53 protein-coding genes (1 of these 53 only partly in view) are annotated in these 57,671 nt (G+C 70.9%); 7 read left to right on the plus strand and 46 right to left on the minus strand.

The genetic code is table 11. The features are described 5' to 3' along the window. Positions 1 to 17: 17 nt before the first annotated feature. The 8 genes from pyrF to pyrR form a co-directional block, all read right to left on the minus strand. Complete coding sequence (gene pyrF / locus IE275_RS11995) at positions 18 to 860, minus strand: orotidine-5'-phosphate decarboxylase (protein WP_189710719.1); 843 nt, start codon at positions 858 to 860, stop codon at positions 18 to 20. Then, complete coding sequence (locus tag IE275_RS12000; protein WP_189710721.1) at positions 857 to 1,963, minus strand: quinone-dependent dihydroorotate dehydrogenase; 1,107 nt, start codon at positions 1,961 to 1,963, stop codon at positions 857 to 859. Before IE275_RS12000 ends, pyrF begins: the two co-directional genes overlap by 4 nt. 55 nt (positions 1,964 to 2,018) lie before the next feature. After that, a complete protein-coding gene (gene carB / locus IE275_RS12005; protein WP_189710723.1) occupies positions 2,019 to 5,336 on the minus strand; it encodes a carbamoyl-phosphate synthase large subunit in 3,318 nt (1,105 codons plus the stop codon). Continuing rightward, positions 5,329 to 6,471 carry a glutamine-hydrolyzing carbamoyl-phosphate synthase small subunit gene (gene carA / locus IE275_RS12010; protein ID WP_189710725.1) on the minus strand — a complete coding sequence of 381 codons (1,143 nt, stop codon included), beginning with the start codon at positions 6,469 to 6,471 and terminating at the stop codon, positions 5,329 to 5,331. Before carA ends, carB begins: the two co-directional genes overlap by 8 nt. Beyond that, positions 6,468 to 7,040: a PH-like domain-containing protein gene (locus IE275_RS12015; protein WP_189710727.1), complete on the minus strand. Its 573-nt coding sequence runs from the start codon at positions 7,038 to 7,040 to the stop codon at positions 6,468 to 6,470. The genes carA and IE275_RS12015 overlap by 4 nt, the downstream gene beginning before the upstream one ends. Beyond that, positions 7,037 to 8,323, minus strand: a complete 1,287-nt coding sequence (locus IE275_RS12020) for a dihydroorotase (RefSeq protein WP_189710729.1) — start codon at positions 8,321 to 8,323, stop codon at positions 7,037 to 7,039. The genes IE275_RS12015 and IE275_RS12020 overlap by 4 nt, the downstream gene beginning before the upstream one ends. Before the next feature lie 5 nt (positions 8,324 to 8,328). Next, the gene (locus tag IE275_RS12025) at positions 8,329 to 9,309 is read right to left on the minus strand and encodes an aspartate carbamoyltransferase catalytic subunit (protein ID WP_189710731.1); all 981 of its coding nucleotides are present in this window, start codon (positions 9,307 to 9,309) and stop codon (positions 8,329 to 8,331) included. A gap of 132 nt (positions 9,310 to 9,441) precedes the next feature. Then, on the minus strand, positions 9,442 to 9,999 hold the full coding sequence (gene pyrR, locus IE275_RS12030) for a bifunctional pyr operon transcriptional regulator/uracil phosphoribosyltransferase PyrR (protein WP_189710733.1): 558 nt from the start codon (positions 9,997 to 9,999) through the stop codon (positions 9,442 to 9,444). Positions 10,000 to 10,252: 253 nt separating this feature from the next. Between pyrR and bldD the strand changes: the two genes are divergently transcribed. Next, entirely contained in the window at positions 10,253 to 10,753 is a 501-nt protein-coding gene (bldD, locus tag IE275_RS12035) for a transcriptional regulator BldD (protein ID WP_030785871.1), read from the plus strand. Between the two features lie 277 nt (positions 10,754 to 11,030). On the opposite strand, the gene nusB is transcribed toward bldD, so the two are convergent. From nusB to IE275_RS12130, 19 genes are all read right to left on the minus strand, one after another. Beyond that, positions 11,031 to 11,459, minus strand: a complete 429-nt coding sequence (gene nusB / locus IE275_RS12040; RefSeq protein WP_189710735.1) for a transcription antitermination factor NusB — start codon at positions 11,457 to 11,459, stop codon at positions 11,031 to 11,033. A gap of 2 nt (positions 11,460 to 11,461) precedes the next feature. After that, the gene (gene efp / locus IE275_RS12045) at positions 11,462 to 12,028 is read right to left on the minus strand and encodes an elongation factor P (protein WP_189710737.1); all 567 of its coding nucleotides are present in this window, start codon (positions 12,026 to 12,028) and stop codon (positions 11,462 to 11,464) included. A 54-nt stretch (positions 12,029 to 12,082) separates the two neighbouring features. After that, positions 12,083 to 13,189, minus strand: coding sequence for an aminopeptidase P family protein (locus IE275_RS12050; protein ID WP_189710739.1), 1,107 nt, complete (start codon positions 13,187 to 13,189; stop codon positions 12,083 to 12,085). Between the two features lie 200 nt (positions 13,190 to 13,389). Further along, the gene (locus IE275_RS12055; RefSeq protein ID WP_189710741.1) at positions 13,390 to 14,271 is read right to left on the minus strand and encodes a Pro-rich N-terminal domain-containing protein; all 882 of its coding nucleotides are present in this window, start codon (positions 14,269 to 14,271) and stop codon (positions 13,390 to 13,392) included. Between the two features lie 168 nt (positions 14,272 to 14,439). Next, positions 14,440 to 15,534: a 3-dehydroquinate synthase gene (gene aroB, locus IE275_RS12060; protein ID WP_189710743.1), complete on the minus strand. Its 1,095-nt coding sequence runs from the start codon at positions 15,532 to 15,534 to the stop codon at positions 14,440 to 14,442. Next, entirely contained in the window at positions 15,531 to 16,046 is a 516-nt protein-coding gene (locus tag IE275_RS12065; RefSeq protein ID WP_189710745.1) for a shikimate kinase, read from the minus strand. Before IE275_RS12065 ends, aroB begins: the two co-directional genes overlap by 4 nt. After that, a complete protein-coding gene (gene aroC / locus IE275_RS12070) occupies positions 16,043 to 17,227 on the minus strand; it encodes a chorismate synthase (RefSeq protein WP_189710747.1) in 1,185 nt (394 codons plus the stop codon). Before aroC ends, IE275_RS12065 begins: the two co-directional genes overlap by 4 nt. 197 nt (positions 17,228 to 17,424) lie before the next feature. Next, the gene (locus IE275_RS12075; RefSeq protein ID WP_189710749.1) at positions 17,425 to 17,682 is read right to left on the minus strand and encodes a hypothetical protein; all 258 of its coding nucleotides are present in this window, start codon (positions 17,680 to 17,682) and stop codon (positions 17,425 to 17,427) included. Then, a complete protein-coding gene (locus IE275_RS12080; protein WP_189710751.1) occupies positions 17,679 to 18,533 on the minus strand; it encodes a shikimate dehydrogenase in 855 nt (284 codons plus the stop codon). Before IE275_RS12080 ends, IE275_RS12075 begins: the two co-directional genes overlap by 4 nt. Then, positions 18,514 to 20,283: an endolytic transglycosylase MltG gene (gene mltG / locus IE275_RS12085; protein ID WP_189710753.1), complete on the minus strand. Its 1,770-nt coding sequence runs from the start codon at positions 20,281 to 20,283 to the stop codon at positions 18,514 to 18,516. The genes IE275_RS12080 and mltG overlap by 20 nt, the downstream gene beginning before the upstream one ends. Positions 20,284 to 20,406: 123 nt before the next feature. After that, positions 20,407 to 20,871 (minus strand): Holliday junction resolvase RuvX, encoded by a 465-nt coding sequence (ruvX, locus tag IE275_RS12090; RefSeq protein ID WP_189710755.1) that lies wholly within the window; start codon positions 20,869 to 20,871, stop codon positions 20,407 to 20,409. 8 nt (positions 20,872 to 20,879) lie between these two features. Beyond that, positions 20,880 to 23,552, minus strand: a complete 2,673-nt coding sequence (gene alaS / locus IE275_RS12095) for an alanine--tRNA ligase (protein WP_189710757.1) — start codon at positions 23,550 to 23,552, stop codon at positions 20,880 to 20,882. After that, complete coding sequence (locus IE275_RS12100) at positions 23,552 to 23,899, minus strand: hypothetical protein (protein ID WP_189710759.1); 348 nt, start codon at positions 23,897 to 23,899, stop codon at positions 23,552 to 23,554. The genes alaS and IE275_RS12100 overlap by 1 nt, the downstream gene beginning before the upstream one ends. 9 nt (positions 23,900 to 23,908) lie before the next feature. Continuing rightward, entirely contained in the window at positions 23,909 to 24,349 is a 441-nt protein-coding gene (locus IE275_RS12105; RefSeq protein WP_189710761.1) for a DUF948 domain-containing protein, read from the minus strand. Between the two features lie 218 nt (positions 24,350 to 24,567). After that, on the minus strand, positions 24,568 to 25,182 hold the full coding sequence (gene rpsD, locus IE275_RS12110; RefSeq protein ID WP_054219518.1) for a 30S ribosomal protein S4: 615 nt from the start codon (positions 25,180 to 25,182) through the stop codon (positions 24,568 to 24,570). A 307-nt stretch (positions 25,183 to 25,489) separates the two neighbouring features. Then, positions 25,490 to 26,845, minus strand: coding sequence for a replication-associated recombination protein A (locus IE275_RS12115; protein WP_189710763.1), 1,356 nt, complete (start codon positions 26,843 to 26,845; stop codon positions 25,490 to 25,492). Between the two features lie 43 nt (positions 26,846 to 26,888). Continuing rightward, entirely contained in the window at positions 26,889 to 27,548 is a 660-nt protein-coding gene (locus tag IE275_RS12120) for a vitamin K epoxide reductase family protein (RefSeq protein WP_189710765.1), read from the minus strand. Between the two features lie 299 nt (positions 27,549 to 27,847). Then, positions 27,848 to 29,110 carry a histidine--tRNA ligase gene (gene hisS / locus IE275_RS12125; RefSeq protein WP_189710767.1) on the minus strand — a complete coding sequence of 421 codons (1,263 nt, stop codon included), beginning with the start codon at positions 29,108 to 29,110 and terminating at the stop codon, positions 27,848 to 27,850. A 13-nt stretch (positions 29,111 to 29,123) separates the two neighbouring features. Beyond that, a complete protein-coding gene (locus tag IE275_RS12130) occupies positions 29,124 to 29,840 on the minus strand; it encodes an MBL fold metallo-hydrolase (RefSeq protein ID WP_189710769.1) in 717 nt (238 codons plus the stop codon). Between the two features lie 209 nt (positions 29,841 to 30,049). On the opposite strand from IE275_RS12130, the gene IE275_RS12135 reads away from it, so the two are divergent. Next, complete coding sequence (locus IE275_RS12135; RefSeq protein WP_189710771.1) at positions 30,050 to 30,865, plus strand: peptidylprolyl isomerase; 816 nt, start codon at positions 30,050 to 30,052, stop codon at positions 30,863 to 30,865. 142 nt (positions 30,866 to 31,007) lie between these two features. Next, positions 31,008 to 32,237: a DUF349 domain-containing protein gene (locus IE275_RS12140; protein ID WP_189710773.1), complete on the plus strand. Its 1,230-nt coding sequence runs from the start codon at positions 31,008 to 31,010 to the stop codon at positions 32,235 to 32,237. Between the two features lie 99 nt (positions 32,238 to 32,336). Here IE275_RS12140 and IE275_RS12145 read toward each other — a convergent pair whose 3' ends face one another. From IE275_RS12145 to pgsA, 15 genes are all read right to left on the minus strand, one after another. After that, positions 32,337 to 34,877 carry a RelA/SpoT family protein gene (locus IE275_RS12145; RefSeq protein ID WP_189710775.1) on the minus strand — a complete coding sequence of 847 codons (2,541 nt, stop codon included), beginning with the start codon at positions 34,875 to 34,877 and terminating at the stop codon, positions 32,337 to 32,339. 172 nt (positions 34,878 to 35,049) lie between these two features. Further along, positions 35,050 to 35,589, minus strand: a complete 540-nt coding sequence (locus IE275_RS12150; protein WP_189710777.1) for an adenine phosphoribosyltransferase — start codon at positions 35,587 to 35,589, stop codon at positions 35,050 to 35,052. Next, entirely contained in the window at positions 35,586 to 36,683 is a 1,098-nt protein-coding gene (secF, locus tag IE275_RS12155) for a protein translocase subunit SecF (RefSeq protein ID WP_189710779.1), read from the minus strand. The genes IE275_RS12150 and secF overlap by 4 nt, the downstream gene beginning before the upstream one ends. A 3-nt stretch (positions 36,684 to 36,686) precedes the next feature. Continuing rightward, the gene (secD, locus tag IE275_RS12160) at positions 36,687 to 38,471 is read right to left on the minus strand and encodes a protein translocase subunit SecD (RefSeq protein ID WP_189710780.1); all 1,785 of its coding nucleotides are present in this window, start codon (positions 38,469 to 38,471) and stop codon (positions 36,687 to 36,689) included. 132 nt (positions 38,472 to 38,603) lie between these two features. Next, complete coding sequence (gene yajC, locus IE275_RS12165) at positions 38,604 to 39,125, minus strand: preprotein translocase subunit YajC (RefSeq protein ID WP_189710782.1); 522 nt, start codon at positions 39,123 to 39,125, stop codon at positions 38,604 to 38,606. 261 nt (positions 39,126 to 39,386) lie between these two features. Beyond that, positions 39,387 to 40,460 carry a Holliday junction branch migration DNA helicase RuvB gene (gene ruvB / locus IE275_RS12170; RefSeq protein WP_189710784.1) on the minus strand — a complete coding sequence of 358 codons (1,074 nt, stop codon included), beginning with the start codon at positions 40,458 to 40,460 and terminating at the stop codon, positions 39,387 to 39,389. A gap of 38 nt (positions 40,461 to 40,498) precedes the next feature. Beyond that, positions 40,499 to 41,104 carry a Holliday junction branch migration protein RuvA gene (gene ruvA / locus IE275_RS12175; RefSeq protein ID WP_189710786.1) on the minus strand — a complete coding sequence of 202 codons (606 nt, stop codon included), beginning with the start codon at positions 41,102 to 41,104 and terminating at the stop codon, positions 40,499 to 40,501. Continuing rightward, positions 41,101 to 41,649: a crossover junction endodeoxyribonuclease RuvC gene (ruvC, locus tag IE275_RS12180; RefSeq protein ID WP_189710788.1), complete on the minus strand. Its 549-nt coding sequence runs from the start codon at positions 41,647 to 41,649 to the stop codon at positions 41,101 to 41,103. Before ruvC ends, ruvA begins: the two co-directional genes overlap by 4 nt. 136 nt (positions 41,650 to 41,785) lie before the next feature. Then, entirely contained in the window at positions 41,786 to 42,538 is a 753-nt protein-coding gene (locus IE275_RS12185) for a YebC/PmpR family DNA-binding transcriptional regulator (RefSeq protein ID WP_189710790.1), read from the minus strand. A 48-nt stretch (positions 42,539 to 42,586) separates the two neighbouring features. Next, on the minus strand, positions 42,587 to 43,192 hold the full coding sequence (gene pdxT, locus IE275_RS12190; protein WP_189710792.1) for a pyridoxal 5'-phosphate synthase glutaminase subunit PdxT: 606 nt from the start codon (positions 43,190 to 43,192) through the stop codon (positions 42,587 to 42,589). A gap of 6 nt (positions 43,193 to 43,198) precedes the next feature. Next, positions 43,199 to 44,104: a pyridoxal 5'-phosphate synthase lyase subunit PdxS gene (gene pdxS / locus IE275_RS12195; protein WP_189710794.1), complete on the minus strand. Its 906-nt coding sequence runs from the start codon at positions 44,102 to 44,104 to the stop codon at positions 43,199 to 43,201. Positions 44,105 to 44,368: 264 nt separating this feature from the next. Beyond that, positions 44,369 to 44,911 (minus strand): LemA family protein, encoded by a 543-nt coding sequence (locus IE275_RS12200; protein WP_189710796.1) that lies wholly within the window; start codon positions 44,909 to 44,911, stop codon positions 44,369 to 44,371. A 41-nt stretch (positions 44,912 to 44,952) separates the two neighbouring features. Further along, entirely contained in the window at positions 44,953 to 46,122 is a 1,170-nt protein-coding gene (locus IE275_RS12205) for a glycosyltransferase family 4 protein (RefSeq protein WP_189710798.1), read from the minus strand. Next, a complete protein-coding gene (locus IE275_RS12210; protein WP_189710800.1) occupies positions 46,119 to 47,027 on the minus strand; it encodes a phosphatidylinositol mannoside acyltransferase in 909 nt (302 codons plus the stop codon). Before IE275_RS12210 ends, IE275_RS12205 begins: the two co-directional genes overlap by 4 nt. After that, a complete protein-coding gene (gene pgsA / locus IE275_RS12215; RefSeq protein ID WP_189710802.1) occupies positions 47,024 to 47,722 on the minus strand; it encodes a phosphatidylinositol phosphate synthase in 699 nt (232 codons plus the stop codon). Before pgsA ends, IE275_RS12210 begins: the two co-directional genes overlap by 4 nt. A gap of 308 nt (positions 47,723 to 48,030) precedes the next feature. Here pgsA and IE275_RS12220 point away from each other — a divergent pair, with 308 nt between their 5' ends. Beyond that, positions 48,031 to 50,226 (plus strand): elongation factor G-like protein EF-G2, encoded by a 2,196-nt coding sequence (locus IE275_RS12220; RefSeq protein ID WP_189710804.1) that lies wholly within the window; start codon positions 48,031 to 48,033, stop codon positions 50,224 to 50,226. A 186-nt stretch (positions 50,227 to 50,412) separates the two neighbouring features. Beyond that, positions 50,413 to 52,065: an AbeC-like domain-containing protein gene (locus IE275_RS12225; RefSeq protein WP_189710806.1), complete on the plus strand. Its 1,653-nt coding sequence runs from the start codon at positions 50,413 to 50,415 to the stop codon at positions 52,063 to 52,065. An 87-nt stretch (positions 52,066 to 52,152) separates the two neighbouring features. Here IE275_RS12225 and IE275_RS12230 read toward each other — a convergent pair whose 3' ends face one another. After that, on the minus strand, positions 52,153 to 52,713 hold the full coding sequence (locus tag IE275_RS12230) for an HIT family protein (protein ID WP_189710808.1): 561 nt from the start codon (positions 52,711 to 52,713) through the stop codon (positions 52,153 to 52,155). Between the two features lie 67 nt (positions 52,714 to 52,780). Between IE275_RS12230 and IE275_RS12235 the strand changes: the two genes are divergently transcribed. After that, positions 52,781 to 53,440 (plus strand): potassium channel family protein, encoded by a 660-nt coding sequence (locus IE275_RS12235; RefSeq protein ID WP_189710810.1) that lies wholly within the window; start codon positions 52,781 to 52,783, stop codon positions 53,438 to 53,440. A 33-nt stretch (positions 53,441 to 53,473) separates the two neighbouring features. Here the strand turns inward: IE275_RS12235 and thrS are convergent, their stop codons facing one another. From thrS to IE275_RS12250, 3 genes are all read right to left on the minus strand, one after another. Further along, positions 53,474 to 55,450 (minus strand): threonine--tRNA ligase, encoded by a 1,977-nt coding sequence (thrS, locus tag IE275_RS12240; RefSeq protein ID WP_189710811.1) that lies wholly within the window; start codon positions 55,448 to 55,450, stop codon positions 53,474 to 53,476. Positions 55,451 to 55,540: 90 nt separating this feature from the next. Further along, positions 55,541 to 56,776 (minus strand): hypothetical protein, encoded by a 1,236-nt coding sequence (locus IE275_RS12245; protein WP_189710813.1) that lies wholly within the window; start codon positions 56,774 to 56,776, stop codon positions 55,541 to 55,543. Further along, complete coding sequence (locus IE275_RS12250) at positions 56,773 to 57,339, minus strand: DUF4365 domain-containing protein (protein ID WP_189710814.1); 567 nt, start codon at positions 57,337 to 57,339, stop codon at positions 56,773 to 56,775. Before IE275_RS12250 ends, IE275_RS12245 begins: the two co-directional genes overlap by 4 nt. Positions 57,340 to 57,541: 202 nt before the next feature. On the opposite strand from IE275_RS12250, the gene IE275_RS12255 reads away from it, so the two are divergent. After that, positions 57,542 to 57,671, plus strand: partial view of an exonuclease domain-containing protein gene (locus tag IE275_RS12255; protein WP_189710816.1) — the start only. 596 nt of this gene lie beyond the right edge of the window; only the first 130 of its 726 coding nucleotides appear in the window; its start codon is at positions 57,542 to 57,544; its stop codon lies off the right edge, out of view.

Genomic DNA, 57,671 nt, shown 5'->3' on the forward strand with positions numbered 1-57,671 from the left:
ACTCCCCGGACCGGCTCTCAGGCGGCCGTCAACGTGACGCGGATCTCATCCGCGAAGCGCTGAGCGGCGTCACGCAGTGCGATCACGTCGGGACCGTGGCGCAACACACCCCGGCTGACGTTCGGCACCACGTTGCGCAGCGCGGACCCGAAGACCCGCGGCAGGTCGGCCGGCGTCGCCCCCTGCGCGCCGACTCCGGGCGCGAGCAGCGGACCGTTGATGCCGAGGTCGTACGACGAGAGATCGCCGAGCGTGGCACCGACCACGGCCCCGAAGGAGCCCAGCGGCTCCTCCCCCGCGTTCTCGGCGGCCAGATGCGCCAGCATGGTCGCGCCGACGTCCCGGCCGTCCGCGCGCACCGCGTGCTGGACCTCGCCGCCCTCCGGGTTGGAGGTCAGCGCCAGCACGAACAGGCCGGTGCCGCTCTCCCGGGCCAGTGCCACGGCCGGGCTCAGCGAGCCGTAGCCGAGGTACGGGGAGACCGTGAGGGCGTCGGAGAACAGCGGCGCGTCCTTGTGCAGGAACGACTCGGCGTAGGCGGCCATGGTCGAGCCGATGTCGCCCCGCTTGGCGTCCATGACCACCAGGGCGCCGGCCTCCCGGGCCTCCTGGACCGACTTCTCCAGCACGGCGACCCCGCGCGAGCCGAACCGCTCGAAGAACGCGCTCTGCGGCTTCAGCACGGCGACCCGGTCGGCCATCGCCTCGACGACCGTGCGGCTGAACCGCTCCAGGCCCGCCACGTCGTCGTTCAGGCCCCACTCGGAGAGCAGGGAGGCGTGCGGGTCGATCCCGACGCAGAGCGGGCCGCGCTCGTCCATCGCCCGGCGCAGCCGCGCGCCGAAGGGTTCCAGGGTCATGCCGTCTTCCTCACGTCGGCGCCGACCGCGTCGGCGAGGGTGGCGTAGGGGCTGGTGCGCAGCCGTGCGGCGAGCCCCTTGTGGACGGAACGGCCCCAGAAGGGCCCCTCGTAGATGAAGGCGCTGTAGCCCTGGACGAGCGTGGCACCGGCCAGGATCCGCTGCCAGGCGTCCTCGGCGTTCTCGACGCCGCCGACACCGACCAGGGTGATCCGGTCGCCCACGCGCGCGTAGAGGCGGCGCAGGACCTCCAGGGAGCGGGCCTTGAGCGGCGCCCCGGAGAGTCCGCCGGTCTCCTTGACCAGGGAGGGGTCGGACGTCAGACCGAGCCCCTCACGCGCGATGGTGGTGTTCGTGGCGATGATCCCGTCCAGGCCCAGCTCGACGGCCAGGTCGGCGACCGCGTCCACGTCCTCGTCGGCGAGGTCCGGGGCGATCTTCACCAGCAGCGGGACCCGCCGCGAGCGCACCGTGCGGTCGGCGGCCTCGCGGACGGCGCTCAGCAGCGGCCGCAGCGCCTGGGTGGCCTGGAGGTTGCGCAGGCCCGGCGTGTTCGGCGACGAGACGTTCACGACGAGGTAGTCGGCGTACGGGGCGAGCCGCTCGGTCGACGTCACGTAGTCGCCGACGGCCTCCTCCTCCGCCACGGCCTTGGTCTTGCCGATGTTGACGCCCACGACGGTCCTGAAGACCGGCGTACGGGAGGCCAGGCGCGCGGCGACGGCCAGCGAGCCCTCGTTGTTGAAGCCCATGCGGTTGATGAGCGCCCGGTCCGGCACGAGCCGGAACAGCCGCTTCCTGGGGTTGCCCGGCTGCGCCTCCCCCGTCACCGTGCCGATCTCGACGTGGTCGAAGCCCAGCATCGCCATGCCGTCGATCGCGACGGCGTTCTTGTCGAAGCCGGCGGCGAGCCCGAACGGGCCGTGCATCCGCAGCCCGAAGGCCTCGGTGCGCAGCTCCTTGTGACGGGGGGCGAGGGCGGCCGCGAGGAAGGTGCGCAGGACCGGGACGCGGGCGGCGAGCCGGATCCAGCGGAAGGCCAGGTGGTGCGCCTGCTCGGGGTCCATCCTGGTGAAGACCAGACGGAAGAAAAGCTTGTACATCACTGTGTCCTCATGCAGAGGGGGACACCGTTTCCGGTGTCCCCCTCGTCGGCTGCTAGTCGCGGGCCGCGGTCAGGTGTGCCGCGTGTTCCTGGAGCGAGCGGACGCCCACGTCTCCGTGGTTGAGGGCGTCGATGCCCTGGACGGCGGCGGCGAGCGCCTGGACCGTCGTCAGGCACGGCACGGACCGCGCCACGGCGGCCGTACGGATGTCGTAGCCGTCGAGGCGGCCGCCGGTGCCGTACGGGGTGTTGACGATGAGGTCGACCTCGCCGTCGTGGATGAGCTGGACGATGGTCTTCTCGCCGTTGGGGCCGGTGCCCTCGGACTGCTTGCGCACGACCGTGGCGTTGATGCCGTTGCGCCTGAGGACCTCGGCCGTGCCGGAGGTGGCCATCAGCTCGAAGCCGTGGGCGACCAGTTCACGCGCCGGGAAGATCATCGAGCGCTTGTCCCGGTTGGCCACCGAGATGAACGCCCGCCCCTTGGTGGGCAGCGGCCCGTACGCGCCAGCCTGCGACTTGGCGTACGCCGTGCCGAAGACGGAGTCGATGCCCATGACCTCGCCGGTGGAGCGCATCTCCGGGCCCAGGACGGTGTCCACACCGCGCCCGGAGGTGTCCCGGAAGCGGCTCCACGGCATCACGGCCTCCTTGACGGAGATCGGCGCGTCCAGCGGCAGCTCGCCGCCGTCGCCGGTGGCCGGGAGCAGCCCCTCGGTGCGCAGCTCGGCGATGGTCGCGCCCAGCGAGATCCGGGCGGCGGCCTTCGCCAGCGGCACCGCGGTCGCCTTCGAGGTGAAGGGGACCGTACGGGACGCGCGCGGGTTGGCCTCCAGCACGTAGAGGATGTCGCCGGCCATCGCGAACTGGATGTTGATCAGGCCGCGGACGCCGACGCCCTTGGCGATGGCCTCGGTGGAGGCCCGCAGGCGCTTGATGTCGAAGCCGCCCAGGGTGATCGGGGGCAGGGCGCAGGCCGAGTCGCCGGAGTGGATGCCGGCCTCCTCGATGTGCTCCATGACGCCGCCGAGGTACAGCTCCTGACCGTCGTAGAGCGCGTCGACGTCGATCTCGATCGCGTCGTCGAGGAAGCGGTCGACGAGGACCGGCCGGGTCGGGCTGATCTCGGTCGACTCGGCGATGTAGGCGGACAGCCGGGTCTCGTCGTAGACGATCTCCATGCCGCGGCCGCCCAGCACGTAGGAGGGCCGGACCAGGACCGGGTAGCCGATCTCGTCCGCGATGGCCTTGGCCTCGACGAAGGTGGTGGCGGTGCCGTGCTTCGGGGCCGGCAGGCCCGCCTCGGCCAGCACGCGGCCGAACGCGCCCCGGTCCTCGGCCGCGTGGATGGCCTCCGGCGGGGTGCCGACGATCGGCACGCCGTTGTCCTTCAGCGCCTGCGCCAGGCCCAGCGGGGTCTGGCCGCCGAGCTGGACGACGACGCCGGCGATCGGCCCGGCCTGCGCCTCCGCGTGGACGATCTCCAGCACGTCCTCGAGCGTCAGCGGCTCGAAGTACAGGCGGTCGGAGGTGTCGTAGTCGGTGGAGACGGTCTCCGGGTTGCAGTTGACCATCACCGTCTCGTACCCGGCGTCCGACAGCGCGAAGGACGCGTGCACGCAGGAGTAGTCGAACTCGATGCCCTGGCCGATGCGGTTCGGACCCGAGCCCAGGATGATCACGGCGGGCTTCTCGCGCGGCGCGACCTCGTTCTCCTCGTCGTAGGAGGAGTAGAAGTACGGGGTCTTCGCGGCGAACTCGGCGGCGCAGGTGTCGACCGTCTTGTAGACCGGGCGCACGCCCAGCGCGTGGCGGACCTCGCGCACGACGTCCTCGCGCAGCCCGCGGATCTCGGCGATCTGCTGGTCGGAGAAGCCGTGCCGCTTGGCCTCGGCCAGCAGCTCCGAGGTCAGCTCCGGGGCCTGCGCCAGCTCGTCCGCGATCTCCTTGATCAGGAAGAGCTGGTCGACGAACCAGGGGTCGATCTTCGTGAACTCGAAGATCTCCTCGGGCGTGGCGCCCGCGCGGATGGCCTGCATGACGGTGTTGATCCGGCCGTCGGTGGGGCGGACCGACTCGCGCAGCAGCTCGGCCTTGCTCTTGCCGGAGCCGGGCTCGCCGACGAAGGTGAACTGGCTGCCCTTCTTCTCCAGCGAGCGCAGCGCCTTCTGGAAGGCCTCGGTGAAGTTCCGGCCGATGGCCATGGCCTCGCCGACCGACTTCATGGTGGTCGTGAGGGTGGAGTCGGCGGACGGGAACTTCTCGAAGGCGAAGCGCGGGGCCTTGACGACCACGTAGTCGAGCGTCGGCTCGAAGGAGGCCGGGGTCTCCCGCGTGATGTCGTTCGGGATCTCGTCGAGGGTGTAACCGACGGCGAGCTTGGCCGCGATCTTGGCGATCGGGAAGCCGGTCGCCTTGGAGGCGAGCGCCGAGGACCGCGACACGCGCGGGTTCATCTCGATGACGATGACCCGGCCGTCCTCGGGGTTCACCGCGAACTGGATGTTGCAGCCGCCGGTGTCCACGCCGACCTCGCGGATCACGGCGATACCGATGTCCCGCAGGATCTGGTACTCGCGGTCGGTCAGCGTCATCGCCGGGGCGACGGTGATCGAGTCGCCGGTGTGCACGCCCATGGGGTCGAAGTTCTCGATGGAGCAGACGACCACGACGTTGTCGTGCTTGTCGCGCATCAGCTCCAGCTCGTACTCCTTCCAGCCGAGGATGGACTCCTCCAGGAGCACCTCGGTGGTCGGCGAGAGGGTGAGGCCCTGCCCGGCGATGCGGCGCAGCTCCTCCTCGTCGTGCGCGAAGCCGGAACCGGCGCCGCCCATGGTGAAGGAGGGGCGGACGACGACCGGGTAGCCGCCGAGCGTCTCGACGCCCGCGAGGACGTCCTCCATGGTGTGGCAGATGACCGAGCGGGCGGACTCGCCGTGCCCGATCTTCTCGCGGACGGCCTCGACCACGCCCTTGAAGAGGTCGCGGTCCTCGCCCTTGTTGATGGCTTCGACGTTGGCGCCGATCAGCTCGACGCCGTACTTCTCCAGCGTGCCGGCCTCGTGCAGCGAGATGGCCGTGTTGAGGGCCGTCTGGCCGCCCAGGGTGGGCAGCAGGGCGTCGGGGCGCTCCTTGGCGATGATCTTCTCGACGAACTCCGGGGTGATCGGCTCGACGTAGGTGGCGTCGGCGATCTCCGGGTCGGTCATGATCGTCGCCGGGTTGGAGTTGACCAGGATCACCCGCAGGCCCTCGGCGCGCAGGATGCGGCACGCCTGGGTGCCGGAGTAGTCGAACTCGGCGGCCTGGCCGATGACGATCGGGCCGGAGCCGATGACCAGGACGGACTGGATATCGGTGCGCTTAGGCACGCTGGCCCTCCATCAGGGATACGAAGCGGTCGAACAGGTAGGCGGCGTCGTGCGGGCCGGCTGCCGCTTCGGGGTGGTACTGGACGGAGAAGCCGGGCTGGTCGAGCAGCTGGAGCCCCTCCACGACGTCGTCGTTCAGACAGACGTGGGACACCTCGGCGCGGCCGAACGGCGTCTCGCTGACCCGGTCGAGCGGCGCGTCCACGGCGAAGCCGTGGTTGTGCGCGGTGACCTCGACCTTGCCGGTCGTTCGGTCCTGGACGGGCTGGTTGATGCCCCGGTGGCCGTACTTCAGCTTGTAGGTGCCGAAGCCGAGGGCGCGGCCGAGGATCTGGTTGCCGAAGCAGATGCCGAACAGCGGCGTCCGGCGCTCCAGGACGGCGGTCATCAGCGCGACGGGGCCGTCGGCGGTGGCGGGGTCGCCCGGGCCGTTGGAGAAGAACACCCCGTCGGGGTTCACGGCGTAGATGTCGTCCGCCGAGGCGGTGGCCGGCAGCACGTGCACCTCGATGCCGCGCTCGGCCATGCGGTGCGGGGTCATGCCCTTGATGCCGAGGTCGACGGCGGCGACGGTGAACCTCTTCGTACCGATCGCCGGGACGACGTAGGCCTCCTTGGTGGCGACCTCCTCGTACAGGCTCAGGCCCTTCATGTGGGGCTGGGTCTGCACGCGCGCGAGGAGTTCGCTGTCGGGGCCGACCGCCTCGCCGGAGAAGATGCCGGCGCGCATGGAGCCGCGCTCGCGCAGGTGGCGGGTGAGGGCGCGGGTGTCGATGCCGGAGATGCCGACGACGTTCTGCGCCACCAGCTCGTCGTCCAGGGAGCGCTTGGCGCGCCAGTTGGACGGCACGCGCGCGGGGTCGCGCACGACATAGCCGGAGACCCAGATGCGGCCGGACTCGTCGTCCTCGTCGTTCCAGCCGGTGTTGCCGATCTGCGGGGCGGTCGCGACGACGATCTGGCGGTCGTACGACGGGTCGGTCAGGGTCTCCTGGTAGCCGGTCATGCCGGTGGAGAACACCGCTTCACCGAAGGTCTCCCCCACGGCCCCGTAGGCACGGCCGCGGAAAACCCGGCCGTCCTCCAGGACAAGTACGGCGGGAGCCTTGGTGGCTCCCCTTGTGGAGGTCGTCATCGTGCGCCTTCCGTTGTGTGCGTCTCGTTGATCATGGAGTTGATGGCGGCGACCCACTCCGTGTGCTCCGCCGCGTGGTCGGAGCGGAAGCCGGAGTCGATCAGCCTGTCGCCGTGCGCCCAGGTCACCAGGAGCAGTCCGCCCTCGGTGAGCACCTTGCCCGCGATGCCCTTGCCGAGCAGGGCCTCGCGCAGCGCGGCGGCGGGGATGAAGAAGTCGGTCGCGCCGGGGCGTACGACGTCCAGGCCCGCGTCCGTGAGCGTCAGCTCGACGCGGCTGCGGGTGCCCAGGCCGTGCGCCACGATGCGGTCGAGCCACTGCCCCGCCGTGGTGGAGCCGTGGTAGCGGCCGCTCATGCCCAGTCTCGCCGGGCCGGGCTCGTCCGGCGCGGTGGGGAGCTCGGGCAGGTCGCCCTGGAGCGTGCCGCGCCACTTCCAGCCCTCGCGCATCAGCCAGTAGACGAGCGCGATGAACAGCAGCAGACCGACGACCCAGCCGGCGCGCGCCGCCCAGTCGGTCACTTCGGCCGACTTCTGGTCGGCCGCGAGCAGGAGTGCAGCAGATGTCACGTGAGCTTCCCGTCGACGAGCGTGGCCTTGCCCCGGAGCCAGGTGTGCGTCACACGGCCCGGCAGCTCGCGCCCCTCGTACGGGGTGTTCCGGCTGCGCGAGGCGAAGCCCGCGGGGTCCACGGACCCACGGTATGCCGTGTCGACGAGCGTGAGGTTGGCGGGCTCACCTGCCGAGACGGGGCGTCCATGGCCCTTGGCCTGCCCGATCCCGGCGGGCCGGAAGGACATGCGGTCGGCGACCTGGGCCCAGGTCAGCAGGCCCGTGTCCACCATCGTCTCCTGGACCACCGACAGCGCGGTCTCCAGGCCGACCATGCCCATGGCGGCCGCGGCCCACTCGCAGTCCTTGTCCTCGTGCGGGTGCGGGGCGTGGTCGGTGGCGACGATGTCGATCGTGCCGTCGGCGAGCGCCTCGCGCAGGGCCAGCACGTCGCGCTCGGTGCGCAGCGGCGGGTTGACCTTGTAGACCGGGTTGTACGTCCGCACCAGCTCGTCGGTGAGGAGCAGGTGGTGCGGGGTGACCTCGGCGGTGACGTCGATGCCGCGGGACTTGGCCCAGCGGACGATCTCGACGCTGCCGGCGGTCGACAGGTGGCAGATGTGGACGCGGGAGCCGACGTGCTCGGCGAGCAGGACGTCCCGGGCGATGATCGACTCCTCGGCCACCGCGGGCCAGCCCCCGAGGCCCAGCTCGGCGGAGACGACGCCCTCGTTCATCTGGGCGCCCTCGGTCAGCCGGGGCTCCTGGGCGTGCTGGGCGACGACTCCGCCGAAGGCCTTCACGTACTCCAGCGCGCGCCGCATGATCACGGCGTCGTCGACGCACTTGCCGTCGTCGGAGAAGACGGTGACACCGGCGGCCGACTCGTGCATCGCGCCCAGCTCGGCGAGCTTGCGGCCCTCCAGGCCGACCGTGACGGCGCCGATCGGCTGCACGTCGCAGTAACCGTGCTCCCGGCCGAGCCGGTAGACCTGCTCGACGACACCGGCCGTGTCGGCGACCGGGAAGGTGTTGGCCATGGCGAAGACGGCCGTGTAGCCGCCGGAGGCCGCCGCGCGGGTACCGGTCAGCACGGTCTCGGAGTCCTCGCGGCCCGGCTCGCGCAGATGGGTGTGCAGGTCGACCAGACCGGGCAGCAGCACCCGGCCGGCGGCCTCGACGACCTCGGCGCCCTCGGCGGACAGCCCCTGGCCCACCTCGGCGATGATCTCGCCGTCGATCAGGACGTCCTGCGCGTCGCCGCCGAGCACCTTCGCACCACGGATCAGGATCTTGCTCATCGTTCTTACTTCCCCTCGGTGGTACGGGCGTGGCTGACGGCGGACTCGTTGCCGCCCAGCAGCAGGTAGAGGACGGCCATCCGGATGGACACGCCGTTGGCGACCTGCTCCACGACGGTGCAGCGGTCGGAGTCGGCGACCTCGGCGGTGATCTCCATGCCCCGGACCATCGGGCCGGGGTGCATCACGATGGCGTGCTCGGGCATCCGCGCCATCCGGTCGCCGTCGAGGCCGTAGCGCCGGGAGTACTCGCGCTCGGTGGGGAAGAAGGCGGCGTTCATCCGCTCCCGCTGGACGCGCAGCATCATCACGGCGTCGGACTTCGGCAGGGTGCTGTCGAGGTCGTACGACACCTCGCAGGGCCAGTGCTCGACGCCGACCGGGACCAGGGTGGGCGGGGCGACCAGGGTGACCTCGGCGCCGAGGGTGTGCAGCAGGTCGACGTTGGAGCGGGCGACCCGGCTGTGCAGGATGTCCCCGACGATCGTGATCCGCCGGCCGGCGAGGTCCTGCCCGAGCCCGGCGTCCCGGCCGATCAGCCGGCGGCGCATGGTGAAGGCGTCCAGCAGGGCCTGGGTGGGGTGCTGGTGGGTGCCGTCACCGGCGTTGATGACGGCCGCGTCGATCCACCCGGAGGTGGCGAGGCGGTAGGGGGCCCCGGAGGCGCCGTGCCGGATGACGACGGCGTCGACGCCCATGGCCTCCAGCGTCTGGGCGGTGTCCTTCAGGGACTCGCCCTTGGACACGCTCGATCCCTTGGCGGAGAAGTTGATGACATCGGCGGAGAGGCGCTTCTCCGCGGCCTCGAAGGAGATCCGGGTCCGGGTGGAGTCCTCGAAGAAGAGGTTGACGACCGTACGGCCGCGCAGGGTCGGCAGTTTCTTGATCGGCCGGTCGGCCACCCGGGCCATCTCCTCGGCGGTGTCGAGGATCAGGACGGCGTCGTCGCGGGTGAGGTCGGCGGCCGAGATGAGATGACGCAGCATCTGTCAGGCTCCGTAAGGCAGTTCAGGTGAAGGGGGAGCGGGGTCCGGCGGTGTCGCCCCGCGCGGGGCACGTCCCGGGCGGACCGGGGCGTGCCGAAGCGGCGTACGGCGGTGCCGTACGCGGTGCGTCCGCTAGGGGGTCCGCTTGGCGCCGAGCAGCACGGTGTCGCGACCGTCCTCCTCGGCGAGCTGGACCTTGACCGTCTCCCGCAGCGACGTGGGGAGGTTCTTGCCGACGTAGTCGGCGCGGATGGGCAGTTCGCGGTGGCCGCGGTCGACCAGGACCGCGAGCTGCACCGCGCGCGGGCGCCCGATGTCGTTCAGGGCGTCGAGTGCGGCGCGAATGGTGCGGCCGGAGAAGAGCACGTCGTCGACGAGGACGACCAGGCGGCCGTCGATGCCGTCACCGGGGATCTCGGTGCGGGCCAGCGCACGCGGCGGGTGCATGCGCAGATCGTCGCGGTACATGGTGATGTCGAGGGAGCCGACCGGGATCTTGCGGTCGGTGATCTCCTCGAGCTTGGCGGCGAGCCGCTGGGCGAGGAAGACGCCCCGGGTCGGGATGCCGAGGAGCACCACGTCGTCGGCGCCCTTGGCGCGCTCGACGATCTCGTGGGCGATGCGGGTCAGTACCCGCGCGATGTCGGGGCCTTCGAGAACGGGCCGGGCATCGGAGGTGTGGGTGTCCATACGAGAAGGACCTCCTTCTCCGCCTCACGGGACGGATCTTAAAGGACGTCGGGTTTGCGCCATCCACCGTAGCAGGCGGGAACGACCCCCCTGATCACCCCCTTGGAGTAATCGGCCATCGATACCACGGAAGAGTCGGTGTGGACCATTCGGCTTGACGCAGAAGAATCACGCTGCGTAACCTCACAATGAGTTACCAGCCGCGCGGCATGGAACCAAAGCCAGTTGCGTCGACCCAGTGCCGGGGAGCTATATGTCCAGCGAATACGCCAAACAGCTCGGGGCCAAGCTCCGGGCGATCCGCACCCAGCAGGGCCTTTCCCTCCACGGTGTCGAGGAGAAGTCCCAGGGACGCTGGAAGGCGGTCGTGGTCGGTTCGTACGAGCGCGGCGACCGCGCCGTCACCGTGCAGCGCCTTGCCGAGCTGGCGGACTTCTACGGCGTCCCCGTGCAGGAGCTGCTGCCGGGCACCACCCCGGGCGGCGCCGCCGAGCCGCCGCCGAAGCTGGTCCTGGACCTGGAGCGACTGGCCCACGTACCGGTCGAGAAGGCGGGTCCCCTCCAGCGCTACGCGGCGACGATCCAGTCCCAGCGCGGTGACTACAACGGCAAGGTGCTCTCGATCCGCCAGGACGACCTGCGCACGCTCGCCGTCATCTACGACCAGTCGCCCTCGGTCCTCACCGAGCAGCTGATCAGCTGGGGCGTGCTGGACGCGGACGCGCGTCGCGCGGTGTCCCACGAGGAGAACTGAGCGCCTCGGCGTCTCAGCAGAAACGTGCCGCCGGGGTGGCCGGAACTTGACGGTTCCGGCCACCCCGGTTTGCTGTACGCGGTGCGCCGCGCATGCTTTCGTCGCGGGAACGCCTGAGGGCCCACAGCGTGTGCTGTGGGCCCTCAGGCGAGTTCACGCCCCTCAGGGGCGCCGGGCACCGTGCGACGGGCCCCAGGGGGCCCACAGGCCTCGTACGGCCCACAGTTCCCCGGCACTCCCGACGGCCGGTGCGATGATCGGCCGGTCGGACGGTCGGCTAGTCGCGTCGCAGCGCCGGCTTGAGCTCCTTCAGCCGGCCGAGCAGGCCGTTGACGAAGGACGGCGACTCGTCCGTGGAGAACTCCTTGGCCAGCTGCACCATCTCGTCGAGCACGACCGCGTCCGGGGTCTCGTCGACCCAGATCAGCTCGTAGGCGCCCAGACGCAGGATGTTGCGGTCGACGACCGGCATACGGTCGAGCGTCCAGCCGACGGAGTACTGGCCGATCAGCTCGTCGATGCGCCTCGCGTGTCCGGCGTAGCCCTCGACGAGCTGCATCGTGAACTCGCTCACCGGCGGCTGCCGGGTGTCGGCCCGGGAGAGCCGAACCCAGTCCGCGAGGACCGTCAGGACATCGGCTTCACGCTGGTCGCCCTCGAAGAGGATCTGGAAGGCGCGCTTGCGGGCCGTGTTGCGAGCAGCCACGGTTAGCTGTTCACCCGGCCGAGGTAGTCGCTGGTGCGAGTGTCGACCTTGATCTTCTCACCGGTGGTGATGAAGAGCGGGACCTGGATCTGGTGACCGGTCTCCAGGGTGGCGGGCTTGGTGCCACCGGTGGAGCGGTCGCCCTGAAGGCCCGGCTCGGTCTCCTGGACGACGAGCTCGACGGCTGCGGGCAGCTCGACGAAGAGCACCTCGCCCTCGTGCTGCGCCACGGTGGCCGAGAAACCCTCGATCAGGAAGTTGGCGGCGTCGCCGACGGCCTTGCGGTCGACCATCAGCTGGTCGTAGGTCTCCATGTCCATGAAGACGAAGTACTCGCCGTCCATGTACGAGAACTGCATGTCGCGCTTGTCGACAGTGGCCGTCTCGACCTTGACGCCGGCGTTGAAGGTCTTGTCGACCACCTTGCCGGACAGCACGTTCTTGAGCTTGGTGCGCACGAAGGCCGGGCCCTTGCCGGGCTTGACGTGCTGGAACTCGACGACGGACCACAGCTGGCCGCCATCGAGCTTGAGCACCATGCCGTTCTTGAGGTCGTTCGTGGAAGCCACGGTTGCGGAATCTCCTGGACTGACGTGGACGACCCCGGGCGCACGCACGCTGTCCTAGAGTGCGAGCAGTTCCTTGGTCGTGATGGTGAGTAGCTCGGGTCCGCCGTCCGCCTCGGGGCGCACGACGAGCGTGTCATCGATCCGGACGCCGCCCCGGCCCGGGAGGTGGACCCCGGGTTCGACGGTGACCGGCACGCAAGCGTCCAGTTTACCCATGGCTGCGGGAGCCAACTGCGGGTCCTCGTCGATTTCGAGTCCGACACCGTGCCCGGTGATCGCCGGAAGGCCCTCGTGGTACCCCGCGGAGTCCAGTACCTGGCGTGCCGCGCGGTCCACGTCACGGTAGGCGGCACCGGGTGCCAGGCTCTCCCGTCCGGCGCGCTGGGCGGCGAAGACGAGGTCGTACAGCTCGATCTGCCAGTCGGCGGGGGACGTGCCGATGACGAAGGTGCGCCCGATCTCGCAGCGGTAGCCGCGGTAGGCCGCCCCCAGGCACACGGACAGGAAATCGCCCTCCTCCACGCGCCGGTCGGTGGGCCGGTGTCCGCGACGGCCGGAGTTCGGGCCGGTGGCGACGGAGGTGGGGAAGGCGGGGCCGTCGGCGCCGTGGTCGACGAGCCGCCGCTCCAGTTCGAGGGCGAGATGGCGTTCGGTGCGGCCCACGAGGATGGACTCCAGCAGCTCGCCGAGGGCCTGGTCGGTGATCTCCGCGCCGATCCGCAGACAGGAGATCTCCTCCTCGTCCTTGACGACCCTGAGCTGTTCGACGGCGGTGCCGAGGTCGCTGAGGCGCAGGCGCGGTGCGACCGAGCGCAGGCGCCGGTGGCAGGCGACGGTGAGGTGGTGTTCCTCCAGCGCGAGGGAGTCCCCGCCCTGGGCGGTGAGGAGATCCGCCGCGGCGACGGCCGGGTCCCCTCCGGCGCCGGGGAGGCACTGCACCCGCAGGTTCTCGTCCGGCCGGCCCTCCTCGGGACGGTCGTCGGGCGGGCCCGTACAGACGAGCAGGTCCTCGGTCTTGCCGAGGAGCAGGACGGCGCCTCGGGGGGCCGCGCCCGCGAGGTATCTCACGTTGGCGGGGCGTGAGACGAGCGCTGCCGCGTTGCCGGCCGCGGTGCAGCGTTCCCGTAGGCGGGTTCGGCGGGACGCGTACAGGTCTGACATGAGTCGAGCGTAGGAGCGGCGAGCGGATTGCGCCGGTTGGAAAGGGCCGAGTGGGGTGGGGCGGGGGTGGGAGCGGGCAAGCCGGTCGGCGGGAGTGGCCCGGCGGAAGCAAGCCGGCCGGAGCCGGCCGGCGAGAGAAGTCCCGGTGGTAGCCCGTCGCGCGTCGGGTGGGCTCGCCCGTCACGCCCCCGGAGAGGGGTCTACCACTTCGGCGGGCTCGCGATCGCCCTCGCCAGTACTTCGTCCAGGATCCGCGCCGTCGACGGGACGTCCAGCGTGGAGTTGTCGATGATCGGGAGGCCGGAGCCGTACCACCCGGCCATGCGGCCGTGGATGCGGGCGACCTCCTCGTCGGTGAGGCGGCGGTTGCCGGAGCGTTCGGCGTTGCGCTCCAGGACGACCTCCAGGCCGGGGAGGAGGACCACCGGCAGCAGGCCGGGGCCGACATGGCGCTTCCAGCCGCCGAGGCCGACGGCCGGGCGGTCCGGGAAGATCGCGTCGTCGAGGATGCACGAGATGCCGTTGGCCAGGAAGTTGCGCGCCGCGAAGCCGCAGGTGCGACGGGCCAGGCGGTACTGGGCCTCGGAGTGGTCGTTCCAGCCGCTCTGCGGGTCGGCGAAGCCGGAACGGACCCATTCGCGGACGTCGTCGAGGCTGATGTGCGCGGTGGGCACCCGGCGGTGGTCGGCCCAGAACTTGGCGACGCTGGTCTTTCCGGCGCCCGCGGGGCCGATGAGCAGCACCGCGAGGGTCGTGGTCCCCGGGTTGGGGGCGGTCGCGGCGGGCGGTGCGCTGGGCATGGCCACGGGGCCACCGGGCGGCAGCGGGACGTGTCCGGTGGTGTCGGTGCCCGGCGGGACGGGGGCGTGCCGGGGGGCCGGCGGCGGCGGAACCGGGGGGACCGGCGGCTGCGGCGCGGGCGGCACCGGACCGGACGGGGCGGCGCCGAGGTAACCCGGCGGATGCTGCGGGGCGCCGCCGGGCTGGTGGCCCGGGTGGTGTGCGGCCGGCGACCAGCCGGCGGCCGGACCGTGCCCCGGCTGGTGGGGCGGCGGCAGCGGAGAACCCACTGCGTGCTGCATCCGGTGCCACTCCGTCTCGTACAGGCAATGGGCGCTGACGACGGGAGCGTGCGCCCCCGTTTTCGATTCTGAACGGTACCGCCCCCGGCCGTCGTTTGGTGAACGGCCGGGGGCGGTCCGAAGTGCCCGGCGAGGAGAGCGAATCGGGCGGAAGGGAACCCTGGGGACCTACTGGCCCACTTCGCCGTAGGCGGCGAGCAGGACCGCCGGGTCGGGCCCCTCCATGACGGTCGGCTTGGCCAGCCCGTCGAGGACGATGAACCGCAGCAGGTCGCCACGGGACTTCTTGTCGACCTTCATGGTCTCCAGCAGCTTGGGCCACTGGTCGTAGCGGTAGTGCAGCGGCAGGCCCACCGACTCCAGGACCGTGCGGTGGCGGTCGGCCGTGGCGTCGTCCAGCCGGCCCGCGAGACGGCCCAGTTCGGCGGCGAAGTGCATGCCGACGGAGACGGCCGCGCCGTGCCGCCACTTGTAGCGCTCGTTCTTCTCGATCGCGTGCGCGAGGGTGTGCCCGTAGTTGAGGATCTCCCGCAGGCCGGACTCCTTGAGGTCGGAGGAGACGACGTCCGCCTTGACCTTGATGGAGCGCTCGATCAGCTCGGCGGTGTGCGGCCCGGCCGGGGTGCGGGCGGCCTCGGGGTCGGCCTCGATGAGGTCGAGGATCACCGGGTCGGCGATGAAGCCGGCCTTGATGATCTCGGCGAGCCCGGAGACGTAGTCGTTGACCGGGAGGGAGTCCAGCGCGGCCAGGTCGCACAGGACGCCGGCCGGCGGGTGGAAGGAGCCGACGAGGTTCTTGCCCTCGGCGGTGTTGATGCCGGTCTTGCCGCCGACGGCCGCGTCGACCATGGCCAGCACGGTGGTCGGGACGGCGATCCAGCGGACCCCGCGCAGCCAGGTCGCGGCCACGAACCCGGCGAGGTCGGTGGTCGAGCCGCCGCCGACGCCCACCACGACGTCGGTGCGGGTGAACCCGGACTGGCCGAGCGCCTTCCAGCAGTAGGCGGCGACCTCGGCGGTCTTGGCCTCCTCGGCGTTGGGCACCTGGATGGCGACCGCCTCGTAGCCCTGTCCGGCCAGGTCGGCGCGGAGCGCGTCGCCGGTCTCGGCGAGCGCCTCGGGGTGGATCACGGCGACCCGCTTGACGCGGTCGCCGATCAGGGCGCCGAGTTCACCGAGGAGCTGACGGCCGACCAGGACCTCGTACGGCTCCGAGCCCGCGCTGCCGCCGACCCTGATCCGTGTTACCGACTCGCTGCTCATGCGTCCTTCAACTCCAGTGCGTCCAGGGCGACTTGGGCGACCTCTTCGGCGGTACGGCCATCGGTGGCCACGACCGCCGTGGCGACGCCCTCGTACAGGTGGCGGCGGGCCTCCATCAGCTCGCGCCACTGCTTGCGCGGGTTGACCGCGAGCAGCGGGCGGGCCGCGTTGAGGCCGGTGCGCTTGACGGCTTCCTCGACGTCCATCGACAGATAGAGCACCCGCTGCCCGGCCAGCAGCGCGCGGGTGTCCGCGTCCAGGACCGAGCCGCCGCCGAGCGCCAGGACGCCCGGGTGCGCGCCGAGGGCCCGGCGCACGGCCTGCTTCTCCATCGCGCGGAAGGCCTCCTCGCCCTCGTCGACGAAGATCTCCGCGATGCTGCGGCCCTGCTCGGCCACGATGTCCTCGTCGGTGTCGCGGTAGCCGACGCCGAGCCGCTCGGCCAGCAGCTGCCCGACGGTGGACTTGCCGACCCCCATGGGCCCGACGAGGACGACCAGCGGCCCGCTCATCGGATGTGCAGGTTGTCGAGGTACGACCGGACGTTGCGGCGGGTCTCGGGCACGCTGTCGCCGCCGAACTTCTCGGCCACGGCGTCCGCGAGCACGAGCGCCACCATGGCCTCGGCGACGATGCCGGCCGCCGGGACCGCGCAGACGTCGGAGCGCTGGTGGTGCGCCTGGGTGGCCTCGCCGGTGGCGACGTCCACGGTCTGGAGGGCGCGCGGCACGGTCGCGATCGGCTTCATCGCGGCGCGCACGCGCAGCAGCTCGCCGGTGGTCAGACCGCCCTCGGTGCCGCCGGAGCGGCCGGTGGAACGCCGGATGCCCTCGGGCGTGGTGACGATCTCGTCGTGGGCCTTGGAGCCCGGCACGCGCGCGAGGTCGAAGCCGTCGCCGACCTCGACGCCCTTGATGGCCTGGATGCCCATGAGGGCGGCGGCCAGCCGGGCGTCCAGCCGGCGGTCCCAGTGCACGTGGGAGCCGAGGCCGACCGGCACGTCGTAGGCCAGCACCTCGACGACGCCGCCGAGCGTGTCGCCGTCCTTGTGGGCCTGGTCGATCTCCGCGACCATCGCCTTCGACGCGTCCGCGTCCAGGCAGCGCACCGGGTCGGCGTCGAGCTTCTCGACGTCGGCGGGGGTCGGGTAGACGCCGTAGGGCGCCTTGGCGGCGGCCAGTTCGACCACGTGGGAGACGATCTCGATGCCGGCCGTCTCCTTGAGGTACGAGCGGGCGACCGCGCCGAGGGCGACACGGGCCGCCGTCTCACGGGCGGAGGCGCGCTCCAGGATCGGCCGGGCCTCGTCGAAGCCGTACTTCTGCATGCCGGCCAGGTCGGCGTGGCCGGGACGGGGCCGGGTCAGGGGCGCGTTGCGGGCCAGGCCGGCGAGGACCTCCGGGTCGACCGGGTCGGCCGCCATGACCTGTTCCCACTTGGGCCACTCGGTGTTGCCCACCATGACCGCGACCGGGGAGCCCAGCGTGAGTCCGTGCCGGACGCCGCCGAGGAAGGTGACCTCGTCGCGCTCGAACTTCATCCGCGCGCCGCGTCCATAGCCGAGCCGCCGCCGCGCGAGGTGGTCGGCCACCATCTCCGTGGTGATCGGCACGCCGGCGGGAAGGCCCTCCAGCGTCGCGACAAGTGCGGGACCGTGGGACTCCCCCGCGGTCAGCCAACGCAGCCTGCTCAACGATGCTCCTCAGTCTCGCGCCCTGGTACTGCCCTGCGCACGCGGATCGTCGCGTGCGGCGTCGACGTCGACCGGGTGCGCGGCCCCGGCCCGCCGTCTCCGATCCTCCCACGTCCCGGGCCCCGGACCGGCGCCGGTCCACGAAGCGGACGCAAGGATGTCAGGTCAGGGGGCACCGCCGCGCGCGGCGCGGGGGCTCACCGCGTGCGGTCCGGCTCCCGTCGCGGGGCGTGGGCGCCGAGGAAGCCGGCTCCGCCGCGCCGCTTCGGCGGCCGCGGTCCGCCCGCGCCGGAGGGACCCGTGCGCCGGGCGGCGGCCGTACGCCTCCCGGACCGTGCCCAGGACACGACGACGACCAGCAGGACCAGCGCGAGCAGCGTGTACTGGAGCCACTCCGGCAGGAGCTTGACGAAGGCCCCGACGATCGCGCCCTTGCCGCCGTCCGCGAGTGTCACGGCCGGCCGTCGCGGCGCGCGGCGAGCGCGTGCTCGCCCGCCTTGCGCATGGCCTCCACGGGCGCCGGGGACCGGCCGGTCATCTGTTCCACCTGGAGGACCGCCTGGTGCACGAGCAGGTCGAGCCCGCTGACGACGGCCCCGCCGAACATGGACCAGCGGGCGGCCAGCTCGGTCGGCCAGGGGTCGTAGAGCACGTCGAAGAGGGTGGCGGGCCGTTCCGGTACGGCGGCGGCGAGGGCGTCGGTCGCTCCGGCCGGCGTGGTCGCCACGACCAGCGGGAATCCCAGGGCCTGCGCCGCGTCCGTCCAGTCGGCGATCCGCACCTCGACCTCCAGGCGCTCGCTCCACTGCCGCATCTCGGCGGCGCGGGCCTCGCTGCGCACGTACGCGACGATCTCGCCGGTGCAGACCCGGGCCAGCGCGGCCAGCGCCGAGGAGGCGGTGGCGCCGGCGCCGAGGATCGCGGCCGAGTCGACCTGTTCGACACCGTGCTCGCGCAGGGCGGCCACCATGCCGGGGATGTCGGTGTTGTCGCCGATGCGGCGGCCGTCCTCGCCGAGGACCAGGGTGTTGACGGCGTCCACCGCGGCCGCCGTCTCGCTGATCTCGTCGAGCAGGGGGATGACGGCGCGCTTGAGCGGCATGGTCAGCGAGAGACCCGCCCATTCGGGGCCGAGCCCGTCGACGAAGCCGGGCAGGGCCGCCTCGTCGACCTCGAACCGGTCGTACGTCCAGCCGGTCAGCGCCAGCGCCTCGTACGCGGCGCGGTGCAGCGCCGGGGAGAGCGAGTGGGCGATGGGGCTGCCGAGGACGGCGGCCCTGCGGGCGTCAGTTGCCCCTGCTTGCATTGAACTTGTCCTTGAGCTTCTGGAATTCCGCGGCGGTCCTGGCGAATTCGGTCTTGCTGACACCATCGGTCGCCACGAAGTAGATCCAGCCGGACTTGGTGGGATTCAGGGTGGCCTTGAGCGCGTCCTCACCGGGGTTTCCGATCGGACCGGGCGGCAGACCCTTGTTGGTGTAGGTGTTGTACGGGTCCTTGTTGCTGTTGATCTCGGACTCGCTGATCTGGATGTTGCTCTCGTTCCTCAGGTAGTTGAAGGTCGAGTCGAACTGGAGCAACTGGTAGGTCTCGGTGTTCGTCGGCTTGAGCCGGTTGTAGACGACCTCCGCCATCTTGCGGTAGTCGTCGAGCGTCTTGCCCTCGGCCTGGACCAGGCTGGCGACGGTGACGACCTCGAGCGGCCCGTCCAGCTTCAGCGCCTCGGCCTTCTCCTCGAGGTCGTACTTCTCGTACACCTCGGTTGCCTCGGCGACCATCGGCTTCAGGACCGCCTCGGGCTTCATGCCCTTGGCCGCGGCGTAGGTGCCGGGGTAGAGGAAGCCCTCCAGCGGGTCCTTGATGTCCTCGCCGTTCGCCCATTCGGGCAGCCCGAGTTTCTCGAACTGCTTTTCCGCGATCTTCCGGGTGGTGCCGGCGGTAAGGTCGAGTTTCTCGTCGATGACCTTGTAGACCTGAATGTTGCGCTGACCGGGAGTGACCATGACATTCGCCTGGCTGTCCGGATCGAGCATCATCTTGACAGCGCTTTCTGCGGACATCTCCTTTTTCAGGATGTACGCACCCGCCTGAATTTTGTTGCCCTCGGGATTGCTCGTGAAGGCGGAGACGAAGGCGTCGACGCTCTTCACGACACCGGCGTCCTTCAGCAGTCGGCCGATGACCGCGCCGCCGGACCCCTCGGGCACCTGCACGCTCACGTTCTGGCCGGAGCCGTCGCCGGCGTAGTCCGGAGCCGTGCCGTAACGATTCTGGTAGAAGCTGTAACCGAAGTAGGCGACCCCACCCAGACCGCCGACGAAGACCAGTGCGACGACCAGGCAGGCGCAGCCGTTGCGGCTCTTCTTGCCCTGGCCCTTGCCGCCCTTGGCTCCTTTGCCGCCACGGCCCCGCCGGTCACCGCGGCCCTCGGGCTCGTCGTCCTCGTCGTCGGCGCCGCCGCCCGCGAAGAAGGCGTGCTCGCCCTGGTCGGGCCCCGGGTCCCAGTCGGTCTTCTCCTCGGGCTCCGCCTCCGGCTCCGGCTCGGCGCGCCGCCGGGCGGGCGGTTCCGGCGGCGGATAGGCGTCCGGGGTGCCGTACAGATCGGGCTGCTCGGCGCCGTACGCGGCGGCCTGCTGGCCGTAGGGATCTCCGGGGTCGGCCGCGTACGGAACGTGCGCGTGGGTGCCGGTGCCGTCCCAGCCGCCCTCCTGGTATCCGTCCGGATAGCCCTGCTGGCCCTGACCGTGCTGGCCCTGCTGGGGGGCGAACTGCTGCTGGTCGTAGGACTGCTGGTACTGCTGCTGCTCGTACTGCTGCGCGTCGTACTGCTGCTGGTCGTACTGCTGCTGGTCGTACTGCTGCGCCTGTCCGTGACCCCAGTCGCCGTACTGCGACTGCTGCGGCTGCTGCTGCGGGTAGTGGTGGTGCTGCGGCTGGCCGCCGTAGGCAGGCTGTTGACCCATCTGGGCCTGCTGCCCTTCCCATCCGCCGTCCCCGTACAACGGGTCCTCCGGATGCCACGGTTCGGAGCCTGGGCCCCGGCCATACTCAGTCATCGATCCCCTAGAGCCGCGAGGCGGCGAGCACCCGGCCTGCACGGGCCGGCCGCGGTTCCGCCTCTCTCTGTGCGGTGGCTGTTCGAACACCACCGCATCGCGCGGAACGTTACCGTATCGCGATCAGATGACCACTTCGACGCCCTCGCCCGGTGCTTTACCTGACACCCGTTCGGATTCCAGGGCCTGCTGAAGGATGATCACAGCGGCCGCCTGATCGATGACCGAACGTCCTTTCTTGGATTTCACGCCCGAGGCGCGCAATCCCTGACTGGCCGTCACGGTCGTCATCCGCTCGTCCACCAATCGTACGGACACAGGTGCGATGCCCCGAGCCAGCTCCTGCGCGAAACCGCGCACCTTGGCCGCCGCGGGGCCCTCGCCCCCCTTGAGGGAGCGAGGGAGACCGACCACGACCTCGATCGGCTCGTACTCCTCGACCAGTTGGCGCAGCCGGCGGTGGGCCGCCGGCAGGTCACGGCCGGGGACCGTCTCCACCGGGGTGGCGAGGATCCCGTCGGGGTCGCACGAGGCGACCCCGATCCGGGCGTCCCCGACATCGATCGCGAGCCGACGGCCCTTGCGCATCGGCTGACTCACTTGGCCGTCTCGGCCACGAGCCGCTCGACCGCGTCGACCGCGTCGCCGACGGCGGCCGGGTTCTGGCCGCCGCCCTGGGCGACGTCCGGCTTGCCGCCACCGCCGCCGCCGAGGGTCTTGGCGGCCGTACGGACCAGCTCGCCGGCCTTGAGGCCGCGCTCACGGGCGCCCTCGTTGGTGGCGATGACCGTGAGCGGCTTGCCGTTGTTGACCGTGAACAGCGCCACCACGGCAGCCCGGCCGCCCTGGATGCGGCCGCGCACGTCGAGCACGAGCCGACGCAGGTCGTCCGGGGTCGTACCGTCCGGCACCTGCCCGGTCACCAGGGCGACACCGCGGACGTCCTTGGCGGACTCCACCAGACCGGCGGCGGCCTGGAGCACCTTCTCGGCGCGGAACTTCTCGATCTCCTTCTCGGCGTCCTTCAGCTTGCCGAGCATGGCGGAGACCTTCTCCGGAAGCTCCTCCGGGCGGCCCTTGATCAGCTCCTGGAGCTGGGCGACGACCGTGTGCTCCCGGGCGAGGAAGTTGTAGGCGTCGACGCCGACGAGGGCCTCGATACGGCGCACACCGGAACCGATCGAGGACTCGCCGAGCAGCTTCACCAGACCCAGCTGGGCGGTGTTGTGCACATGCGTGCCGCCGCACAGCTCCTTGGAGAAGTCGCCGATGGTCACCACACGGACCCGCTCGCCGTACTTCTCGCCGAACTCGGCGATGGCGCCCTGCTTCTTGGCCTCGTCGATGCCCATGACCTCGGCGCGCACGTCGAGGTCGCGGGCGAGCACCTCGTTGATCTTCTGCTCGACGTCGGTCATCACGGCCGTCGGAACGGCCGACGGGGAACCGAAGTCGAAGCGGAAGCGGCCGGGCTGGTTCTCCGAACCGGCCTGGGCGGCCGTCGGGCCGAGCGCGTCGCGCAGCGCCTGGTGCGTGAGGTGCGTGGCCGAGTGGGCGCGGGCGATGGCCGTACGGCGACGCTGGTCGATCGAGGCGTGGGCCTTGGCGCCGACCGTGACCTCGCCGACCTGGACGACGCCCTTGTGGACGTACACGCCGGGAACCGGCTTCTGGGTGTCGCGGATCTCGATGACGGCACCGGTGTCCACCTTGATGCGGCCGGTGTCACCGATCTGGCCGCCGCCCTCGGCGTAGAACGGGGTGCGGTCCAGGACGATCTCGACCTCGTCGCCCTCGGTGGCGGCCGGGGAGGAGACGCCGTCGACGAGGATGCCGACGACGGTGGTCTCGCCCGCGGTGTCCGCGTACCCGATGAAGTCGGTCTCGCCGGCCTTGTCGGCGATCTCGCGGTAGGCGCCGGCACCGGCGTGACCGGTCTTCTTGGCCTGGGCGTCGGCCTTGGCCTTGTCCCGCTGCTCCTTCATCAGGCGGCGGAAGCCGTCCTCGTCCACGGACAGCCCCTGCTCGGCGGCCATCTCCAGGGTGAGGTCGATCGGGAAGCCCCAGGTGTCGTGGAGCAGGAAGGCCTTGTCGCCGGCGAGGACCGCGCCGCCGCCGGCCTTGGTCTCGGTGATGGCGGTGTCGAGGATGTTGGTGCCGGCCTTCAGCGTCTTGAGGAAGGCGTTCTCCTCGGCCAGGGCGACGTTCTCGATGCGCTCGCGGTCGGTGACCAGCTCGGGGTACTGCCGGCCCATCATCGCGATGACGGTGTCGACGAGGTCCTTGACGACCGGGCCGGTGGCACCGAGCAGCCGCATGTTGCGGATGGCACGGCGCATGATGCGGCGCAGCACATAGCCGCGGCCCTCGTTGCCGGGGGTCACGCCGTCGCCGATGAGCATCACCGAGGTACGCATGTGGTCGGTGACCACGCGCAGGGACACGTCCGAGTCGTGGGCGTCGCCGTAGGCCACGCCGGTCAGCTCGGTGGCCTTCTTGATGACAGCCATCGAGGTGTCGATCTCGTACATGTTCTGCACGCCCTGCAGAATCATGGCGAGGCGTTCCAGGCCGAGGCCCGTGTCGATGTTCTTGCTCGGGAGCTCGCCGAGGATCTCGAAGTTGTCCTTGCCGATGCCCTCGCCGCGCTCGTACTGCATGAAGACGAGGTTCCAGATCTCCACGTACCGCTCGTCGTTGACGGCGGGGCCGCCCTCGACGCCGAACTCGGGGCCGCGGTCGTAGTTGATCTCGGAACAGGGGCCGCAGGGGCCGGGGACGCCCATGGACCAGTAGTTGTCCTTCATGCCGAGGCGCTGGATGCGCTCCTTGGGCACGCCGACGACCTCGTGCCAGAGCCGCTCGGCCTCGTCGTCGTCCTGGTAGACGGTGATCCAGAGCTTCTCCGGCTCCAGGCCGTAGCCACCCTTGTCCTGGGAGCTGGTGAGCAGCTCCCAGGCGTACTTGATGGCGCCTTCCTTGAAGTAGTCACCGAAGGAGAAGTTGCCGCACATCTGGAAGAACGTGCCGTGGCGGGTGGTCTTGCCGACCTCTTCGATGTCGGGCGTGCGCACGCACTTCTGCACGCTGGTGGCGCGCGCCCACGGCGGCTTGACCTCGCCGAGGAAGTAGGGCTTGAAGGGCACCATGCCGGCGGGGACGAGCAGCAGAGTCGGGTCGTCCGCGATGAGCGACGCCGAAGGCACGACGGTGTGCCCGCGCTCCTCGTAGAAGCTCAGCCAGCGGCGGCGAATCTCGGCCGACTCCATCAGTGGTCCTCATTCCGGTCGTACGAGTACGTCGTGTTCTCGATGTACTTCGGGTTCCTGCGGTTGTTCTCGAGGGCGGTGTACCGCCGGGGAGCGGGAAGTCCGGGATCCTGGTCGATACCGAGTGCGTCCTCGAGCTCGGCCTCCCGCTGGGCCATGTTGTCGCGGACATCGAGCGCGAAGCCCACCGCGCGGTCCTTGAGGCGCGCTCCCGTCTCGAGTGCCTTGTTGGCCGCGGTGGCGGCGAGGCTCTCGGGGGTCAGCTGCCTCAGCTTGCGGTTGACCTTGGTGGTGGCCCACACCCCGGCGGCGACACCGGTGGTGAACCAGAAGGTACGGCGGAACATCGCTAGGTCTCAGTCCCTCTTTCCACGGGCGTTCCGCTTCTCCCGCCGGGAGACCGCACGGCCCACGATCACGGTACGCCGGGGCTCCCTGGCGGGCGCGTCGTTCTTGCGGCCGCCGAGGGCACGGCGCACGCCGTAACCGAAGGCGGCGACCTTCACCAGGGGACCGCCGAAGGTGGAGGCGACGGTCGAAGAGAGCGCGGAGGCGTTCGACGTGACCTCCTGGACGTCGGAGGCGATCGCGTCGACCCGGTCGATCTGGGTCTGCGCGGAACGCACCGTCGCGGACGCGTCGGCGAGCAGCGGGACGGCCTGGTCGGTCACGTCCGCGACCAGTTTGGTGGTCGCCCTGAGCGTCTGGGCCAGCCTCGCCAGCGCGACGGCGAGGAAGGAGACCAGAATCGCCCAGAAGACGGCCACCAGGATGCCGGCCACCTCTCCACCGGACACTGCGCACCCGCTCCCTGAAACGTGCCTCTGCATCGGAAAAGTCGAAGTTGTGGGCCGAGCCTATCGCGCCGGGCGAGCGGCTCCGAACCGGATTTACCGGTGAGGCCGACCGCACCGCCCGGACACCCCCGGACATGCGGGAACCCGCCGCCCCGCCCGCCCACGAGGGGCGAGGGGACGACGGGCTCCGACGCAGGTGTGCTACGGCCGCCGCAGGATCAGCGGGCGTAGTACTCGACGACGAGCTGCTCGTCGCAGATCACCGGGATCTCCTTGCGGTTCGGCTCGCGGTCCAGGCGGAAGGCCAGGGCGGCGAGGTTCACCTGGAGGTAGCGCGGGGTCTCGCCGTCGGGGGCGAAGCCACCGGCGCGGGAGACCTCGAACAGCGTCTTGCCGCGGCTGCGCTCGCGGACCATCACGACGTCGTCGGGCTTGACGCGGAAGGACGGCTTGTCGACCTTCTGGCCGTTGACCTCGATGTGGCCGTGGACGACCATCTGGCGGGCCTGGTAGATCGTGCGGGCGATGCCCGAACGCAGGACCAGCGCGTCGAGGCGACGCTCGAGCTCGATGATCAGGGCCTCACCGGTCTTGCCCTGGACCTTGGAGGCACGCTCGTAGGCGCGGACGAGCTGACGCTCGGACACGTCGTACTGCGCGCGCAGACGCTGCTTCTCGAGCAGACGGACCTTGTAGTCCGAGTTCTGCTTGCGGCCACGGCCGTGCTCGCCCGGCGGGTAGGGGCGGGCCTCGAAGTACTTGACGGCCTTCGGGGTCAGCGCGATGCCGAGGGCACGCGACTTCTTGACCTTGGGGCGGGACTGGTTCGCCACTGTCCTATCTCATTTCCTTGTTTCGGCTTGTCAGGGTTGAGGGAGGTCGCATCCGCAGCCGGGGAAACCCGCCGGTTCCCGTTTCCGGGCCCTGGTGGGCAGCCGCTCCCCTGGTCTGGGCACATACATGCAGCACGCGAGTGGCCCACCGACCGCTCCCGGGATCCCGGGTGGTGGTGGGCTGCCCGCGACACCGTTCGACGGTGCGCGACGCTCCTGGAGTCGGTCCGCGAGGGACCGGGTCTCCGGCTGACTGTCCCGCTCTGACGGCACGGGACACAGCACTTCGGGCGATTCTACAGGGTGCTCAGGACCGCTTTCGACCGAGGTGCTTCCTGGTCCACTCCACGGCGTCCGCGTACCGCGCCTCCGCGCCGTGCCGGGTGGGGGTGTAGTACTCGCGGTCCTTGATGGCGTCCGGCGCGTACTGCTGCTCGGCGATGCCCTCCGGCAGATCGTGCGGGTACACGTACCCCTGCGCGTGCCCCAGCTTGGCGGCGCCCTTGTAGTGCCCGTCCCGCAGATGCGCCGGCACGGGCCCGGCCAGCCCCTTGCGTACGTCGTCCAGGGCGGCGCCGACCGCGGTGGTCGCGGCGTTGGACTTGGGGGCGAGGGCGAGCGCGATGGTGGCGTGGCTGAGGGTGAGGGCGGCCTCGGGGAAGCCGATCATGGCCACGGCCTGGGCGGCGGCGACGGCTATGGGCAGTGCGTGGGGGTCGGCCAGGCCGATGTCCTCGCTGGCGGAGATCATCAGCCGGCGGGCGATGAAGCGGGGGTCCTCGCCGGCCTCGATCATCCGGGCCAGGTAGTGCAGGGCGGCGTCGACGTCGGAGCCGCGGATGGACTTGATGAGGGCGCTGGCCACGTCGTAGTGCTGGTCGCCGTCACGGTCGTACTTCACGGCCGCGCGGTCGACCGTCTGCTCCAGCGTCCCGAGGGTGATCTCGCTCTCGTCCTGGTCGAGGGCGGCGCCGGCGGCGGCCTCCAGGGCGGTCAGGGCACGGCGGGCGTCACCCCCGGCGATCCGCAGCAGATGCGCCTCGGTGTCCTCGGGGAGGGTGACGGCGCCCTTGAGACCGCGCTCGTCGGTGAGGGCCCGGCGGAGCAGGCCGCGCAGGTCGTCGTCGGTGAGCGGTTCGAGGGTCAGCAGGAGGGAGCGGGAGAGCAGCGGGGAGATCACCGAGAAGTACGGGTTCTCGGTGGTGGCCGCGATCAGCGTCACCCAGCGGTTCTCGACGGCGGGGAGGAGGGAGTCCTGCTGGGCCTTGCTGAAGCGGTGGATCTCGTCGAGGAAGAGGACGGTCTCCTTGCCGTAGCCCCCGGTGGCGCGGCGGGCGCCGTCGATGACCGCGCGGACCTCCTTGACGCCGGCGGTGATCGCGGACAGTTCCACGAACCGCTTGTTCGTCGCCTTCGACACGACGTACGCCAGCGTCGTCTTGCCGGTGCCGGGCGGCCCCCAGAGGATCACCGAGGAGGGGCCGGCCGGCCCCTTGGCGCCCTCGCCGACCAGGCGGCGCAGGGGCGAGCCCGGCTTCAGCAGGTGCTGCTGGCCGGCCACCTCGTCGAGGACGCGCGGGCGCATCCGGACCGCCAGCGGGCTCCCCGCGGGGTCCTTCTCCTGGCGTTCTTCGGCTGCGGCGGTGAACAGGTCGGGCTCCACCCTGAAACCCTAAATCACCGCACCGACAACCCGGTCCGGGCCGTCAGCTGGTCCAGAACTCCCACCAGCGGGTCAGGATCAGCATGCCGATGATGCCGATGTGCAGCACGGGCACGACCCAGGTGAACTCACCGAAGAAGCTCTTCAGCCAGCCCGGGGCCGGCAGGAAGCCGTTGCGGACGTTGAAGGAGGTCACGTACCAGAACATGATGATCGTGGCGACCCAGGCGAGGCAGCACCACAGGCACAGGGCGTTGATCCGGTACAGCGACTGGAACTGCAGCCAGGTGCAGAAGGCCACACCGAAGAGCGTGCCGGCGTTGAAGGTGAGCCAGTACCAGCGCGGGAAGCGGGCGCGGGCCAGCAGGCTCATGCCGACGGCGATGACGATGCCGTAGGCGACGAGGCCGAGCATCGGGTTGGGGAACCCGAAGGCGGCGGCCTGCTTGGACTCCATCACGCTGCCGCAGGAGACGATGGGGTTGAGGCTGCACCCGGGGGTGAAGGTCGTGCCCGCGACCTTGGCCTCGAGCAGCTTGAACTTGTCGATCGTGATGACCCACGCGGCGAGCAGACCGGCCGCGCCGGTGATCATCAGCAGGATCGCGAAGGCGCGGCTGCCGCCCGCCGTGCCCGGCGCGGGCGCGAGGTCACGCTCGGGCTCGGACTCCGTGGAGACGTCTTTGACTGTCGTCTTGCTCATCACGCCGATCCGTCGCTTGAGAGTTGGACCATCTTCGGGCAGGGGCCATTGTGCCGCACCGGGCCGGGTGTCCACCGTTCGGTGGACATAAGGAGGACGCCCGGTCCTCCCCCGGCGCACGGCTTCGGCCGCCGCCCGATACCGGACCGCACCGTCGGCGACCTGCGGGATCGGCGTGGGCGGGAGCGGGCACGGGCCTCGCCCGCCCGGAGGGATCGCCCGGCAGGACGAATCGGCGCCCGCGGAGTTGACCCCGCGGGCGGGGGCGGCGAGGCGCGGAGCCCCGCCGCCCCTCCCCCTCAGCCCAGCCTCGACTCCAGCTCGGCCACGATCTCGTTCACGCCGATGGCGCTCTGCTCGCCGGACTCCATGTCCTTGAGCTGGACGATCCCGTCGGCGAGGTCGCGTTCACCGGCGATGAGCGCGTACCGCGCCCCGCTGCGGTTGGCGCTCTTCATCGCGCTCTTGAGCCCCTTCACCCCGAAGGAGAAGTCCGCCGCGACCCCGAGCCTGCGCAGCTCCGTGATCTTCGCGAACAGCAGCCGGCGCGCGTCCTCGCTGAGCGGCACCGCGAAGACGGAGGTCGAGGCCGGCAGGTCCAGCGTGACGCCCTCCGCCTCCAGCGCGAGCACCGTGCGGTCGACACCCAGCGCCCAGCCCACGGACGGCAGCGCGGGTCCGCCGATCATCTCGGAGAGCCCGTCGTAGCGGCCGCCGCCGCCCACCGCGGACTGCGACCCCAGACCGTCGTGGACGAACTCGAAGGTCGTGCGGGTGTAGTAGTCGAGGCCGCGGACCAGCTTCGGGTCGTCCTCGAAGACGACGCCGGCCGCCGTGATCAGCTCACGGACCTCCTCGTGGTACGCCTTGCAGGCGTCGCAGAGGTAGTCGCGCAGCAGCGGCGCGTCCCCGAGCTGCTTCTGGACCGACTCCCGCTTGTCGTCCAGAACGCGGAGCGGGTTGATCTCGGCGCGGCGCAGGGTGTCCTCGTCGAGGTCCAGGCCGCGCAGGAAGTCCTGGAGCGCGGCCCGGTAGACCGGCCGGCACTCCTGGTCGCCCAGCGAGTTCAGCAGGATGCGGAAGTTCCTGAGGCCGAGCGAGCGGTACGCCTGGTCGGCCAGGATGATCAGCTCGGCGTCCAGCGCCGGGTCCTCGGCGCCGATCGCCTCGGCGCCCACCTGCGAGAAGTGGCGGTAACGGCCCTTCTGGGGGCGCTCGTAGCGGTAGTACGAGCCCGAGTACCAGAGCTTGACCGGCAGGTTGCCCGCCTTGTGCAGGTTGGCCTCGAGGGCGGCGCGCAGGACGGAGGCGGTTCCCTCGGGGCGCAGGGCCAGCCGGTCGCCGCCCTTGGTCTCGAAGGCGTACATCTCCTTCGTCACGATGTCCGTCGACTCGCCGACGCCGCGGGCGAACAGCTCCACGCTCTCGAAGCCGGGCGTCTCGACGTAGCCGTAGCCGGAGTTGCGCAGCGGCGCGGCGATCGCCTCGCGGACGGCGAGGTACGTGGCGGAGTCGGGCGGCAGAAGGTCGTAGGTGCCCTTGGGGGCCTTGAAGGTGCTCACGGAAGGTCTCTCGTCACATTCCTCGTCGGGGAGGAGCCGTAGGGCCCGCTCCCTGGCCGGTGGCCGCCACCTGTCGCAGATACGGGTTGGCGGCGCGCTCCTGGCCGATGGTCGTCTGGGGGCCGTGGCCGGACAGCACCACGGTCGAGTCGTCGAGCGGCAGGCACACACGGGCCAGCGAGTCGAGCATCTCGGCCATGTCGCCGCCGGGCAGGTCGGTGCGTCCGATGGAGCCGGCGAAGAGCAGGTCCCCGGAGAAGAAGACCGAGGGGATCTCGGTCGACTCGGGCATCCGGAACGTCACCGACCCCTTGGTATGGCCCGGCGCGTGCGCGACGGAGAACTCCAGTCCGGCGAGGTCCAGCCGCGCGCCGTCGGTCAGTTCACGGACGTCGTCCGGCTCCCCCACGGTCAGCTCGCCCATCAGCGGCATCCCGATGGACCGGCCGAGCGCCTTCTCGGGGTCGCTCATCATGTACCGGTCCTCGGGGTGGATCCAGGCCGGTACGTCGTGCGCGCCGCACACCGGCACGACCGAGGCCACATGATCGAGGTGGCCGTGGGTGAGGACGACGGCGACGGGCTTGAGCCGATGCTTCCTGATCGCTTCCTCGACTCCGGGGGCCGCCTGGTGGCCCGGGTCGATGATCACGCACTCCTCACCGGCGGCGGGGGCGACGAGATAGCAGTTCGTCCCCCAGGCCCCGGCGGGGAACCCGGCAATGAGCACGATCGTCCTTCGTTGTGTCGATACGGGAGGGTTGTCGACGCCCCTGAGGAGGCCTCGACGGTCTTCACCTGTGGTGCAGAGACTACCGGCGCTGCCGTTTCCTCAGCGAACCCATATACGGTACGGGGCACACGCGCGCGGTCGGCTCACGAGACGCACGCGTCCCAGTCGACGGACAAGACGCACGAGACGCACGAGGAGAGAACCCGGTGGTCACCCAGGAACAGCGGAAGCGTCAGCTCGCCCGGGAGAAGTTCTTGCGGCAGCAGCAGCGGCGCACGGCCGCCCGCCGCAAGTCGCGCGTGCGCAACTCGGTGATCGCGTCGGTGCTCGGCGTGATCCTGGTGGGCAGCCTGGCGCTGTACACGACGGGCGTCATGAAGGACGACGACAAGACGAACGCGAGCGCGGACACCACGCCGTCCGCCACGCCCAGCGCCGTCAAGGACCCGTGCGAGAAGGCCGCTTCCGGGAAGGTCGAGGAACTGACCTGGAAGAAGGAGCCGGCGATGAGCATCGACAAGTCGGCCGACTACACGATGAAGCTGGCCACGACGTGCGGTGACATAGACATCGCGCTGAAGACGGCCGCGGCCCCGCACACCGTCAACTCGTTCGACTTCCTCGCGGGCGAGGGCTACTTCGACCACACCAAGTGCCACCGGCTCACGTCCAGCGGCATCTACGTGCTCCAGTGCGGCGACCCGACGGGCACCGGCAGCGGCGGTCCGGGCTACACGATCCCGGACGAGAATCTGAAGGACAAGAGCCTCAAGGACAACGTCTACCCGGCGGGCACGGTCGCGATGGCCAACACCTCGCAGCCGAACACCGGCGGCAGCCAGTTCTTCCTCGTCTACCAGGACAGTCAGCTCCCGCCCAGCTACACACCGTTCGGTACGGTGTCGGCCGAGGGCATGAAGGTCCTTCAGAAGATCGCCGCCGCGGGCGAGAACACGGGCGCCGGTGACGGTGCCCCCAACGCGACGGTCGTCATCGACAAGGCGACGGTCACGAAGTCCTGACGTCCAGGCGGCCGGCAGCGGAATTTCGGTCGTGCTGGATGCGGACAGGCGCCCCGCCGGTCGCCTATGTTGGCCGTGACGAAACTGTGGACGATGCCCAGGGCATTGAAGCCCCCAGCAGGCATCATGTGGAGGAGGCGCTGTGAGCAGCGACCCGTGGGGCCGCGTCGACGAGACGGGGACCGTGTACGTGCGTACGGCCGACGGCGAGCAGGTCGTCGGTTCCTGGCAGGCCGGCTCCCCCGAGGAGGCGCTGGCCTACTTCGAGCGCAAGTACGAGGGCCTGGTTGTCGAGATCGGCCTCCTCGAGAAGCGAGTACAGACCACCGACCTGTCGGCGAAGGACGCCCAGGTCGCCATCGATCACATCCGTGAGCAGGTCGACGCGCATCACGCGGTCGGCGACCTGAGCGCGCTGCGGGTCCGGCTGGACAAGCTGGTGGCGACCGTGGAGTCGCGCCGCGAGGAGCGCAGGCAGCAGCGCGCCAAGCAGTCCGACGAGGCCCGCAAGGCCAAGGAGGACCTGGTCGTCGAGGCCGAGCAGCTGGCCCAGTCCGACCAGTGGCGGGCGGCCGGTGAGCGGCTGCGCGCCCTGGTGGACACCTGGAAGGGCCTGCCGCGGCTGGACCGCAAGTCGGACGACGAGCTGTGGCACCGGTTCTCGCACGCGCGCTCGGCGTTCTCCAAGCGCCGCAAGGGCCATTTCGCGCAGCTCGACGCGCAGCGCGAGGAGGCCCGCCGGACCAAGGAGCGGCTGGTCGCGGAGGCCGAGGCGCTGTCGGGTTCGACGGACTGGGGTCCGACGGCCGCGCGCTACCGCGAGCTGATGGCGGACTGGAAGGCCGCGGGCCGCGCCCAGCGCGAGCACGAGGACGATCTGTGGAACCGCTTCCGCGGCGCCCAGGACGTGTTCTTCGCCGCCCGCAGCTCGGTCTTCGCCGAGCGGGACGCGGAGCAGACGGAGAACCTCAAGCTCAAGGAGGAGCTGGCCGAGGAGGCCGAGAAGCTCCTGCCGATCGGCGACCTGAAGTCGGCGCGGGCCGCGTTCCGCTCGATCAACGAGCGCTGGGAGGCCATCGGCCATGTCCCGCGGGACGCCCGGCCGAAGGTCGAGGGCCGGATGCACACCGTGGAGCGGGCGCTCCAGGAGGCCGAGGAGGCCGAGTGGCGCCGGACGAACCCGGAGGCACGCGCGCGTGCCGAGGGCCTCACCGGTCAGCTCCAGGCCGCCGTGGACAAGCTGCGGGCGCAGATCGAGCAGGCCCGCGCCCAGGGCAACTCCGCCCGCGCCGACAAGCTGGAGCGCGAGCTGGAGGGCCGCCAGGCCCTGCTGGACCAGGCCCTGAAGGGTCTCCAGGAGTTCGGCGGCTGAGCACCGTCTGACGCCGTGGACGCGAAGAGGCCCCCGTACCTGCCGTACGGGGGCCTCTTCGGCGTTCTCGCCGCCTCCTGGAGCCCTGTCAGGGCCCTGCTAGGGCCGTCGGGCCGATGTCACCCGGTAGACGTCGTACACGCCCTCCACGCCCCGTACGGCCTTCAGGACGTGGCCCAGGTGCTTGGGGTCGCCCATCTCGAAGGTGAAGCGGGACGTCGCCACCCGGTCGCGGGAGGTCTGGACGGCCGCGGACAGGATGTTGACGTGCTGGTCGGACAGGACACGGGTGACGTCCGAGAGGAGCCGGGAGCGGTCCAGTGCCTCGACCTGGATGGCGACCAGGAAGACCGAGGACTGGGTGGGCGCCCACTCGACGTCGAGGATGCGCTCGGGCTCGCGGGACAGTGACTCCACGTTGACGCAGTCGCTGCGGTGAACCGATACGCCACTACCGCGGGTGACGAAGCCGATGATCCCGTCGCCGGGGACCGGCGTACAGCAGCGGGCCAGCTTCACCCAGACGTCGTCGACACCCTTGACGACCACACCGGGGTCCTGGTTGCTGCGCCGCTTGCGGCCGCGGGTGCGGGACGGCGGGACCGCCTCGTCGATCTCCTCAGTGGCCGCCTCCTCGCCGCCGAGCGCCTGCACCAGCTTCTGCACGACGTTCTGCGCGGCCACATGGCCCTCGCCGATCGCCGCGTACAGCGAGGAGATGTCCGGGTAGCGCATCTCGTGCGCGAGGGTGACGAGCGAGTCGCCGGTGAGGATGCGCTGGATCGGCAGGTTCTGCTTGCGCATGGCGCGCGCGATGGCGTCCTTGCCGTGCTCGATCGCCTCGTCGCGGCGCTCCTTGGAGAACCACGCCCGGATCTTGTTGCGGGCCCGGGGCGACTTGACGAAGCCCAGCCAGTCGCGGGACGGCCCCGCGCCGGTCGCCTTGGAGGTGAAGACCTCCACCAGGTCGCCGTTGTCCAGCGTCGATTCGAGCGGTACGAGTCTGCCGTTGACCCGCGCTCCTATGGTGCGGTGCCCCACCTCCGTGTGGACCGCGTAGGCGAAGTCCACGGGAGTGGCACCCGCGGGGAGCGCGATGACATCACCCTTCGGGGTGAAGACGAAGACCTCGTTGCGGGAGAGGTCGAAGCGCAGGGACTCCAGGAACTCGCTGGGGTCCTCGGTCTCCTTCTGCCAGTCCAGGAGCTGGCGCAGCCACGCCATGTCGTTGAGGTGGTCGTCCTTGCCCTTGCCGGACGACTTGGGCGCGTCGCTGCGGACCTTGGAGGCGCCGGCCACGGCCTCCTGCTTGTACTTCCAGTGCGCGGCGATGCCGTACTCGGCGCGGCGGTGCATGTCGAACGTGCGGATCTGGAGCTCGACGGGCTTGCCGTTGGGTCCGATGACCGTCGTGTGCAGCGACTGGTACATGTTGAACTTGGGCATCGCGATGTAGTCCTTGAACCGCCCCGGAACCGGGTTCCAGCGGGCGTGGACGGTGCCCAGCGCCGCGTAGCAGTCGCGGACGGTGTCCACCAGGACGCGGATGCCGACCAGGTCGTAGATCTCCGCGAAGTCCCGGCCGCGGACGATCATCTTCTGGTAGACGCTGTAGTAGTGCTTCGGACGGCCGGTGACCGTCGCCTTGATCCGGGCGGCGCGCAGATCGGACTGGACCTCGTCGGTCACTATGGCCAGATACTCGTCACGCTTCGGTGCCCTCTCGGCCACCAGCCGTACGATTTCGTCGTACATCTTGGGGTAGAGGATCGCGAACGCGAGGTCCTCCAGCTCCCACTTGATGGTGTTCATGCCCAGGCGATGGGCGAGCGGCGCGTAGATCTCCAGGGTCTCGCGCGCCTTCTTCTCCTGCTTCTCGCGCTTGAGGTAGCGCATGGTGCGCATGTTGTGCAGACGGTCGGCGAGCTTGATGACCAGGACGCGCGGGTCCTTGGCCATGGCGACGACCATCTTGCGCACGGTCTCGGCCTGCGCGGCCTCGCCGAACTTGACCTTGTCCAGCTTGGTGACGCCGTCGACGAGCAGGGCGACCACGTCGCCGAAGTCGCGGCGCAGGTCGTCCAGGCCGTACTCGGTGTCCTCGACGGTGTCGTGGAGCAGGCCCGCCATGAGGGTGGCCGGATCCATACCGAGTTCGGCGAGGATCGTGGTCACCGCGAGGGGGTGCGTGATGTACGGGTCGCCGCTCTTGCGCTTCTGGCCCCGGTGCCAGCGCTCGGCGACCTGGTAGGCCTTCTCGATCTGGCGCAGGGTCGCCGTCTCGATCTTGGGGTCGTTGCTGCGCACTATCCGCAGCAGCGGTTCCAGGACCGGGTTGTAGGGATTGGCGCGCTGGACGCCGAGCCGGGCGAGGCGGGCGCGGACGCGGTTGGAGGAGCCCGAGCGGGCGGACGGCTGCGCCGACGCCGGGCGGGCGGCGGGTGTGGCCGCGGGGCGCTCGGGCGCGGCCGGTTTGGGACGGGGCTGCTCGGCCGGCTTGTCGCCGGACGCGGACCGGTCGTGCTCGGCCGCCCCTCGGCTGCCGCTCTGCGCGTGCGACGCGGGCGACGCGGGCGTGACCGCGGGCTCCGAGGCGGACTCGGGCTGGGCGGCGGTCAGGTGCTGGGCCTCGTCTGGCAAGAGGACTCCTCGTGCGCGATCCGGGTCCCCCGGTCAGGCTCCGGAGCACCCATCGTAGCGATCCTGAGCTCAGGGATCGCCTTCAGGCCGATGTGAGGGCCGTCTACCGGGGAAACGCATGGGGCGGGCGCCGGATTCCTCCGGGCCCGCCCCCTTGGGCGTACGACGGTTCTCAGACCGTGAGCAGCGCCTCCAGCGGTGCTCCGTCCAGCGCCGCCTCCAGGCGGGGGCGGCCGTCGAGGAAGCTCAGCTCCATCAGTACGGCGACGCCCGCGACCTCGGCGCCCGCACGGTGGATGAGCTGGATCGACGCCTCGGCGGTGCCGCCGGTGGCCAGTACGTCGTCGACCACCAGGACGCGGTCGTCCGCGGAGAGGTCCTCCGCGTGCACCTCGATCTCGGCCGAGCCGTACTCCAGGTCGTACGACTGGCTGAGGGTGGCTCCGGGGAGCTTGCCCGCCTTGCGTACGGGAATGAAGCCGAGGCCGGCGCGGACGGCGACGGGGGCGCCGAGGATGAATCCCCGGGCCTCCAGGCCGACGATCTTGGTGGCGCCGGTGCGCCCGGCCATCTCCGCGAAGGCGTCGGTCAGCGCGGTGAACGCCGCCGGGTCCGCCAGGAGCGGGGTGATGTCCTTGAACATCACGCCCGGCTCCGGGTGGTCGGCCACATCACGGATGCGGCTGAGCAGCAGCGTCGTGAGGTCGGTCATCGGCGCTTCCCCGACGGCCGGCGACGGCTGCGCGGCGCGCCCTGGTCGCGCGGTCCGACGACGGCCGGAGCGGCGTCCTCGGAGTCGTCGTCGAGCCTGCGGGCGACCGGGTGGTCCTCGTCGGAGGCGGCCTGGGCGCGCTTGGCCAGGACCCGCTTGCGCAGGGCCTTGATCTGCGGCTCGCGCTCCTTGAGGTCGGCGACGAGCGGCGTGGCGATGAAGATCGACGAGTAGGCACCGGCCGCGAGGCCGACGAACAGCGACAGCGAGATGTCGTTGAGCGTGCCGGCGCCGAGGAAGCCGCCACCGATGAACAGCAGGCCCGCCACCGGCAGCAGCGCGACGACCGTGGTGTTGATCGAACGGACCAGGGTGCCGTTGATCGAACGGTTGGCGATCTCGCTGTAGGTGAAGCGGGTCTGCTTGGTGAGGTCCTTCGTCTGTTCCTTGAGGGAGTCGAAGACGACGACCGTGTCGTAGAGCGAGTAACCGAGGATGGTCAGCAGACCGATCACGGTGCCGGGCGTGACCTCGAAGCCGACGAGGGCGTAGATGCCGACCGTGATGGTGATGTCGTGGATCAGGGCGACGAGCGCCGCGATGGCCATGCGCCATTCGAAGGCGATCGCCAGATAGATCACGACCAGCACCATGAAGATCGCCAGGCCCTGCCAGGCCTTGTTGGCGATCTGGTCGCCCCAGCTGGGACCGACCAGGTCGGCGGCGATCGACTCCGAGTCGACCTTGAAGTCCTTGGCGAGCTCGCTCTTGATCTCGTCGGACTGCTGGGTGTCCATGCCCGCGATCTGGATGCGCAGCGTGCCGTTGCCCAGCTTCTGCACGACCGCGTCGTGGCCGGAGGCGTTCTTGGCGTACTCCTCGGCCTGGGAGACCGAGACGCTGGTCTTCTCGGTGGTGAAGACGGCGCCGCCCTGGAAGTCGATGCCCATGTTCAGGCCGCGCACCGCCAGGCCGACGATCGCCGTGATGGTGATCAGGATCGAGATGCTGTACCAGAGCTTGCGGTGACCGATGAAGTCGTAGCTGATCTCGCCGCGGTGCAGCCGGGCGCCGAGGTTACCGAGTTTCGACATCGCTCAGGCCTCCTTCGTCTCGACGGGGCCGGCGGCGGGACCACCGGGACGGCGGGTGCGGCGCAGCGGCGGCTGGGCACCCAGGCTCTTCGGGTCGAGGCCGGACCACTTGTGGCCGTTCGCGAAGAACTTCCGCCGAGCGATGAGCGTCATCAGCGGCTTGGTGAAGAAGAAGACCACGACCACGTCCAGGACGGTGGTCAGGCCGAGCGTGAACGCGAAGCCCTGGACCTTGCCGACCGTGACGATGAAGAGCACCGCGGCGGCGAGGAACGACACGAAGTCGGAGACCAGGATGGTGCGCCGGGCGCGCGGCCAGGCCCGCTCGACGGCGGGACGCAGGGTGCGGCCCTCGCGGATCTCGTCGCGGACGCGTTCGAAGTACACGATGAACGAGTCCGCTGTGATGCCGATGGCGACGATGGCCCCGCAGACGGCGGGCAGGTTCAGCGCGAAGCCGATGGCCGGGCCGAGCAGCGCCATGAGGACGTAGGTGAGGGCACCGGAGACCAGCAGCGAGGCGAGCGCGATGAGCGCCAGGCCGCGGTAGTAGGCCACCAGGTAGATCACGACCAGCGCGAGGCCGATGGCACCGGCCAGCAGACCGGCGTGCAGCTGGTCACCGCCGAGGGCCGCCGTGACCGTGGTCACGCTCTGCTCCTTGAAGGAGAGCGGGAGCGCGCCGTACGACAGCATGTTGGAGAGGTTCTGGGCCTCTTCCTGCGTGAAGCTGCCGGAGATCTGGGCCTGGCCGCCGGTGATGGAGCTGCTCACGTACGGGCTGGAGACGACCTCGCCGTCGAGCACGATGCCGAACTCGTTCTGCGGCTGGGTGTTCTGCGCGAGCTTGGCCGTCACGTCGGCGAACTTCTTGGCGCCGCTCTTGTTGAAGTCCATCGTGACCTGCCAGCCGGCGGCGGTCTGCGTGTCGTAGACCGCCTGGGCCTTGTCGACCTCGGTGCCGTCGACGGCGGCCGGGCCGAGCAGGTACTTGTACCAGACCTTGTCGACCTCACCGCAGGCGACGGTCGCGTCGCCCGGCTTCACGCCGTCCCCGGCCTTGGCGCGGACGGACTCCTTGGAGCAGTCCAGAGCCGCGTACTTCGCCTGGAGCTGGGCGTCGTCGGCAGTGACGGCGCCGCCGCTCGCGGAGGCGGACGGGGTGGCGGAGGCCTTGGCGGTGTCACTGGCGGAGGCCGACGGGGTGGCGTCGTCCTTCAGCGCGTCGGTGACGGCACGGCCCTGCGAGGTGGCGGAGGCCGACGGGCTGGACGAGGAGGTCGCCTTCTCGTCGGTGGACCCGGTGGCGCTCGGGGAAGCGCTCGGCGAGGCGCTGGAGGAGCCGCTGGCGGACGCGCTGGGCGAGGGGGTGGCGACGGCGGAGCCGGTGGCCTCCTGCGCCAGGACCGGACGGAAGTACAGCTTGGCGGTGGTGCCGACCTGCTCCCGGGCTTCCTCGGAGTTCGTGCCCTTGGGGATGTTCACGATGATGTTGCGGTCGCCCTGGGTCTGCACCTCCGCCTCGGAGACGCCCAGGCCGTTGACACGGCGGTTCATGATCTCGACCGCGGTGTCCATGTTGGCCTTGTTGATCGCCGACCCCTGGTCGGCCTTCGCCTCCAGCGTGATGCTGGTACCGCCGGCAAGGTCGATGCCCAGACGCGGGGTGGTGTTCCCGGAGGCGAACATGCCTGCGGTGAGCCCCACGATGGCGATCAGGATCAAGGCCAGCGAGCGCCCTGGCTTGCTCTGGGCGCTCGCGCTCCGGCCCTTCTTAGGTGCTGCCACCTTCTCGTACTCCCTCTCGGGCCGCCTCACGCCGGGTCAGCGTTGCAGCGGCCATGACATGTAGTCGGGATCTCCGGCGAGATGCGCACGCCCGGGGCGCACGGGTGTGATCCGTGGGCCCCGGGGGCGTGGCTACTTCTTCGCGTCGGAGTCGCCGTCGGTCTTCTTCGGCTCCTCGTCGGCCTCGGCCTGCGGGGCCTCGGACTCGGCGTCCTTCTCCTGGGCCTCGTCGGGCCCGTCCTTCTTGCCGAGGTCGACGGACTTGTCGTCGGAGGCGGCAGCTTCGTCGGCGGAGTCGTCGGCGTCGGCGGAGTCGGTGAGGGAGGAGGCGTCGTCCGGGACGACGTCGGAGTCGGACTTCAGGTCGTGCTCGATGCCGTGGACGATGCGGTTGTACTCGTCGTCGGTCAGGACGGCACCGATGGAGTTCTTGGCGAAGAGCAGATCCACGCCCGGGCCGGCGTCGAGGAGGACCGTGTCGTCACTGACCTCCTTGACCGTTGCGTACATGCCCCCGATGGTGCGGACGCCGCTGCCGGGCTGCAATTGGTTCCGCATGTCGGCCGCCTGCTGCTGCTTCTTCTTGGCCGACCGGGTCATCAGGAACATGGCCCCGATGAGCACGATGAACGGGAGGAGGGTCACGAGACTCACGGGTCGGTACTTCCTTCAGACGACCGCGATGGTGAGCGGCCTGATGGATGGGGGTATGTGCGCTGCCGACAAGAGCGGCATCGGCGGAGTCTAAGCGAGTCCGCGTGCATGGAACAACGCTCAGCATGGCACCTGGGTTCCTGGCCTCGCCAATGCCCCCGCCGATGATCTGCCGATGGCCGGCCCGTGGCACGCCGATGGGCCGTCTGTGACCCGGCCGTGTCTTGGCCGGCGCCCGGCGGCCCCCGGCCACCCCTTCTGTTATGTCCCGAACAGGTCCTGCTGTGCGCTTCCCCCGGCGGCGGTGCGCGGCGGGGTGAGACCGAGGTGCGCCCAGGCGGCCGGGGTCGCGACGCGGCCGCGCGGGGTGCGGGCGAGCAGGCCCTCACGGACGAGGAAGGGCTCGGCGACCTCCTCGACGGTCTCGCGCTCCTCCCCCACCGCGACGGCGAGGGTGGACAGGCCGACCGGCCCGCCGCCGAACAGCTTGAGCAGGGCCTCCAGGACCGCGCGGTCGAGCCGGTCCAGGCCGCGGGCGTCGACCTCGTAGACGGCGAGGGCCGCCTCGGCGATGTCCCGGGTGATCACGCCGTCGGCCTTGACCTGCGCGTAGTCGCGGACGCGGCGCAGCAGACGGTTGGCGATCCGGGGGGTGCCACGGGAGCGGCCGGCGATCTCGGCGGCGCCGGCGGTGTCGATCTCGACGTCGAGGAGGTGCGCGGAGCGGTGGATCACCCGCTGGAGTTCCGCGGGCTCGTAGAACTCCATGTGCGCGGTGAAGCCGAAGCGGTCGCGCAGCGGGGGCGGCAGCAGACCCGCGCGCGTGGTGGCGCCGACCAGGGTGAACGGGGGCAGTTCGAGGGGGATGGCGGTGGCGCCGGGGCCCTTGCCGACGATGACGTCGACGCGGAAGTCCTCCATCGCCATGTAGAGCATCTCCTCGGCCGGCCGCGACATGCGGTGGATCTCGTCGAGGAAGAGGACCTCGCCCTCCTGGAGGGAGGAGAGGATCGCGGCGAGGTCGCCGGCGTGCTGGATGGCGGGTCCCGAGGTGATCCGGATGGGGGCGCCCATCTCGGCGGCGATGATCATCGAGAGGGTGGTCTTGCCGAGGCCGGGGGCGCCGGAGAGCAGCACGTGGTCGGCGGTGGCGCCGCGCGCGCGGGCGGCGCGCAGCACGAGGTCGAGCTGCTCGCGGACCTTCTCCTGGCCGATGAACTCGCCCAGGTCCTTGGGGCGCAGGGCCGCCTCGACGGCCTGGTCCTCGCGGTCGGCGACCGAGCCCACCAGCCGCTCCTCGGCGGAGTCGGCGTCGGTGGTGTCGTCCCAGTTCATTGATGTGCCTCAGAGGTGGTGGGGTCGGCGGGCGCGGGTCAGCGAGCGCGGTTGAGCGTCTGGAGGGCGGCCTTGAGGAGGTGGCCGACCTGCGGGGTGCCCTCGGCGGCCTCGGCCTGCGGGGTCACGGCGGCCACGGCCTCGTCGGCCTCGCGGGTGGCGTAGCCGAGGCCGATCAGGGCGGCGTGCAACTGGTCGCGCCAGCCGTGGGTGACCGGGGCGCCGATGCCGGGCGCGCCGACCGGCTCGCCGAGCCGGCCCTTCAGCTCCAGCAGCAGTTTCTGGGCGCCCCTCTTGCCGATGCCGGGGACGGCGATGAGCGCCTTCTCGTCACCGGTGGACACCGCGCGGCGCAGGGCGTCCGGGGTGTGCACGGCGAGCATGGCCTGGGCCAGGCGGGGGCCGACACCGCTCGCGGTCTGGAGCAGTTCGAAGACCTGGCGCTCGTCGTCGTCCACGAAGCCGTAGAGCGTGAGGGAGTCCTCACGGACGACGAGGGAGGTGGCCAGTTTCGTCTGCCGGCCCATGCGCAGCCCGGACAGGGTGTTGGGCGTGCACTGGACGGCGATGCCGATGCCGCCCACCTCGACCACCGCGGAGTCGGGGGCGAGGGCGGCGACCGGTCCGCTCACGAAGGCGATCATGCCGTACGGCCTTTCGATGTCGTCGGTGCTTTGGCCGCGTGCAGGGCGACGGCCTGCTGCAACCGGTTCTGCGCGGGGGCGCGCCAGATGTGGCAGATGGCGAGGGCGAGGGCGTCGGCCGCGTCGGCCGGCCTGGGTGGCGCGTCGAGCCTCAGCAGACGGGTGACCATGGCGCCGACCTGGGCCTTGTCGGCGCGGCCACTGCCGGTGACGGCGGCCTTGACCTCGCTGGGCGTGTGCAGGGCGACGGGGATGCCGCGCCGGGCGGCGCAGAGCATGGCGACGGCACTGGCCTGGGCGGTGCCCATCACGGTGCGGACGTTGTGCTGGCTGAACACCCGCTCCACGGCGACGAATTCGGGCCGGTACTCGTCGAGCCACCGCTCGATGCCCTGCTCGACGGCGACCAGGCGCAGGCCCAGTTCGGCGTCGGCCGGTGTGCGGACGACGCCCACGCCGAGCATGGTGAGCGGCCGGCCCGCGACCCCCTCGACGACGCCGACACCGCACCGCGTCAGTCCGGGGTCCACCCCGAGTACGCGCACGCGCGCCCTCCCTCCCGCTCCCGTTCGATCGCCAGTTTGTGCAGGCTATCGGGTGCCACTGACAACGGCCGACAAGGCGACGGGCCGACGGGTGTGTCCCGTCGGCCCGTTCAGCCCGTGCGGCTCGATGCGGCGCTTACGCGTCGACCTTCTCCATGACCTCGTCGCTCACGTCGAAGTTGGCGAAGACGTTCTGCACGTCGTCGCTGTCCTCGAGTGCGTCGATCAGCTTGAAGATCTTCTTGGCGCCCTCCTCGTCCAGTTCGACCTGCATGGTCGGGACGAAGTTGGCCTCGGCGGAGTCGTAGTCGATCCCGGCCTCCTGGAGGGCGGTGCGGACCGCGACCAGGTCGGTGGCCTCGCTGAGCACCTCGAAGGACTCGCCCAGGTCGTTGACCTCCTCGGCACCCGCGTCCAGGACGGCACCCAGGACGTCGTCCTCGGTCAGCTCGCCCTTGGGGACGATGATGACGCCCTTGCGGTTGAACAGGTACGACACCGAGCCCGGGTCGGCCATGTTGCCGCCGTTGCGGGTCATGGCGACACGGACGTCGGAGGCGGCACGGTTGCGGTTGTCGGTCAGGCACTCGATGAGCACCGCGACACCGTTCGGGCCGTAGCCCTCGTACATGATCGTCTCGTAGTCGGCGCCACCGGCCTCGAGACCACCGCCGCGCTTGACCGCGGAGTCGATGTTCTTGTTCGGGACGGACTGCTTCTTGGCCTTCTGGATGGCGTCGTAGAGGGTGGGGTTGCCCTCGATGTCGACGCCGCCCATCCGGGCCGCGACCTCGATGTTCTTGATGAGCTTCGCGAAGAGCTTGCCGCGCTTGGCGTCGATCACGGCCTTCTTGTGCTTCGTCGTAGCCCATTTAGAGTGGCCGGACATCTGCCTGTCTCCTTCGCGTAACCCATCGATATACGAACCCCAGAGATCCTACAAGGACTCTGCCGCCCGGTTCGCGCGCACCATGTCGACGAACAGGGAGTGCACGCGGTGGTCGCCGGTCAGCTCGGGGTGGAACGACGTGGCCAGCGCGTTGCCCTGGCGGACGGCGACGATGTGGCCCTCGTGCTCGGCGAGCACCTCGGCCGCGGCGCCCACGGACTCCACCCAGGGGGCGCGGATGAAGACGCCCTCCACCGGGTCGCCCGGGACTCCCCGGACGTCGACCGCCGCCTCGAAGGACTCGTTCTGTCGTCCGAAGGCGTTACGGCGCACGATCATGTCGATGCCGCCGAGGGTCTCCTGGCCCGAGCGCGGGTCGAGGATCTTGTCGGCGAGCATGATCAGGCCGGCGCAGGTGCCGTAGACGGGCATCCCGGCACGCACGCGTGCGCGCAGGGGTTCCATCACGCCGAACAGGACGGCCAGCTTGGAGATGGTCGTGGACTCGCCGCCGGGGATGACCAGGCCGTCCACCTCGGCGAGTTCCTCGGGGCGCCGCACCGGCCTGGCCACGGCGTCCGCCGCGGCCAGGGCGATGAGGTGCTCCCGTACGTCGCCCTGGAGGGCCAGGACTCCTATGACGGGTGTGCTCATGGGTGACTACCAGCCGCGGTTGGCGTAGCGCTCGGCCTCGGGGAGGGTGTCGCAGTTGATGCCGACCATGGCCTCGCCCAGGTTGCGGGACGCGTCCGCGATGATCTTCGGGTCGTCGTAGAAGGTGGTGGCCTTCACGATGGCGGCGGCGCGCTTGGCCGGGTCGCCGGACTTGAAGATGCCGGAGCCGACGAAGACGCCCTCGGCGCCGAGCTGGCGCATGAGCGCGGCGTCGGCCGGGGTCGCGACACCACCGGCGGAGAACAGCACGACGGGGAGCTTGCCGAGTTCGGCGACCTCCTTGACCAGCTCGTACGGGGCGCGCAGGTCCTTGGCGGCAGCGTACAGCTCGTTGTTGTCGTAGCCGCGCAGGCGGGCGATCTCGTTCTTGATCTGGCGCAGGTGGCGGACGGCCTCGACGACGTTGCCCGTGCCGGCCTCGCCCTTGGAGCGGATCATGGCCGCGCCCTCGGCGATGCGGCGCAGGGCCTCGCCCAGGTTGGTGGCACCGCAGACGAACGGCGTGGTGAAGGCGAACTTGTCCGAGTGGTTGACCTCGTCGGCCGGGGTGAGGACCTCGGACTCGTCGATGTAGTCGACGCCGAGGGACTGGAGCACCTGGGCCTCGACGAAGTGGCCGATGCGGGACTTGGCCATGACCGGGATCGAGACGGCCTCGATGATGCCCTCGATCATGTCCGGGTCGGACATCCGGGCCACACCGCCGTCCTTGCGGATGTCGGCCGGGACCCGCTCCAGGGCCATGACGGCGACGGCGCCGGCGTCCTCGGCGATCTTCGCCTGCTCGGCGTTGACCACGTCCATGATCACGCCGCCCTTGAGCTGCTCGGCCATGCCGCGCTTCACGCGGGCGGTGCCGGTCTCGGGGGCCTGGTTCTCGAAGCTGGACACGGGTTGACCTCACTGAAGTGAAAGACGGTTGATGCGAACACCGAGGAAACGCGAGCGGACCAGTCCACAGCAAGGGCCAATGAGGAGCCGGTGGATCGTTTTCGGCCGGACGGTGGCCTCGCGGAGCCGGTCCCGGCCGCCATCGTGCCTGGTCCGGGGCCACGCGGCCGGCGGGCTCAGGCCTCGCGGCCGGCGCTCCCGGGCCACGCGGCCGGCGGCCTCGGGCCCCGCGGTCCACGGCCTCGGGCCCTGCTGAAGGCGGGCTCAGGCCGCACGGTCGACCAGGGCCGCCGGGGGTTCGTCGTCCATCTCGAAGGCCATCGGGAAGGGCGCGTGGCCGGCCAGCCGGAACCAGCGGACCTTGCGGTGCTCGCGCAGCCTGCGGGCCCCTCCGACGGCGTCGTTGTGGAAGCGGCGGGCCATCGGGACGCGGCGCACGGCCTCCGTCAGTTCACGGGCGGCGGTCTCTCCCCCGGGCGCCTCGCGGACCGCCTCCACCTGCTGCGCGTCCGCGAAGACCGCCCGCAGCGCCTGGCTCAGCTCGCTCTCGGCGACCTCCCGCTGCTCCTCCTCGGCCTGCCGGGCACCGTGCGCGGCCTCGTACAGCACGATCGAGGCGGCCGGGTCGAGCACGCCCGAGGTGGCCAGTTCCTGGGCCACGGACGCCCGGCGCAGCAGTTGCGCGTCCAGCGCGGCGCGGGCGGCGTCGATCCGGGCGTGCAGCCGGTCCAGCCGTCCCGCCGTCCAGCTCAGGTAGAGGCCGATCGCGACGAGGACGACGAGGGTCCAGATGAGGGTTGCGGTCACGGGCGAAGGCTATCGGGGCGCGGTGCGTCGCCGGCCGGGGGTCAGTCCCGGGCCAGGCCCAGCCGCGCCCGCAGCCCGCTGCCGCCGGTCCGCTCGTCCGCCGCCACCGCCGTCGTGCCGTCCGTGACGGTCTCGTAGACCGAGAGGATGTCCGCGCCGACGGTCGACCAGTCGAAGCGCCGCACGTGAGCACTGCCCCGCGCGCGCAGTTCGGCCCGGCGCCCGGGGTCTCCCAGCAGCCGCACCGCCGCCTCGGCCAGGGCGTCCGCGTCCTCGTTGGCGAAGAGTTCGCCCGCCGCGCCCTGGTCGAGGACCTGGGCGAAGGCGTCGAGGTCGGAGGCGAGCACCGGCGCCCCCGCCGACATGGCCTCGACGAGGATGATGCCGAAGCTCTCGCCGCCGGTGTTGGGGGCGACGTACAGGTCGACGCTGCGCAGGAAGCGGGCCTTGTCCTCGTCGCTGACCATGCCGAGGAACTCCACGCGCGCGTGCAGTTCCTTCGGCAGGCCGGCCACCGCCTCCTCCGCGTCGCCGCGCCCGGCGACCAGCAGCCGGGCGTCCGGCCGCTCGGCGAAGATCCTCGGCAGGGCCTTCATCAGCACCGGAAGGCCCTTGCGGGGCTCGTCGATACGGCCGACGAAGCCGAGCGTCTCGCCCTGCCACTCCGCCTTGGGCTCGGCCTCGGCGAAGAAGTCGACGTCGACACCGTTGGGGATGACGACCGCGTCCCCGCCGAGGTGTTCGACCAGGGTGCGGCGGGCGTACTCGCTCACGGCGATCCGCGCGCTGATCTTCTCCAGGGCGGCCTGGAGGATCGAGTACGCGGCGATCATCGCGCGCGAGCGCGGGTTGGACGTGTGGAAGGTGGCCACGATGGGACCCTGCGCGGCCCAGCAGGTCAGCAGGCCGAGGGAGGGCGAGGTCGGCTCGTGGATGTGGATGACGTCGAACGCGCCGTCGTGCAGCCAGCGCCGCACGCGCGCGGCGCTCAGGAAGCCGAAGTTCAGCCGGGCCACCGAGCCGTTGTACGGCACCGGCACCGCGCGGCCGGCCGAGACGACGTAGGGCGGCAGCGGGGTGTCGTCGTCCGCGGGGGCGAGGACGGACACCTCGTGGCCGAGCCGGATGAAGTACTCGGCGAGGTCGCGGATGTGGAACTGGACGCCGCCCGGCACGTCCCAGGAGTACGGGCAGACGATGCCGATCCTCACGAAGGCCTCTTGGTGGGATCGAGGTCCGAGAGCCACAACCGCTGAAGCATGTGCCAGTCCTCCGGATGGTCGGCGATGCCCGAGGCGAAGGCGTCCGCCAGTGCCTGTGTCATGACAGACGTCCTCTCGGCCCGGGTACCTGACTCGGGTACCTCGATCGGGGGATGGACGCGGCCCTTCATGACGGGCGAGTCGTCGTACCAGAGCGTGACGGGGAGCAGGAGGGCGCCGGTCTGCTGGGCGAGCAGGGCCGGGCCCGCGGGCATGGTCGCCGTGTCGCCGAAGAACGTCACCTCGACGCCCGAGGCGGACAGGTCGCGCTCGGCGACCAGACAGACCAGTCCGCCGTCGCGCAGCCGCCGGGCGAGGGTGCCGAAGGCGCTGCCGCCGCTGTGCGGCAGGACCTCCATGCCGAGGCCCTCCCGGTAGGCGACGAACCGGTCGTACAGCGTCTCGGGCCTGAGGCGTTCGGCGACCGTGGTGAACGGCGTCTTCAGTTTGGTGGTGACCCAGGCGCCGGCCAGGTCCCAGTTCGCCATGTGGGGCAGCGCGAGCACGACGCCCCGGTCGGAGGCGATGCCGTCGGTCAGGTGGTGGACGTCCTTGGGCTCGAAGCCCGTCCTGATCCGCTCCTCGCTCCAGGCGGGCAGCCGGAACGACTCCATCCAGTACCGCAGGTAGGACCGCATGCCCGCGCGCGAGAGCTCGGCCAGCCGCTCGGGGCTCGCGCCCGGCACCACGCGCGCGTAGTTGCTCTCCAGCCGCTGCACGCCCTTGCCGCGCTGTTTCCAGGCGAGGTCGGCGACGGACCGGCCGAGGCGTACGGCGGCGGGCTCCGGGAGCTTCTTGACGGTGCTCCAGCCGACACCGTACAGCGCGTCGGTCAGGCGGTCCCGGGCGCTCACTTCGCCGCCTCACTCCCCTGGGAGGCGTTCTCCTGGCCGGCCGCGTCGGCCTCCGCCTCCGCCTCCGCCTCGGCCTCGGCCGACTCTCGCCGGACCGTGACGACCCGCTGGATCAGGGTGACCAGGCTGCCGACGGCGACGATCCACAGGGCGACCGGCAGCAGGTACTGGATACCGGGCACACCGAACGCGTGCAGCCCGGCGAGCCCGGCCGCGACCAGCGAGATCACCAGGCGCTCGGCCCGCTCCACGAGACCGTTGACGGCGACCGGCAGACCGATCGACTCGCCGCGCGCCTTGGTGTACGACACCACCTGACCGCTGGCCAGGCAGAAGATCGACACGGCGCACAGGGCGATGTCGTCGCCGCCCCCGGCGTACCAGAGGGCGAAGCCGCCGAAGATCGCGCCGTCGGCGACCCGGTCGAGCGTGGAGTCCAGGAAGGCACCCCAGCGGCTGGAGCGCCCCAGCTGGCGGGCCATGTTGCCGTCGACCAGGTCGGAGAACACGAACAGCGTGATCACGATCGTGCCCCAGAAGAACTCGCCCTGGGGGTAGAAGACCAGCGCTCCCGCGACCACACCGGCGGTGCCGATCAACGTGACCGTGTCGGGGCTGACCCCCCGCCTGATCAGAAATGCGGCGAACGGCGTGAGGACACGCGTGAAGAATGCACGCGCGTACTTGTTCAGCATGGCCTTCCCGAGGGTCGGTGTGGCCGTGCGGCCCTGCTGGCCACCGGCTGGCCCATCGTAGTCACGCGCGCGTGTGTGCGACGGGCGGGCACCCGGAGCACGTGTCACGGCCGCGCGGCATCCAGGTCACGGCCGGGTCGCGCACGGCTCCCACCAGGGCCGCGAGGTGCCGTCGCGTCCGTCGTATGGACGCGGGGTGACGGGAGTGGAAAGCTCGAAGGACCGCGGGCGTCGCCGGAGCCGCCATCGCACGCGGGGCCGCCGTGCCCGCGCCCCCAATGACCTCACCGTGCACGGGAGGCAAGGAAATGGGCGACAAGGCGAACACACACCCCGGAGCCGCCGGCAGGGCTACGGCGGCCGACCATCCCGCGTCCGTACGGAATGTGGTGCTGGTCGGCCACTCCGGATCGGGCAAGACCACGTTGGTGGAGGCTCTCGCGCTGACGGCGGGAGCGGTGAACCGGGCGGGCCGCGTGGAGGACGGCGGCACCGTCTCCGACTACGACGAGATCGAGCACCGGCAGCAACGCTCGGTCCAGCTCTCCCTGGTGCCGGTCGACTGGGACGGCATCAAGGTCAACCTTCTGGACACCCCCGGATACGCCGACTTCGTCGGGGAACTCAGGGCCGGTCTGCGAGCGGCGGACGCGGCCCTCTTCGTCGTCTCGGCGTCGGACGGCGTGGACGGCTCGACCCGCATGGTGTGGGAGGAGTGCGCGGCGGTCGGCATGCCGCGCGCGATCGTCGTCACGCACCTGGAGTCGGCGCGCGCCTCCTTCGAGGAGATGACCCAGATCTGCGCGGAGGCGTTCGGCGGCGACGATCCGGACGCGGTCCTCCCGCTGTACCTGCCGCTGCACGGCCCGCAGGCGCCCGACGGGCACGCGCCCGTGACCGGTCTGACCGGGCTGCTGTCGCGGAAGCTGTTCGACTACTCCACCGGCAGCCGTGAGGAGTCGGAGCCGGGCGAGGAGCAGCTGCCGGCCCTGGAGGAGGCCCGCAACCGGCTGATCGAGGGGATCATCGCGGAGAGCGAGGACGAGACCCTCATGGACCGCTATCTCGGCGGCGAGCAGGTCGACGTCAAGACGCTGATCGAGGATCTGGAGCGGGCGGTCGCGCGCGGCGCGTTCTTCCCCGTCCTCGCGGCCGCGCCGGCGGCCGACGGCGCCCGGGAGGGCATCGGCACGGTCGAGCTGCTGGAACTCGTCACCCGGGGCTTCCCGACGCCCCTGGAGCGCGAGGCACCCGAGGTGACCACGGTCGGCGGGAAGGCCCGCGAGCTGAACCGTTGCGACCCGGACGGGCCGCTGGTCGCGGAGGTCGTCAAGACCTCCTCCGACCCCTACGTGGGCCGGGTCTCCCTGGTCCGGGTCTTCTCCGGCACCCTGCGCCCCGACCAGACCGTCCATGTCTCCGGACACGGCCTGGCCGACCGCGGACACGAGGACCACGATGTGGACGAGCGCGTCGGCGCGCTGTCCGCGCCCTTCGGCAAGCAGCAGCGGGCCCTGACGCACTGCATCGCGGGTGACCTGGCGTGCGTGGCGAAGCTCGGCCGCGCGGAGACCGGCGACACGCTCTCCGCCAAGGACGACCCCCTGCTGATGGAGCCCTGGCGCATGCCGGACCCACTGCTGCCGCTGGCCATCCAGGCGCACAGCAAGGCCGACGAGGACAAGCTCTCGCAGGGTCTGTCCCGGCTGGTCGCCGAGGACCCCACGATGCGCCTGGAGCAGAACCAGCACACCCACCAGGTGGTCCTGTGGTGCCTGGGCGAGGCCCACGCGGACGTCGCCCTGGAGCGGCTGCGCTCCCGCTACGGCGTCCAGGTCGACGTCGTCCCCCACAAGGTGTCCCTGCGGGAGACGTTCGCGGAGCCGGCGGCCGGCCGGGGCCGGCATGTGAAGCAGTCCGGCGGGCACGGGCAGTTCGCGATCTGCGAGATCGAGGTGGCGCCGCTGCCCGGCGGTTCGGGCATCGAGTTCGTGGACAAGGTCGTCGGCGGCGCGGTGCCGCGCCAGTTCATCCCGTCCGTCGAGAAGGGCGTACGGGCCCAGGCGGCCAAGGGGCTGGCGTCCGGGCATCCGCTGGTCGACGTGCGGATCACGCTGCTCGACGGCAAGGCGCACTCGGTGGACTCCTCCGACGCCGCGTTCCAGACGGCCGGCGCGCTCGCGCTGCGGGAGGCCGCGGGCGAGGCGCGGATCCACCTCCTGGAGCCGGTGGCCGAGGTGACCGTGCTGGTCGGCGACGACTACGTGGGCGCCGTGATGAGCGACCTGTCGGGGCGGCGCGGCCGGGTGCTGGGCACCGAGCAGACGCCCGGCGGCCGCACGCTGGTGCGGGCCGAGGTGCCCGAGATCGAGATCGGCCGGTACGCGGTCGATCTGCGGTCCCTCTCGCACGGCACGGCCCGCTTCGACCGCGCGTACGCCCGGCACGAGCCGATGCCGCCTCAGGTGGCCGAGAGGGTGCGTCAACAGGCGCGGGCCGACTAGGGGTTGGTACGGGGGCGTACGCAAGTGGCGCCCCCGGAAGGTGATCCTCCGCTGCGGCGGGCGGCTTCGGCCGTCCGCCGACGGATGTCGGTGGCTGGAGATACGCTGATGACCTGATCAACAGGTGTGCGGAGTACGGAAGTCGGGAAGGCCGCAGGAGCGGGACGGCGGCGAGTGGGGGCGGGAATGACCGTGGAGGACTTCTTCGGGCCACAGGTGCCACGGACGGGCGGCGAGGGGCAGGCCCCGACGTACGCACTGGCTTCGGCGGCCTACCGGGACACCCCGATGGAGGAGATCAAGAAGGCCGACAACGAATGGCACCAGTCGACGGTCAAGGACGGCCGGAAGTGGGCCAAGATCTTCCGCCCCAACTTCGGTGAGGCGTACTCGCAGGCGGTGATCGACCGCATGCTGGGCGTCGGCCGCGCGCCGCTCATCCAGTCCTTCGGCAGCGAGCCGCAGGTGGTCGTCGAGCACTGCCTCGCGGCCAACCGCATCCGCCGGGAGCGCGACAAGAAGCTGACCGGACTCATGCTGCTGTGCGGCGTGCTCTTCCTGCCGGGCCTGGTGGTCTGGCTGCTCGTCTTCCAGCTCCGGGCCACGATGGGCAAAACGGACAACAAGCGGATCTCCGGACTCGGCACCGGCCTGCTGGTCGCCGTGGCCGCCCTCGCCGTGATCTTCCTGGTCCGGATGCCCTTCACCGGCCTCGCGGGGTGGTACGCGCGCGGGTGCATCGTGGCCCCGGTGGCCGGCTGGTTCCTGGCCAAGCGGGTCTGCGAGAAGACCGCGACGGACCTGCGCGAGCGCTGGGGCGGACTGCTCTCCGGCGGCAGCATCGGCGCGAAGGTCCCCGAGGCGGTGCCGACCAGCCCCGACCAGGCCGCGGCCGAGCAGCTGCGCCAGTCCCTGGCCCGGCTCAGCGCCGAGCAGCAGTCCAACTCGGTCTTCTACGCCGGCCCCAAGGGCATCCTCGGCATGGGCACCCGCTGGGGGTCCTGGCACCTCGCGGAGGAACTGGTCCCGCTCGACAAGGTCAAGGGCATCCACGAGTTCCGCAGCTGGACGGTCGTCCGGGCGATCCACGACGAGCTGGCCGTGCTGCACCGGCAGCGGCTGAAGACCGGCGGGTTCCCGCAGGCGACCGTGCGGCACTGGATCGTCACGCACGTGGGCGAGGGCGCCAAGGCGGTGACCCGGCCCGAGGGCACCGACGTCGAGGCGTACCAGGTCAAGCCGAGGGCCGTCGAGGACATCTGCAACAACCAGCAGTTCGACGGCGGCGACCGGCACTACCTGGGTGTGCAGTGGCCGCACCTGTGGAACGGCGATCTGATCCTCACCATGATGATCACCGTGACCGTGCTGAAGGAGACGCTGCGCGTCGAGGTCACCGGCCACGCGCTGGGCCCGGTCAACGGCCTCTTCAGCGGCAAGCCCGAGGCCCCCACCAAGGAGGTCGCCAAGACCGTCCGGTTCTGGGAGACCCGGACGATCAAGCTGCCGCTGGTCACCACGGACGAGGTGGTCCGGCTCGCCGCGCGGGCCACGATCAGCTGGTACCCGCCGGTGCTGAAGTGGCTCGGCGGCTCCATAGGCCTGCCCGAGCCGTTCGGCCTGCGGCACGCCTGGGCCGACCAGCCCTGGCGGCACCGCTTCATGGCCGACGACGCGCTGCGCGCGGCCACCCCGGTCCTGCGCGCGGTGCACAGGGCCGCGCTCAGGGTGCTCAAGGAACACGACGTCGACGTCGACAAGTTCAGCTCGCGCGCGTCCGCCCTCAGCGGGGCGGTCCAGGACGTCTCCCCGAAGAAGGCGGACACCTACGACGCCTAGGGCCTGTCGTGTGGATCATGCCGCGCGTCGCGTCGGCCGAGAGGCACGCCACGTCCAGCCAGCCTGATCCAAACGACAGGCCCTGGGTCAGGCGGCCGGCCAGGCGTCGGCGAGCATCTTCCGGGTGTCCGCCAGGAGCTGCGGCAGCACGCGCGTGTGCCCCACCACCGGCATGAAGTTCGTGTCGCCGCCCCAGCGGGGCACGATGTGCTGGTGGAGGTGGGCGGCGATACCGGCGCCCGCCACGCCGCCCTGGTTCATCCCGATGTTGAAGCCCTGTGCGCCGGACGCGGTGCGCAGGGCCGTCATCGCCTGCTTGGTCAGCTCGGCCAGCTCGGTGGTCTCCGGGCCGGTCAGATCGGTGTAGTCGGCGACGTGCCGGTAGGGGACGGTCATCAGATGGCCGCCGTTGTACGGGTACAGGTTCAGCACCGCGTACACGTGCTCCCCGCGCCGGACGACCAGCCCGTCCTCGTCGGATTTCGCCGGGATCGAACAGAACGGGCAGCCGTCGTCGGCCCCCGGGCCGGTCGGCTTGTTCTCGCCCTGGATGTAGGCCATCCGGTGGGGCGTCCACAGGCGCTGGAACGCGTCCTGCGTACCCACTCCGATCTGCTGCTCCGGCTCACTCGTCATGCAAGGCAGCATATGGCTTCGCCCGTTCGCGGCGTGTCGCCGGGGTTGTGGGAAACGGGGCGCGGGCGAAGCTGGGGCGATGGACGACGACAGCCGTTACGACCGCTGGGAACAGGGCACCGAGATCCCCCTGTTCCTGGCGTCGCTGCTCTTCCTGGCCGCCTATGCCGCCCGTGTCCTCGCCGTGAGCATGCCGTCCGGCTGGAAGGACCTGTGCGGGTTCACGATGCTGGCGCTCTGGCTGGTGTTCGCCGCGGACTACGTCGTCCGCTGGCGCCTCAGCGGGCAGCACTTCCCGCACTTCGTCAGGACGCACTTCCTGCACACGGTGGTGGTCCTTCTGCCCCTGCTGCGGCCGCTGCGGATCGTCCCGCTCTACGACGCCATCCAGCGTCGGCAGGGGGAGCCCCGGGTCTCGCTGCACGCGCGGGTGATCGCCTACGCCGGCCTGTCGACGCTGCTCCTCGGCTTCGCCGGGGCCCTCGCGGTCTTCCAGCAGGAGCGTGGGGCGCCCGGTGCCACCATGCGGACGTTCGGGGACGCGGTGTGGTGGGCCGCCGAGACCCTCAGCACGGTCGGCTACGGGGACATCACACCGGTGACCACGGGCGGCCGGGCGATCGCGATGGTGATGATGGCCGGCGGCCTGGCCCTGCTCGGCGCGGTGACCGGGTCGTTCTCCTCCTGGCTGCTGCAGATCTTCTCGCGCGAGAGCGACCGCAGGCCCCCGGAGGACTGAGCCTTCCGGGGGCCTGCGGGGGGCGGGATCAGGTCAGACCTGCGTCCGCTCCTCGACGACCTGCGCGATCTTGGCGATCGCCTCGTCGAACGGGATGCCGTTCTCCTGGGAGCCGTCGCGGTAGCGGAAGGACACCGAGCCGTTCGACATGTCCTCGTCGCCCGCGATGACCATGAAGGGCACCTTCTGCTTCTGGGCGTTGCGGATCTTCTTCTGCATCCGGTCGGAGGACGAGTCGACCTCGACGCGCAGGCCCCGCCGCTTCGCGGCCGCGGCGAACTTCTCCAGGTACTCCACGTGCCCGTCGCCGATCGGGATGCCGATCGCCTGGACCGGAGCCAGCCACGCCGGGAAGGCGCCCGCGTAGTGCTCCAGGAGCACCGCGAAGAACCGCTCGATGGAGCCGAACAGGGCGCGGTGGATCATCACCGGGCGCTGCTTGGCGCCGTCCGGGCCGGTGTACTCCAGGTCGAAGCGCTCGGGCAGGTTGAAGTCGAGCTGGATGGTCGACATCTGCCAGGTGCGGCCGATGGCGTCCTTCGTCTGGACGGAGATCTTCGGACCGTAGAAGGCGGCGCCCCCCGGGTCGGGCACGAGCGGCAGGCCCTGCTTCTCGGCGACCTGGCGGAGCGTCTCGGTCGCCTCCTCCCAGACCTCGTCGGAGCCGACAAACTTCTCCGGGTCCTTGGTGGACAGCTCCAGGTAGAAGTCGGTCAGGCCGTAGTCGCGCAGCAGGCCGAGGACGAAGGTGAGCGTCTTGTCGAGCTCCTCCGACATCTGCTCACGGGTGCAGTAGATGTGCGCGTCGTCCTGCGTGAAGCCGCGGGCGCGGGTGAGGCCGTGCACGACGCCCGACTTCTCGTACCGGTACACGGTCCCGAACTCGAAGAGGCGCAGCGGCAGTTCACGGTAGGAGCGGCCGCGCGCGTCGAAGATCAGGTTGTGCATCGGGCAGTTCATGGGCTTGAGGTAGTAGTCCACGCCCTCGTCGAGCTGCATGGGCGGGTACATGCCGTCGGCGTACCAGTCCAGGTGCCCGGACGTCTCGAAGAGCTTCCCCTTCGTCGCGTGCGGGGTGTAGACGAACTCGTAGCCCTCCTCCTCGTGGCGGCGGCGCGAGTAGTCCTCCATCACACGGCGGACGATGCCGCCCTTGGGGTGGAAGACGGCGAGGCCGGAGCCGATCTGCTCGGGGATGGAGAACAGGTCCAGCTCGGAGCCCAGCTTGCGGTGGTCGCGCTTCTCGGCCTCGGCGAGGAAGTCGAGGTACGCCTTCAGCTCGTCCCTGGACGGCCAGGCGGTGCCGTAGATGCGCTGGAGCATGGGGTTCTTCTCGCTGCCGCGCCAGTAGGCGGCCGCGTTGCGCATCAGCTTGAACGCCGGGATCAGGCGGGTGGAGGGCAGGTGGGGGCCGCGGCAGAGGTCCTTCCAGCACAGCTCGCCGGTCTTGGCGTCGAGGTTGTCGTAGATCGTCAGCTCGCCGCCGCCGACCTCGACGTCCGCGCCGTCGTCGGAGGACGCGGAGCCCTTGAGGCCGATCAGCTCCAGCTTGTAGGGCTCGTCCGCCAGCTCCTCGCGGGCCGCCTCGTCGGTGACGACCCGGCGGGCGAACTTCTGCCCGCGCTTCTGGATCTCCTGCATCTTCTTCTCGATGGCCTTGAGATCCTCGGGCGTGAACGGCTTCTCGACGTCGAAGTCGTAGTAGAAGCCGTCCTTGACCGGCGGGCCGATGCCCAGCTTGGCCTCGGGGAAGATCTCCTGCACGGCCTGGGCCAGCACGTGCGCGGTGGAGTGACGCAGGATGTTGAGGCCGTCCTCGGAGGCGATCTCGACGCCCTCGACCTCTTCGCCCTCGGAGAGCACGTACGACAGGTCCCGAAGCTCGCCGCCGACGCGCGCGGCGATGACCGAGCGCTCGCCGGCGAAGAGGTCGGCGGCCGTAGTGCCCGTCGTCACCGTGCGCTCTTCCCGTTCGGAATCGCGTTGGATGATCACACGGACGTCTGACACCGGTCTCTCCTGACTGCTGGTGGGTGCGGCGCCGTACTGTGAGCGCGCGCAATAGGGGATCGTACCGACCCGCACCCGCCGACCGCGAAATCAGTCCCCGCGCTCCTCCCCGCCGCAGGCCTCCTCGAAGACGGCCGTGATCTCTGCGGTCTCCTGCAACGACTTCATCAGCCGGTCCCGCTCCGCCTCGTCCACCTGGACGGGAGCGACCGCGCAGGCCCCGCCGAGCCTGCGGAAGCCGCCCCGGCTCTCCAGCCGTCCCTGGACCCGCACCGGCAGCCCGACGAGGTGGGCCTGTCCGGCGATGCGGTAGTCCTCCTCGTCGAGGGTGACCCGGACGTACGGGATGTCGGCGCCGGCCAGCACCCGCAGCCGTACGCTGCCCTCTCCGCGGGGTCCGGGCCGGCGCAGCCGGACCACCGCGCCGGTGATCCGCACGGACACGGAGGGTTCCTCGCGCAGATAGCGGGCGCCGGCCTCGCGCAGCGCGGGCAGATCGCCGGGGGAGAACTCGATGGGCTCGGTGTCCGCCGCGCAGTCGGCGGGGACCCCGGCCGCGGGGGCCCACTCGACGGCAATCCGGGCGCCCTCGGTGCCCCGGACGAGGGCGATGAGCGCCTCGGTCAGCTCCCGGCTGGCACCGGCCTCCACGGCGCCGTCGAAGGCGTCCATGCCGCCGGTGGCCCGCTGGTAGTCGATGGCCTCGCGGACCGCGTAGAGGGCCTGGTGGAGCCGTACGGCGAGCGGGCGGCCGGGGTCGGTGGACACGAAGGCGGTGAGGCGGCGGCCGTCGGACGCGGGGCCGACGAGGACGTGGTCGAGGAGCGCGGTCGCCGCGCGGCGGTGCCGGGCGCCGTAGTAGCCGGCCCGCGCGCGGGTGGCGAGGGCACCGGCGAGGAGCATCTGGCGGGCGGCGCCGCGCAGCTGTTCCTCGACGGTCCAGGGCGCGGCCCCGGCGGGCCCGTCCGGCACGTCCCGCCACCAGCGGATCTCGTCACTGGGCACGGCGAGTCCGACCAGCACCTCGCGTGCGGAGGGCGCGCCGCTGCGGGCCAGGGCCTGGAGGGCCTCGCCGAGCAGGTCGTCGCTGTCGGGGAAGGCCCGGCTCTCCGGCACGAGCAGGCTGGTGCCGGCGGCGGCAGGTCCGGGCGGGGTCCAGCGGCCGTACCGTCCGGCGGCGCCGCCGCGCCGCTGCCAGCCGTGCCGGCGCAGCAGGGCGCCGAGCACGGCGGGGTCGACCTTGCCGGGCTCGGGGGGACGGTTCCAGTGGGATTCGGGGTGCGGCCGTACCGGCCGTACGGACTCGTCGAGGGGGCGGTGGGTCATGGTCTGCCTCCCGTCCCGACCCGCGTCATGATCTCGCACAGCGCCCGGTCGTCGAAGATGCGTGAGGTCGGTATCCGCACGGTGGTCCGGGTCCGGCCGGTGACGGGGTGGCCGGCGAGATTGACCCAGTAGCAGCAGTGCCGCAGGTCGAGGCGGTCGTGCCCGGCCCGCAGCCACTGGTCCTGCGACCGGGGGACGATCATCACCACCAGGATCTTGTGCACCGAGACCGGGGTGCGGGCGAGCTTGCGCAGGTGGTCGTTGTCGAGGGTGAAGGAGAAGAACCGGCCCGGCGGGCTGGGCGCGACCTGGTAGGTCGCCTTGAGCTGCACCTTGATGGTGACCTCGTCGTCCACGGTGTGCCCGGGGGCGCTGTGGCTGACGTGCCAGTCGATGCCGTTGTCCGGGAACGGCTGGGACAACGAGCAGCCCGCCGCCGCCGCGACCGCGTGCAAGTAGCCCACCTGCAAGGTCTCCATGCAGGCGGTGGTGGCGAGTGTGCCGCGATGGGGGCCCGTGTGTTCGGGCAGCAGCCCGCCCCGCTCGGGCTGCGCTATCGCCATGACGAACAGCCTTCCCAGCCAGAAGAGATGCCCGGAACCGGGCCGGGTGAATACTGAGTGAATCCCGCCGCGGGCCGCTGAACTGCAAAGACCCGTACTCCTGTTGTGTCCTTCCGGCGTACGGCGCAAACAGCCCGGGTATCACCAAACAGGCAGAAGACGGTGCGTCAGCTGCCGTGGGTGAACGAGGGGTTGTGTTGGTATGTCGTACTGGTACGAGGGCCCTCTGGCCGCCTTCGACACGGAGACGACGGGCATCGACGTGGAGTCCGACCGCATAGTGTCGGCCGCGCTCGTCGTCCAGGACGCCCCGGGCGTCCGGCCCAGGGTGA

Source organism: Streptomyces phaeofaciens (genome assembly GCF_014648915.1).
Classification (GTDB): Bacteria; Actinomycetota; Actinomycetes; order Streptomycetales; family Streptomycetaceae; genus Streptomyces; species Streptomyces phaeofaciens.

Coding starts and splice junctions, on each gene's coding strand:
- carA (WP_189710725.1), bottom strand. CDS start 6,471: ATGACGACCTCCACAAGGGGAGCCACCAAGGCTCCCGCCGTACTTGTC.
- IE275_RS12050 (WP_189710739.1), bottom strand. CDS start 13,189: ATGTCAGACCTGTACGCGTCCCGCCGAACCCGCCTACGGGAACGCTGC.
- IE275_RS12185 (WP_189710790.1), bottom strand. CDS start 42,538: ATGTCCGGCCACTCTAAATGGGCTACGACGAAGCACAAGAAGGCCGTG.
- IE275_RS12225 (WP_189710806.1), top strand. CDS start 50,413: ATGACCGTGGAGGACTTCTTCGGGCCACAGGTGCCACGGACGGGCGGC.
- IE275_RS12020 (WP_189710729.1), bottom strand. CDS start 8,323: ATGAGCAAGATCCTGATCCGTGGTGCGAAGGTGCTCGGCGGCGACGCG.
- IE275_RS12065 (WP_189710745.1), bottom strand. CDS start 16,046: ATGAGCGGGCCGCTGGTCGTCCTCGTCGGGCCCATGGGGGTCGGCAAG.
- IE275_RS12120 (WP_189710765.1), bottom strand. CDS start 27,548: ATGAGCAAGACGACAGTCAAAGACGTCTCCACGGAGTCCGAGCCCGAG.
- secF (WP_189710779.1), bottom strand. CDS start 36,683: ATGTCGAAACTCGGTAACCTCGGCGCCCGGCTGCACCGCGGCGAGATC.
- IE275_RS12055 (WP_189710741.1), bottom strand. CDS start 14,271: ATGCAGCACGCAGTGGGTTCTCCGCTGCCGCCGCCCCACCAGCCGGGG.
- ruvA (WP_189710786.1), bottom strand. CDS start 41,104: ATGATCGCCTTCGTGAGCGGACCGGTCGCCGCCCTCGCCCCCGACTCC.
- ruvX (WP_189710755.1), bottom strand. CDS start 20,871: ATGCGCAAGGGCCGTCGGCTCGCGATCGATGTCGGGGACGCCCGGATC.
- IE275_RS12100 (WP_189710759.1), bottom strand. CDS start 23,899: ATGTTCCGCCGTACCTTCTGGTTCACCACCGGTGTCGCCGCCGGGGTG.
- IE275_RS12250 (WP_189710814.1), bottom strand. CDS start 57,339: ATGGCGATAGCGCAGCCCGAGCGGGGCGGGCTGCTGCCCGAACACACG.
- pgsA (WP_189710802.1), bottom strand. CDS start 47,722: ATGCTGAACAAGTACGCGCGTGCATTCTTCACGCGTGTCCTCACGCCG.
- IE275_RS12230 (WP_189710808.1), bottom strand. CDS start 52,713: ATGCTGCCTTGCATGACGAGTGAGCCGGAGCAGCAGATCGGAGTGGGT.
- pdxT (WP_189710792.1), bottom strand. CDS start 43,192: ATGAGCACACCCGTCATAGGAGTCCTGGCCCTCCAGGGCGACGTACGG.
- IE275_RS12245 (WP_189710813.1), bottom strand. CDS start 56,776: ATGACCCACCGCCCCCTCGACGAGTCCGTACGGCCGGTACGGCCGCAC.
- IE275_RS12025 (WP_189710731.1), bottom strand. CDS start 9,309: ATGCTGCGTCATCTCATCTCGGCCGCCGACCTCACCCGCGACGACGCC.
- IE275_RS12220 (WP_189710804.1), top strand. CDS start 48,031: ATGGGCGACAAGGCGAACACACACCCCGGAGCCGCCGGCAGGGCTACG.
- mltG (WP_189710753.1), bottom strand. CDS start 20,283: ATGACTGAGTATGGCCGGGGCCCAGGCTCCGAACCGTGGCATCCGGAG.
- pyrF (WP_189710719.1), bottom strand. CDS start 860: ATGACCCTGGAACCCTTCGGCGCGCGGCTGCGCCGGGCGATGGACGAG.
- IE275_RS12000 (WP_189710721.1), bottom strand. CDS start 1,963: ATGTACAAGCTTTTCTTCCGTCTGGTCTTCACCAGGATGGACCCCGAG.
- IE275_RS12150 (WP_189710777.1), bottom strand. CDS start 35,589: ATGACCGACCTCACGACGCTGCTGCTCAGCCGCATCCGTGATGTGGCC.
- ruvB (WP_189710784.1), bottom strand. CDS start 40,460: ATGAACTGGGACGACACCACCGACGCCGACTCCGCCGAGGAGCGGCTG.
- IE275_RS12235 (WP_189710810.1), top strand. CDS start 52,781: ATGGACGACGACAGCCGTTACGACCGCTGGGAACAGGGCACCGAGATC.
- aroB (WP_189710743.1), bottom strand. CDS start 15,534: ATGAGCAGCGAGTCGGTAACACGGATCAGGGTCGGCGGCAGCGCGGGC.
- IE275_RS12080 (WP_189710751.1), bottom strand. CDS start 18,533: ATGCAAGCAGGGGCAACTGACGCCCGCAGGGCCGCCGTCCTCGGCAGC.
- alaS (WP_189710757.1), bottom strand. CDS start 23,552: ATGGAGTCGGCCGAGATTCGCCGCCGCTGGCTGAGCTTCTACGAGGAG.
- pyrR (WP_189710733.1), bottom strand. CDS start 9,999: ATGGACACCCACACCTCCGATGCCCGGCCCGTTCTCGAAGGCCCCGAC.
- bldD (WP_030785871.1), top strand. CDS start 10,253: ATGTCCAGCGAATACGCCAAACAGCTCGGGGCCAAGCTCCGGGCGATC.